Raw genomic sequence first — 40,374 nt, 5'->3', positions numbered from 1 at the left:
GTGGCTGAAGAGGCGCCCCTGCTAAGGGTGTAGGTCGGGAAACCGGCGCGAGGGTTCAAATCCCTCCTTCTCCGTTTTTTTATTGGTCCGTTGGTCAAGTGGTTAAGACACCGCCCTTTCACGGCGGTAACACGGGTTCGAATCCCGTACGGATCATTTTTTACTTTTGGAGGATTACCCAAGTCCGGCTGAAGGGAACGGTCTTGAAAACCGTCAGGCGGGTAAAACCGTGCAAGGGTTCGAATCCCTTATCCTCCTTAACTGTCTCTTTTGTTGCGAGCAAAAGAATCACAGTCCTTTAATTACTGAAAAGTAATTACTTATCGCGGGATGGAGCAGTCTGGTAGCTCGTCGGGCTCATAACCCGAAGGTCGTAGGTTCAAATCCTGCTCCCGCAATCGCTTTGTTTAACGGCAAAGCAGCAATACAAAGCTTCTGGTTTGGTAGTTCAGTTGGTTAGAATGCCTGCCTGTCACGCAGGAGGTCGCGGGTTCGAGTCCCGTCCAGACCGTTGTTTTTGGCTCGGTAGCTCAGTTGGTAGAGCAATGGATTGAAGCTCCATGTGTCGGCAGTTCGATTCTGTCCCGCGCCATAGGAATGCGGGTGTAGTTTAGTGGTAAAACTACAGCCTTCCAAGCTGTTGTCGCGAGTTCGATTCTCGTCACCCGCTTTGCATTTTTTATTTAGGGCCTATAGCTCAGCTGGTTAGAGCGCACGCCTGATAAGCGTGAGGTCGATGGTTCGAGTCCATTTAGGCCCATTACATTTTCAAACTGGTCCGTTGGTCAAGCGGTTAAGACACCGCCCTTTCACGGCGGTAACACGGGTTCGAATCCCGTACGGATCATGCAAACACTCTTGAGAGTGTTTTTTTATTACCCAAAAATGATCTTTTTTATCATTTTTCAACTACGAAGGGTCAAAATTTGTTATAATCAGTCCGTTGCAAGTTCCCGAAAGGATTCGCAGCTGCGAAGATGCCTTGTAACCGAAACATATATTAGGGGGAATACAAAAATGACAGAGAAACACTTATTTACATCAGAGTCCGTTTCAGAAGGACACCCAGACAAAGTAGCCGACCAAATCAGTGATGCCATCTTAGATGCGTTGCTTGCCGAAGATCCAATGGCACGGGTCGCTTGCGAAACGTCAGTTACCACCGGATTGGTTTTAGTCTTTGGAGAAATTTCTACTTCTGCTTATGTAGATATTCAAAAAGTCGTCCGAGAAACCATAAAAGAAATCGGCTATACACGAGCAAAATTCGGCTTTGACGGCGATACGGTTGCTGTTTTGGTAGCGATCGATGAGCAATCACCAGATATCGCTCAAGGCGTTGACGATGCTTTAGAAAGTCGTGGAGAAACGGATAAAGAAGATATCGGTGCCGGTGACCAAGGCTTGATGTTTGGTTTTGCCGTTGATGAAACACCTGAATTGATGCCTTTACCAATCGCATTGAGTCATCGGTTAGTCCGTCGATTAGCAGAGTTGCGTAAAAACAATGAACTAAGCTACTTGCGTCCAGATGCAAAATCGCAAGTAACTGTTGAGTATGATGATAACGATCAACCACAAAGAGTGGACACCGTCGTTATTAGTACCCAGCATGATGATGCGGCTGATAATGAAACGATCCACCGTGATGTCATTGAAAAAGTGATCAAAGAAGTGATTCCTGCCGATCTTTTAGACGAGCAGACAAAATATTATATTAATCCTACTGGTCGTTTTGTGATCGGCGGTCCTCAAGGGGATGCCGGTTTGACAGGCAGAAAAATCATCGTTGATACTTATGGCGGCTATGCTCGTCATGGTGGCGGTGCGTTTTCTGGAAAAGACGCAACCAAAGTTGACCGTTCAGCCAGCTATGCGGCTCGCTACATTGCCAAAAACATCGTAGCAGCAAAGCTAGCCAAAAAAGTGGAAGTCCAATTAGCCTATGCGATCGGTGTGGCACAGCCCGTTTCGATCAGCATCAACACTTTTGGTACCGGAACCGTCAGCAACGAGCGCTTGATCCAAGCGGTACGAGAAAACTTTGATTTGCGACCAGCAGGAATTATTGAAATGTTAGATTTGCGCCGTCCGATTTATCGTCAGACTGCCGCTTACGGACATTTCGGTCGTACAGATATCGATTTGCCATGGGAACGCACCGACAAGGTGGCGGCACTTTTGGCAAGTGTGAAGGATTAAAAGAGGCGACCTCTATTGATGACTATCAATAGGGGTTCTTTTTTTTGGAGTAAAAGGAGGAGTTACATGCGAACCAATGTAAAATTAGTCACTATTGCGGTCTTTGTCGCAACGTTTATGACCGCGATCGAAGGAACGATCATTACGACAGCGATGCCTACCATCGTTAGTTCATTGAAAGGGATCGAGATCATGAACTGGGTCTTCTCGATCTATCTTTTGACCAGTGCGATGTTGACCCCGATCTACGGCAAGTTTGCCGATAACATCGGCCGCAAACCAGTCTTTCTATTTGGTACGCTGCTGTTTATTATCGGGTCGGCGTTTTGTGGGATGGCCAACACAATGTTGACGTTGATCATTGCCAGAGCGTTGCAAGGATTAGGCGCAGGGGCCATGATGCCCGTTGCCCTAACGATCATTGCGGACCTGTATCCTGTTGAAAAGCGGGCGAAAGTCTTAGGGCTCAATAGTACTGCTTGGGGGATCGCCAGTGTCGTTGGTCCCTTAGCCGGTGGATTGATCGTAGATACGATCGGGTGGCATTGGATCTTCTTTATCAACGTGCCCATCGGATTAGGGTTGATCGCCTTAATTTGGTTTTATTTTCATGAAGAAAAAAAGGCCTTTGCTGCAGTCAACATTGATTATGCAGGCAGTCTCTTGTTGATGTTGACGTTAGTAGGGCTCCTGCTAGGCTTCCAATTGCTAGGAGATTATGGTGTAAGTCTGCCTGTTATCGGTCTGTTCGTTTTTTCTGTCCTCACGTTTATCGGCTTCATTCGTGTGGAGAAAAAAGCAGCAGATCCGATTATTGATCTGAAGCTGTTCCACTCAAAACTATTTGTGGTGGTAAACATCGTAGCAGCTTTGGCTAGCGGCTTCCTGATGGGGATCGATGTTTATATCCCAATGTGGATGCAAGGGGTCTTAGGCATGAGTGCGGGGATTGGCGGGCTTGTGTTGGCACCGTTGTCGATTTTATGGATGATTGGTTCCTTCTTAGCCAGCCGTTGGTTGACACAACACAGTGTCAGTTGGGTCTTGACGGTTAGCTTAGTGATCACGGCTACCGGTGCCTTGTGGTTGTTTTTGACACCGGCACAGACATCATTCTGGTTGTTCTTGGTGATTTCTTCTATTACGGGCGTCGGATTAGGGGCAACGATGGTGGTTTGTACCGTTACTGCCCAAACCAGCGTTGCACCCACCCAAGTCGGCGTGGCGACTTCTTTCAATACGCTGCTGCGAACGATTGGGCAAACCATTATGGTGGCGGTCTTCGGTATCGTTTTAAACACCAGCAATAGCGTGGGCTTGGCACAGGCGCAAGTCACTGACAGCAGTGTCATGAATCAGCTGGTTGATCCAGCCGCCGCGCGTCAGCTGCCAACAGCCTTATTAGGGCAATTACGGGAGATTCTTTATAGCGGTCTACACTGGGTTTTTGGGATCGGTGTTTTACTCATTGTGCTAGCGATTGGTTTGACCCGCACGATTTCGCGAGAATCTGGTACAATATAAAAAAAGGATCGCAGGTGATTGTATGGCTTTTTTACAAGCAAATATCTATTCAAATGTTCTTGAAATGGAGGTAATGATCAATGTGATCTTGCCTCAAAGTACCAAGAAAAAAATCGGCACGCAAAGCCAATCAACGGGCACAGATCTCCCGGTGCTTTATTTATTGCATGGGATGAACGGAAATCATAGTGTCTGGCAGCGACGGACGTCGATCGAGCGATATGCCGCAGAGTATCAACTAGCGGTCATCATGCCGTCTACTGATCTGGGCTGGTATACCGATACGACCTACGAAATGAAGTATTGGACGTTTATCGCCGAAGAATTACCACAAATTTGTCATGAACTGTTTCCTCAACTGACGCAAAAACGAGAAAAAACTTTTGCAGCAGGTCTCTCGATGGGGGGCTATGGGGCAGTAAAACTTGGGCTGCGCAAGCCTGACCAGTTTGCGGCGGTAGCGTCTTTGTCTGGCGCATTAGCGCTGGCTGAAAGCATGGATTCCTTGCTGCAGCTGCGAAGCCAAGCTTATTGGGAAGGAATCTTTGGCCCTTTAGAGCAATTCAAAGGGTCAGAAAATGATTTGATCCATCTGATTGAGACCATCGATCCAAGCACCGCGCCGCGCTTTTTTATTAGCTGCGGAACCGAGGATCAGCTGTATCCGGCAAGTGAATATGCGGTGGATAAGCTGCAAAAACGCAAACTAGCCGTAACGTTTGAATCGGGAACTGGGGATCATGATTGGAATTTTTGGGATCAATGGATCCAACGAGTCCTGCAATGGCTTTTTAGTGAATAAAAAAACCATCAGTCGATCGACACCTTAACGTGCCGAGGACTGATGGTTTTTTCGTTCGATACAAAATAAGATCGGCGGCTGGTTGCGCTGATTGATAAATTGATAGGAAAGGACATTATATTCCTCTTGCGGCAGCTGCTGACAAAAGGAGTGGACTTCTTTCAGCTCTGCTTCGCCGCCAGCGTGTCCATAATAGCAGACGAGGATGATTCTACCTTTCGGGACTAAACGTGTCAGTAAAGCTTCTAAAGCCGTTTTCGTTGTATCAGGCAGCGTGATGATCGCTTTGTCCCCTTTAGGCAAGTAGCCTAAATTGAAAATGGCGGCGTGAACCGGACCACTCACAACATCTGCCAACGTCTCATGGCCTTGATGGATCAGCTGAACTTGCGGCAACAGCTCTTTTTCAGTCAAACGTTTTTTGGTGGCTTGGAGGGCTTGTTCTTGAATATCAAAAGCAAACACCTGACCAGTCGGCCCAACTAAGGAAGCCAGTAATTCCGTGTCAAAGCCGTTGCCCATCGTGGCATCAACAGCGGTATGTCCCGGTTGCACAACTTCTTTTAAAAGGGTGTGGCTATAGCGCATGGCGGTCGGAAGCATTGACAAGCTCCTTTCGCACGTTGAATTTCCCTTGATAGGAGTTGCGGCGTAGCATTTCTTGATCGATCTCATTCAAGACTTCCCATTTTTTCAAACTCCACATTGGACCTACCAGAGAATCCCATGGTGCATCGCCTGTCAAGCGATGAATGATGATCTCTGGGGGGATCATTTCTAACTGATCGCAGATCAATGACACATAGGTATCGCGCCGCATCAATTGCAAACGTCCCTCATGATAATCCCGCAGCATCCGAGTATTGCGCATCAAATGCAGCAGGTGCAGTTTGATGCCTTGGATATCAGAATCTTGAATGGTGCGGCGGACGTTTTCTTGCATCATCTCGATCGTCTCGCCTGGCAGGCCATTGATCAAATGGGTACAGACACGAATATTGTGTTTGCGCAGGCTGGCGACGCCGTCTAAGTAGGTTTGATAATCATGGGCGCGGTTGATGGCATTGCTCGTGGTTTCAAAAGTCGTTTGCAGTCCTAATTCGACCCATAAATAAAAGCGTTGATTGAGCTCTGCCAGATAGTCAACGACATCTGCTGGTAAGCAGTCTGGTCGGGTCCCAATGGAGATGCCGACAACACCAGGTAGTGTCAGTACTTGCTCGAAGCGCTCGCGGATCACTGCCACCGGTGCGTGGGTGTTCGTAAAGTTTTGAAAATAGACAATGTATTTGTCCACTTGTGGCCACTTTTTGTGCATCATGGCGATCTCTTTTTCAAACTGCTCTGGCAGTGGGGCTTCAGGAGCTACGATCATATCGCCAGAACCGGACACACTGCAAAATGTACAGCCGCCTTTGGCAACGGTGCCGTCACGATTGGGGCAGTCGAAGCCCGCATCGATGGGAACTTTAAAGATTTTTTCGCCAAATTCTTGCCGCAAAGCAAAGTTCCATGAATGGTATCGTTTGTTTTTATCTTCTGCATAAGGAAATGGATTCATTTTTTTACCTTCTTTTATAATTGTTTACGCGTGAAGCGCCAGACAAAGCGTTTTTGCAAGTAGTACGGATAGGTCAACAGCAGCCAAGACAGGCCAACACAAAAACCGCCTAACACATCACTGGGGAAATGCACACCAACATAAATACGGCTGATGCCGATGCAGCCAATCAAAAGGCCCAGCAAAAGGCGGATGCCCCATTGCCAAAAAGGCTGCTTGAAGAAAACTGGGACCAAGAAGAGCAAGGTTCCATAAAAAATCATACTGCCCGTCGAGTGTCCACTGGGGAAACTGAAACTTGATTCCGTGACTAAGTGTTCAAGAGTTGGGCGCTCCCGTAAAAAGACCAGTTTGATCAATGGATTAAAGAGCCCAGCAATCCCGATGGTGCCGATACTGAGCCATAGTGCTTCTGCATAATATTTATTGATCACTAAAACGGCTAAAACAGCAAGAAAGAGCAAGATGATCGTGGTAGGATTCGCAAATTTTGTGACCCATAGAAAAAACGGTGTCCAAAATGGATAGCCGGTGCGGATGATGCGAGTCAAGGTTTCGTCAAAGGAGACCAACCAAGTAGGATAAAATTTCACGAGATAGCCGAGAAAAACGAACAGCAGTAAAAAGCAGCTGCCGGCAAATTGAAAATAAAGTTTTTTATGCATGGAAAAGCCTCGTTTCTAGAGAATTTCTGTCCCTTCAAGCAAAGAGACATCTAGAAGGTATTATAGCATTTATCGCAAGACGGAAAAAGCAGGGAACCATTCAGGGAGCATCCCACTGCCAAGGAATATTTTTCGTTGGGTTAAATACAAACTCTTCATTTCAATAAATGTTCGTTTGATTACAAAGAGTTTACAGTTTCTGAAATCGGCTCAAATACCTTTTATAAATTCTTAAGAAATTGTATACTAAACCTACGTTCACTATAAGGAAAAAACGGAGGAATAACGGACATGAACACGAGTCAATCAAGAAAAGTACATCGTCAAGCAGACCAATCGGGCGATAAGTATCGAGTGATCAAAAAAAGTGCAGTTGTTTTAGGAACGACACTGACTGCTTGCTCTGTTGTAGCTCCATTGGTGTCATCGGTTCAAGCAGAAGCCGTAGAGACCTCGATCGCCCAAGTTTCTACTAGCAATTTTGCCGCGCCGAATACTTCCGCATTTATTGCCGAAATCGCTACTTACGCTCAGCCCGTGGCACAAGCCAACGATTTATATGCTTCTGTGATGATCGCACAAGCCATTTTAGAAAGTGGTTGGGGCCGAAGCAGTTTATCAAAAGCACCGAATTATAATCTATTCGGGATCAAAGGCAGCTACAACGGTCAAACCGTTTATATGAGTACTTTGGAGTACTTAAACAATCAATGGTTGACTATGAATGAACCCTTTAAGCGCTACCCATCATACACGCAATCATTCGAAGATAACGCACGTACTTTACGCTCAACCTCTTTACAAAGCGGCGTTTCATATTATTCTGGCGCTTGGAAAAGCAATACGACTTCATATCTTGATGCAACCGCATGGCTAGCAGGCCGCTATGCGACTGCACCCAATTATGCTTCTTCCCTGAATGCAGTGATCCAACAATTTGGTTTGACACAATACGACACACCTGCTTCTGGCAATGCCGGTGGTGGTGCCACAGCTAGCGCATCAACCAATACTACGACTACAACGGCGGCTGTCAGCACGAGCGGCAGTCAAACGTATACAGTCGCTTCGGGCGACTCTGTATGGTCGATCGCTAACAAACATGGCATCTCCATGGACCAGTTGCGCAGCTTGAACAACATCAAAAATGATTTTGTTTATCCAGGGCAAACGTTGAAAGTCAACGGCAGCACCCAAAGCACTTCGGCAACTTCTACGGTATCGATCGTCAATCGTAATACTTCAGCAACTACATCAGGCAATACCTATACCGTAGTTTCTGGTGATTCAGTCTGGTCGATCGCCAATAAACATGGGATCTCAATGGATCAATTCCGCAGTTTGAACAATATCAAAAATGACTTTGTCTACCCAGGACAAAAAGTTGTCGTCAGCGGTGGTTCGTCTACGAATACCAGCAGTACCACGACCGTCAGCACTGCATCAACTGCTAGCCAAAGCAGCGGCGGTACCTATACAGTGGCAGCGGGTGATTCAGTCTGGTCGATCGCCAACAAACATGGGATCTCCATGGATCAATTTCGCAGTTTGAACAATATCAAAAATGATTTTGTCTACCCAGGACAAAAAGTTGTCGTCAGTGGTAGTTCCGCAACGAGTACAAGTACAACAACGAGCACGACCGTCAGCAGCCAAACCAGCAGCAGTGCTGCAGGCAACACCTATACGGTGGCAGCGGGTGATTCAGTCTGGTCAGTTGCCAATAAACACGGGATTTCGATGGACCAATTCCGCAACTGGAACAACATCAAAAATGATTTTATCTATCCAGGACAAAAGGTGGTCGTCAAGCAAGGCGGCACAACAGCTACTACCAGCACTTCAGCGACAAATGGTACTTACAAGGTCGCATCGGGTGATTCCGTTTGGGGGATCGCAGATAAGTTTGGCATCACGACGGATCAATTTATTCAATGGAACAATATTCAAAATAACTTTATTTACCCAGGACAAACAGTTAGGGTAAAATAGATTGCTATTCCTAATGATTTTTGTTAGGATAAGTGCAAAGAAACTTTCACGTTTGAGAAGGAATAGTAGAAGTACGGTGGGACTTTTAGAGAGTGCATGGTTGGTGGAAATGCACAGCACACCTTTCGAACTCGTCTTCGAGTGATATCTGACTGAACCTGATTTGGCTAGGCAGATACGGCGATGGCCGTTAAAACATCGAGGTCTGCTTTTTTGAGGAGCAGATAAACTTAGGTGGTACCACGTTGATAACGTCCTATAAAAATCATAGCGATTTTTATAGGACTTTTTTTAAGTTTTGCTGGTTGATTTGACGAGCAAAGCACCAATTTTTAGGAGGAGTCCATCGTGAATTACAATCACAAAGAAATCGAAAAAAAATGGCAAAAATATTGGGCAAAGAAAAATGAGTTCAACACCCATGATGAGCCGGACAAACCAAAATTTTATGCGCTAGATATGTTCCCATATCCATCCGGACAAGGATTACATGTCGGACATCCAGAAGGCTATACGGCTACGGATATCTTGAGCCGCTTCAAACGCAGCCAAGGGTACAATGTACTGCACCCAATGGGCTGGGATGCCTTTGGTCTGCCTGCCGAACAATATGCACTAGATACAGGAAATGATCCAGCGGAATTTACGAAGAAAAATATTGAGACCTTCCGCCGTCAAATCAATGCGCTAGGGTTCAGCTATGACTGGAATCGTGAAATCAATACGACAGATCCTGAATATTACAAGTGGACCCAATGGATCTTTACCAAGCTTTATGAAAAAGGGTTAGCTTATGAAGCCGAAGTTCCGGTAAATTGGGTACCAGAGCTTGGAACTGTGATCGCCAATGAAGAAGTCATTGACGGCAAGAGCGAACGGGGCGGCTATGATGTGATCCGCAAACCGATGCGCCAATGGATGCTAAAAATCACGGCATATGCTGATCGTTTGTTGGACGATTTAGAAGAAGTTGATTGGCCAGAAAGCATCAAAGAAATGCAACGCAATTGGATCGGACGTTCTGTCGGAGCCAACGTAACGTTTAAAGTGGCAGGGATGGAAAAAGACTTTACCGTCTTTACGACTCGCCCAGATACCTTGTTTGGTGCGACCTACGCTGTATTGGCACCAGAACATGAGCTAGTGGCTCAAATCACTACCCCAGAACAAAAAGCAGCCATTGATGCCTATGTAGAAGAAGCATCGAAAAAATCTGATTTGAACCGAACAGATTTGGCCAAAGAAAAAACCGGTGTCTTCACTGGTGCCTATGCCATCAATCCCGTGAATGGCAAAGAGATCCCGATTTGGATCGCCGATTACGTTTTGGCTTCTTATGGAACAGGTGCGATCATGGCGGTTCCTGCCCATGACGAACGTGACCACGAATTTGCCAAAACATTTGGCTTAGAGATCATTCCTGTATTGGCAGGGGGCAACGTGGAAGAATCTGCCTATACCGAAGATGGACTGCATATCAATTCAGACTTTTTGGATGGGCTAGACAAAGAGACAGCCATCGAAAAAATGGTTGCATGGTTGGAAGAAAATCACGTTGGGAAAAAAGAAGTCAGCTATCGTCTTCGCGATTGGTTGTTCTCTCGTCAACGGTATTGGGGGGAACCAATCCCAATCATCCATTGGGAAGATGGGACGACCACAGCGCTTTCTGAAGATCAGCTGCCGTTGCGTTTGCCAAAAACCGACAATATCAAACCAAGCGGTACCGGTGAATCACCATTAGCCAATGTCACGGATTGGGTCAATGTCACCGATCCAGAAACTGGGAAAAAAGGACGTCGCGAAACCAATACGATGCCGCAGTGGGCTGGAAGCTCATGGTACTTCTTGCGCTTTATTGATCCTCATAATAAGTCTGTTTTGGCAGACTATGATAAATTGAAGCGCTGGATGCCAGTCGATATTTATATCGGTGGCGCGGAGCACGCTGTCTTGCACTTGCTCTATGCTCGCTTCTGGCATAAATTCTTGTATGATATCGGTGTTGTGCCAACGAAAGAACCATTTGAAAAATTGTTTAACCAAGGGATGATCCTTGGGGAAAACAATGAAAAAATGTCGAAATCCCGCGGCAATGTCGTTAATCCTGATGATGTCGTCAACCAGTACGGTGCGGATACTTTGCGTCTATATGAAATGTTCATGGGCCCACTGGATGCATCGATTGCCTGGAATGAGAATGGCCTCGAAGGCAGTCGCAAATTCTTGGATCGTGTGTGGCGCTTGATCGTCGATGAAAATGGCAAAATGCGCGACCGCATCACGACATTCAACGATGGCAAATTGTCGAAAGTTTACCATCAAACAGTTAAGAAAGTGACGGAAGATTATGAGCAGCTGCATTTCAATACGGCGATTTCCCAATTGATGGTCTTCGTCAATGAAGCCTATAAAGCCGATGCCTTGCCTTACGAATATGTCGAAGGATTTTTGCAGCTATTGGCTCCGATCGCACCGCATATCGGGGAAGAGCTCTGGTCGATCCTCGGAAATGACAATGGGATCTCTTATGTGCCATGGCCAACCTATGACGAAAGTGCCCTAGTGGAAGATGAGATCGAAGTCGTCTTTCAAGTCAACGGCAAAGTTCGTGCCAAAGCAATGGTTCCAGCAGACGCGGAAAAAGCAGTGCTTGAACAATTGGCCCAAGAAAACGAACTTGTCCAAGAACAGCTCCAAGGAAAAACGATCCGCAAAGTGATCGTCGTACCCAATAAATTGGTCAATATCGTTGCAAACTAAACGCTAAAAAAGTAGCTGCCTAACAGGTCAATGGTCTGTTAGGCAGCTTTTTGGTAGCGACAAAGAAAAAAAGTGTTACTGAGTGGTTCTCAGCAACACTTTTTTGTTATTTTTTGCGAATGATACCATAGAACAAAGTGGCTGTTGCGACCAATGGAATCAAGATCACTAGTAGAAAGCCGTTTGGATACGTAGCGCGAGTGAAAATTTCTGATGAAGCATCACTTCCGCCAAATAGATGATTGGAAATCATGAACTGAGCCATCATAGCAACGATTGCGACAAAACCAATTGCAGCACCAGTACCGACGAATAATTTTTTCTTTGCGTTGTTCATTACATTTGCCCCTTTTATAGTCTCTATGTACCATTATACAAAATTTGGATACGTGTTCAATCTGATTTTGTCAAATAATTGATTCGTAATACACTTGAAATATTTCTGACATATTTAAGCGCTAAAAAAGCCAAATTTCCGCTTGTTAGCGATCATATTATTCGCTGATCCTCACAGACTCTCGTATAATAAAGAAAGAGAAAAGAAAGAGGGGACGTACATGGAGTATCAATCATTTGAAGGCCAAACGGCTTTTTTTGAAGATTATGCACGGATTGCCAAACCTGGCTATGAAGAAGAGGCAGTCACTGCCGATGTCTTGGAACAGTTGAATCAACAATTAACAGAAGAAGAGCTGTTTTACCGTTTAGCAGCCGAAGATGCCAAAGAAGGGCAAGTCTTTTTGTTTCCTTTCAGCAAGCGAATGTTTACCGAAGACCTTGACGCTGCCATTTCAACAGAATTCCGTTATGATGGCGCACCCTATGTCTATGAGACTTACGAAGACGAACAACCTTAATCACGCAGGAAAAAAGCTTTCAGATGATTTAATGGATCATCTGAAAGCTTTTTTTGTTGAGAAAACTTGTTGCTATTGGTGCTTGGCTTGCTGCTGCGCTAAGGTCAAGTCACCGATGTAAGGGACTTTTTTTCCAGCGACTTTCAAGTATTGTTCGGCGCCTTTGCCCGCAATAATCACGATATCACGACCGTCTGCTTCAGCGATCGCCAATTTGACGGCTTGAGCCCGATCCATCTCATGAATGATGGCAACTTCAGGATTGGTGATAGCATCTGCAATTTCTTTTGCGATCGCAGCTGCTTCTTCAAAATCAGGATCATCGCTGGTCAGGTAGACTTTGTCCGCATATTCTCCTAGCGCTCGTCCCATATCTGCTCGGCGAGATTGGGCTTTTCCGCCAGCACTGCCAGTGACAAAAAGCAGGCGACCATCTGGGCGTAATTGACGGGCAAGTTCACTTAATGATTGGAAGCTCAGGTAATTGTGGGCATAGTCAACGATCATGACGGCGCCATTTTCTTTTTCTAAAACGATCATTCGTCCAGGGATGATCACTGTCGGCAGGACTTTCTGAGCGTCCTCACGAGAGGCACCCGCTAAGCAGGCAGCCAAAATCGCCGCTGCGGCATTCTCATGGTTGAAAGAACCTAAGATCCCCAGTTGATATTCACCAGAGACTTGCAAGACATCAGAAGCAGCTGTCAGGGCAAAACTCTTTAGGTCCATTCCTTCTTGGACGACATAATCGGCGTCTGAACGTCCGTAGGTGATATAAGGAACTTGATGGACTTCACAAGTTTCTCGCAGCAAGTGGTAGTGATCGCTTTGACGATTTAAAATCATTTGTTTGCTGTTGCGGATCAGTTCCCGTTTGCAGTAAAGGTAATCATCATAAGTCGGGTGTTCCACCGGTCCAATGTGATCAGGCGAAATATTCAAGAACGCGCCAATATCAAAGGTAATACCGGCGACCCGTTTGGTTTTATACGCTTGAGAAGAAACTTCCATTACAAGATGGGTCATGCCGTTTGCAACAGCCTCAGCCATCATTTTATAAAGATCCAGTGTTTCGGGAGTCGTCAACACTGCTTCATTAAAGGTTTTTCCATCGACTGAGTTTTCCTCCGATGAAAAGAATGCTACTTTTTGACCCGTCGATTCTGCTAAAATCGCCCGAGCAAAATAGGCGCAGCTGGTTTTGCCTTTTGTGCCAGTGATGCCGATGGTCACTAGCTGTTCTTGCGGGTTACCATAAAACGCTTGAGCGATCACTGCCATCGTTTCTCGAATGTCCGTAACAATGATCCCGTAGGTTGCGAAGTTGTCATAAGGTGTTTCTGAAATGTAGCACTGAATGCCTTGATCAATGGCGGCGGCCAGGTAGCTTTCTTTAAAAGAAGCCCCTTTACAGAAAAAAAGCGTTGCCGCATTGGCCGTTCGCGAGTCGTAACTTAAGGAGGTAAAGGCAATATCAGTCATTTCTTGCGGCACGGTATAAACCCAATCAGTGGGGGTGATGATTTCTTTTAATAGGTTTTCCTGCAATAAGAGTTTGCGGATCTGTGGCACGGTAATGAGTTCCTTTTGCATCGTTGTTCTCCTTCATTCCTCTAAAGATTTCTCTTATTATAGCATAACTCCTAAAAACCGCCGTTTAGGAGGGAAAAGTTTTCTTTTTTTTCTTCTTATTTTGAAGAAACTTTAAGATGTTGCAAAAATAGATTGCGACCAACTCTTTTTCGAATTAAAATGGAAGGGATATGTTTGTAGAAAGTTGGAGATAATGGCGATGGATAATCACATGCGTTCAGTGTCAAAAGAATTAACTACACAAGAAAAAATGGCTCAAGGATCTGCTTGGATGACAATGGGCAATATCGGTTCACGTTTGCTTGGCGCCATTTACATTTTACCTTGGTATTATTGGATGGGGGCAAATGCCGATAAAGCAAATGCGTTATTTGGGATGGGCTATAATGTTTACGCCTTATTTTTAATGATCTCAACTGCTGGGATCCCATCGGCAATTGCCAAGCAGATTTCTTTTTATAATTCTCGCCAAGAATACCGCACTAGCCAGAAGCTCTTTTTAAGGGCCTTCCAATTGATGGCAGGCTTTGGCGTGGTGACCGCCGGAATCATGTATTTGGCAGCCCCATGGTTGGCAACGGCTTCAGGAGGTGGGGAAGAATTGATTCCTGCAATGCGCTCATTGAGCATTGCACTATTGGTCTTTCCTTGTATGAGTGTTATGCGAGGATACTTCCAAGGAAACCAAGACATGAAACCTTTTGCGATCTCGCAAGTTGTCGAACAAATCGCCCGCGTCTGCTATATGCTTTTGGCGACCTTCATCATTATGCGGGTTATCGAAGGCGAATACACGGCGGCTGTGACGCAATCGACCTTTGCCGCCTTTATCGGTGTCTTAGCCAGTATTTTGGTTTTAGGCTATTACTTCCAAAAGCAACGGGTGCGGATGGACGTCTTAGTCGATATGAGCAAAGAAGAAACCGTGTTGCAAACCAAAGAATTGGTTTTAGCGACCATCAAAGAAGCGATCCCTTTTATTATCGTTGGTTCTGGGATCACGATTTTAAAATTGGTGGATCAATACACCTTTGTGCGGATCATGAGTAGTTTTACTGAATTTTCAAATGATCAGCTCTTAGAATTAATGGCGATCTTCGGTAGCAACCCTGATAAGTTGACGATGGTGGTTATCGGATTAGCTACTTCCATGGCTTCAACAGGCTTGCCTTTGATCAGTGAAGCAGTCGCCAAAAAAGACAAAAAGAACTTAGCTAAATTGATCAGCAACAACTTACAATTGTATTCCTTTGTAATGTTCCCAGCGACCTTTGGGATGATCGTGCTGTCTTATCCCTTATACACCTTGTTTTATCGTCCAGATGCGTTAGGAGCGAGCGTTTTAGTCGCTGCCTGTCTGTCTGGTCTGGTCTTGGGCTTGTTTATGCTTAGTTCTAGTATGCTGCAAGGAATGTACCACAACAAAGAAGCCGTTGTTTTCTTCTTTGTAGGGTTGCTGGTGAAGTTGATCCTGCAGTATCCAGCGATTCGGTTGTTCCAAGTTTATGGCCCATTAGTTTCCACGACGATTGCTTTAGGGATCGTCTGCTGGCTGAACATTCGCAAGATGATTCGCAAAGGCCATTTCAATGTAAACTTAACGTTGCGACGGACGTTATTGATTGGCGCGATGACGATCATTATGGTGATCGCAGCGTTGATCGCCCGCCAACTCTTTGGTCTCATCTTTAGCTCTGAAAGAAAAGTCCAAGCCTTTATCTTGAGCTTGCTAGTAGCAGGAGTCGGTGGCAGTGTGTACATCTACATTGCGCTGAAATTGCGTTTAGCTGAAAAACTACTCGGCTCATCAATGGTTCGTTTACGCCAGAAATTACACATCAAATAAAACTAGAAGCAGCCGCTGAGCCTCCTTTGTGAGACCTTGGCGGCTGTTTTATATGAAAGGAAGAAACCGATGCGTTTAGACAAGTTTTTAGCGGATATGGGTTATGGCTCCCGCAAAGAAGTGAAACAGTTGATCAAAAAAGGTCTCGTGACCGTCAATGGACAAGTCATCAAGAGTGACAAAGCGCAAGTACTAGAAACACAAGATACCGTTTGTTTTGAGGGGGAACCCATCGTCTATCAAAGCCAGTTTTATTATTTGCTGAATAAACCCGCTGGAGTGATTTCGGCAACCGTCGATTCCTATGAAGAGACGGTCTTAGATTTGTTTTCTGAAGAAGCGTTTCGCGAAGATTTGTTTCCAGTAGGACGGTTGGATAAAGACACCGAAGGCTTTTTGCTGATTACGAACGATGGCGGATTGGCGCATCAATTATTGTCGCCTAAGAAGCATGTGGAAAAAGAATATTATGCCCAAGTCGAGGGAATCATGACAGCGGAGGATCAAAAAACCTTTGCCAAAGGCATCAAATTAGACGGCGAGTGGACCTTGCCGGCTGAACTGCAGATCCTCAACGTCGATGAAGACGAAACGCGCAGCGAAATCAAACTGATCCTCCATGAAGGCAAGTTTCATCAAGTCAAACGGATGGTCCATGCAGTAGGAAAAGAAGTCGTTTATTTGAAACGGATTCGCATGGGAGGCCTGTCCCTGCCAGATGATTTGGCATTAGGCGAGTATCGGGAATTGACTCCTGAGGAATTGGCGAAGCTGCAAGAGCGAGGATAAGACGATCGGCGAGCTAAAGAAATTCTTATGAAAGTTGTTATTCGGCTGCAATATTTGTAAAAAAAGCCCGTTTTATAGGTGATTTACATGAAAGTTTGCAACAATAGACTTTAAACTGTTGGAAAAACCCTCTTTTTTTTCATGAATAAGCATGTTAAAGTAGCCAAGCTACTAAAAAAAGAAGGAGTTACCTCATTGAAGAAAAAGATTTTTTTATTGCTCGCCCTTACGTTGCCGCTTTTCCAGCCAGCTATCAGTTATGCTGCTGAAACCAAGAGCAGCGAGGAACTGACGGTTTTGACCACAGAACTAGCCTCTTATGAAGACGAAGTCACCACCAGCCAACAGAAAGTCACAGCGTTGGAAAGTCAATTAGCGGATTATCAGGAAGAATTAAGCCAATTGGCAGAAGAAAGCAAGGAAGTTCAAACGCAGATCACTGCACTGAATGATCAAAAAGCCCAGCACCAAGGAAGCCAAGCGCAAAGCAGTCTGGTAGTCGATGGACCGCAAGCCACGATCCAGCAACTACGCAAGTTTAGTGAACAACAAGCGGCTTTACGGGAAGTGAACCAACAATTGGCGGAAAAAGAAGCCGAACAACAACGAATCACTTCGTACCAAACCTTGACGCAAGCCCAATTAGTACATAGCGAAGAACAATTAGCAACAGCCAAAAAAGAATTGCAGTCCCAACAAGAGCAGCTGCAGCAGACGCAAGCCCAAGTGCAAGACCTACAAGAAAAAGTGGAGCAAGAAGCAAAAGCAGCTGAAGAAGCGAAACAAAAAGCCAAAGAAGCAGCGGAGAAAGCGGCAGCCAGTGAATTTTCACTGCCAATCACTGGCTCCGTGTCGATCTCCAGCGGTTTTGGTACTCGAGCAGACCCGACTGGTTTTTCAGGGACGCAGCATGACGGGATCGACTTCACAGGTCAAGCGGGGGAGAAGATCGTCGCCGCTCGTGATGGACAGGTAGAAGATGCTGGCTATGGCCCAAGCACTGGAAATTACGTGATTTTGGCTCACGATAATGGCTTTTACTCGTATTATTTTCATTTAACAGCTGTCAGTGTCTCAAAGGGGGCGACCGTTGCAGTCGGCGACCAAGTCGGTACGATGGGGACGACTGGAAATTCGACAGGCGTCCATCTGCACTTTGGACTGAGTAAGACGATGTGGTCAGATTTCGTTGATCCAGCAGCTTACTTACCGCTATAAACCAAAATACCAAGTAGAAGCATGGAGAAAATCATCTGAAACCAAAAAGCATGACTGACAAGAGGGATTCCTCAAGTCGTCATGCTTTTTGGTTGCTTACCACAAGCCCGGTTGAGCGATGATCACTAACTGTTCTTTGGTAAAAGGATGCTCTAGATGCAATTCGTAGCCATGCAGCAGCAAACGTGGCGCTGATTTGTTTTGGTAAAGCGGGTCGCCAACGACTGGATGACCGATGCTGGCAAGGTGGACGCGAATTTGGTGGGTCCTACCAGTTTCTAACACACAATACACATTGGTTGTCTTTTGTTGGGCGTGGGCGATGGTTACATGGGTGACGGCTGACTGACCGTTGCGGGAGTCAATGATCCGCTTGCGACGATCGTGACGGTCACGACCGATTTTTTTGGCGATCGTTTGATCTTGCGTAAGTTTCCCCAAAACAGTGGCTTGATAGCGACGGAAAATCTGTTTGTTTTCCAGCATTCGGCCCAAGATCGGCAACACCAAAGGATTTTTTGCAAATAAAACCACACCGCTGGTTTCTTTGTCTAGACGATGGACCACATAAGGCTGCTGCTGTTTCGGCGCAAGGTAAGCAGCTGCATCATTCAACAGAGTATCGGCTTCTAATGGCTGATTGGGGTGCGTCTTGACCCCGGCAGGCTTGTTCAGCACCAATAAGTGTTCATCTTCAAAAAGTACGTCGACTTTGTCCGCTTGGCCTAACTGGATCGGCTGGTAGCTGTAATCACTGTCTTCAATGATCAAAGTGATTTGATCGCCGCCACGAACTTCTTGATGAAACATCGCGGGCTGCTGATTGACGGCCACATTTTTCCGTGTGCGCAGAAAATGGCGCACTTTTCGTGGAACGAGCCACTCCTGTTCCAACAAATCGCGAAGCGGCATGGGCGGGTGATTTTCGGGTAAAGTCATGGTGTATTCCATAATAACGTCCTTTCTTTGCTATTCGCTACCGACTATTATAGCATCTTTAAGCTTTTCTTATAAAAAAAACAATAAAAAACAGAGTATTCAATGCTAGAATAATAAAGCATTCTTTTCGAATGAAATTACGTCTAGAGCCGTATAACAAAGAAAGTCATTTATGCTACACTTAACCAAAGGAGCGTGAAGTAATGGATTGGAAACACATCCTTCACAAAATAAAGACCGGTTGGCTGACCTTTTGGCGCTGGTTAAAACCGTATTTGCAGCAATTTCATCAATGGCGCAAGCGGGTTTGGAAAAAATACCACGTAAATAAAATTTTTATTTTACTTAGTTTAGTTGCTATCTTAATCATGAGCGGGTATTTATTTTATATCGCCAAAAATACGAAAGTCAGTGAATTAGAGTCAGGTCTGAAAGAATCGACGGTGATTTTTGATGCCAATGGTGATGAAGCAGGGCAGTTGTACTCGCAAAAAGGCACGTACGTTTCTCTTGATGCCATCTCCAGTGATGTGGTTAACGCTTTGATCTCAACTGAAGACCGCAACTTCTATAATCACCACGGGTTTGATATCAAAGGGATCGCTCGGGCAGCCCTACGTCTGCTGGTCAACCGCAGTGCCGAAGGCGGTGGGGGAAGTACCATCACCCAGCAGCTTGCTAAAAATGCCTATCTGTCCTTGGATCAAACCTTTAGTCGAAAAGCCAAGGAGCTTTTCTTAGCGATCGAGATCGAGAAGAAATATTCTAAAGATGAGATTTTAGAAATGTATTTGAACAGTTCCTATTTCGGCAACGGGGTTTGGGGCATTCAAGATGCCTCGCTAAAATATTTCGGTGTCAATGCTTCTGAACTAAGCGTGGGAGAAGCTGCGACGTTGGTGGGGATGCTCAAAGGTCCTTCGATCTATAACCCGATCGACAATCTGGAAAACGCCACGAACCGTCGCGACACCGTCTTGAGTTTGATGGTGGATAACGGCAAGTTGGACCAGTCCGTTGCTGACCAAGAATCACAAGTTGCCTTAGCCAATTTACTTTATGATGGATTTGGCAATTCAGAATCTGGCTATAAGTATCCTTATTATTTCGATGCGGTCATCGACGAAGCCGAATCCTATGGGTTGGACGCCGATGATGTCATGAATCGCGGCTACAAGATCTATACAGCCCTGGATCAAAACTACCAAGCACAAATGGAAGCTGCCTATAAAAACGATGCCTTGTTCCCTGAAAATGCCGCTGATGGCACGATGGTGCAATCTGGCTCTGTCGCACTTGATCCGAATACCGGTGGGGTGCAAGCGGTGGTGGGTCGTCGTGGTGAGCACGTCTTTAGAGGATTTAATTTTGCCACGCAAATGAAACGTTCACCAGGTTCCACGATCAAACCGATCAGCGTCTTCGCCCCTGCCCTAGAAGCTGGGTTTGAACCGGACAGTGTCTTGAAAGACGAGCCCCTTGATTTTTATGATGCTCAAAACTTTGACGGGACCTATGCTGGCGAAGCAGTCATGTACCAAGCCCTCGCCCAAAGTTTGAATCTGCCAGCAGTTTGGCTGCTGCATGAGATCGGCTTAGATCGCGGGTATAGCAAAGCACAAGAATTCGGTCTTTCCTTGACCGAAGCCGACAAATATTATGGCTTAGCATTAGGTGGTTTGGAAAAAGGGGAATCTCCAATGACGATGGCAGCAGCGTATGGCGTTTTCGCTAATGGCGGGTATTACTACAAACCGCATTTGATCACCAAAATAGTTGATTCAACTGGTGCCGTGATCGTTGACAATACGTCTGTGCAAGGCAAACGCGTGGTTTCTAAAGAGACCGCTGATAAAATGACGAGCATGATGCTAGGAACCTTCTCTAACGGGACGGGGGTTAGTGCTAGTCCGTACGGCTTTACGATCGCCGGTAAGACGGGTACGACAGAGACCAACTTTGATGCTTCTAAGGTCAATGACCAATGGATCGTCGGCTATACTCCTGATATGGTTCTGTCAACCTGGCTAGGATTTGAACATGTGAGTGAAGATCATTACTTAACGGGAACTAGCGGACAAGTTGTTGGGAAAATATTTAAAGCAGAGGCCGAAAGCTTACTGCCTTATAGTCAAGGCACCCAATTCCAAGTTGCAGACGCTTATTGGACAGGCGGAAAATTAATGGCAGCCGATGAGGTACCAGATCCTGATAGCAGTACGTCACAAAATAGCAATGATTGGCAACAAACCATCGATGACTTTGCCGAAAGCGCCAAAGAAGGTATGAAGGAATTCGGCAGCAAGATCAAAGAAGGAACGAAAGAATTGTTTGGCGGCTTGTGGAATTCCATTAGTGGAAATTAAAGGAATTAGGCAACTGCTAGTCTAGAACCTGAGAAGAATGGTATACTAGAAAAAAAGAGGAGGCGTCAAAATGGCAAATATTTATGATACAGCAAACCAATTAGAACGTGAATTACGGGAGTCAGAACAATTTCAAGATCTGAAAGGTTCTTTCGACCGTTTGAAAGCAAATGAAGAAGCGTACGCGTTATTCAAAGAGTTTCAAGAGTTGCAACAAAGCCTGCAACAAAAAATGATGGCTGGCGAAGAAATGACGGAAGAAGAAGCGCAAAAAGCCCAAGAATTATCGCAAAAAATTCAACAAGACGGCATCGTTTCTGACTTGATGCAAAAAGAGCAAGCCTTCAGTTTAGTGGCCAATGACTTGAACCGCATCATCATGGGTCCTGTAAGAGATCTATACGAAGCGTAATCGCCAACAAACAAAGACCAAAGAAGCAAGTGAAACTTCAGAGAAATCGGCTGCAACTGCAAGAGTCGTTTCCAAAGAAGTTTCAAAAGCGCTTCTTTGGTTTTTTTTATGAAAAAGGCGAACAAATTTTCGTATTTTGCTGACGAAATGACTGATAAATGTTATGATAGAAGCATTAAGGAGGGAGAAAGAAATGCGATTTTTACATAGTGCAGACCTGCATATCGACCGGTCATTTGAAGGGGTCCATCTGTTATCTGAAAAAGTGAAGACCCAACTCCCTGCTATCAATCAAAAAATCATCCGTAATTTGGTGGATGTTGCTTTAGAAAAAGCGGTCGATTTTGTTTTGCTGGCTGGGGATACATTCCATCAAGCACGGCCGAGTCTAAAAGTGCAGCATGACTTTTTTGCCCAACTGCAACGACTGGGAGAAGCAGAGATCCCAGTCTATATGATTTTCGGCAACCATGATTATTATGATCCGCAACGGTATTGGTTTGCTTTTCCAGAAAACGTCATTCTCTTTTCATCGGAAGAAGTTCAAACGGTACAAGGAACAACGAAAAACGGTGAAACCTATGCAATCAGTGGATTTAGCTACCAACATCCTTGGATCGCTGAAAATAAAGTAACAGAATTTCCCGCAAGAGCAGCGGTGGATTACCATATTGGGCTTTACCACGGGGATCAAGCCGGTGAACGGTATGCCCCCTTTTCAATCAGTGAAATGAAGCAAAAAGGCTATGATTATTGGGGCTTGGGGCACATCCATGTACCTAAGACGCTCTCAGAGCAACCACCGATCCTCTATCCCGGTACGCCTCAAGGAAAGACCAAGAAAGAGCAGGCGACTGGGGTGATTTTGGCAGAATTATCGCCACAAGGACCAACAATCGAGCGCTTGGAGATCGCGGAAATCGCTTGGCAAAAGCAAGTGGTCTCCTTAGCGGATGTGACCGCCTCGAATGCCGTATTGCCAGCGATCATCGAGCGCTTAAAAAGTCCTCGTTCGCGCTTGCTGCATCTGGTGTTGACCGATGTGCAGCAGCTGCCGCCAGATTGGTTTCCAGCTGCGGAAAAAAATGAATGGCTGACCTACCTCAATGAACGGTTGGCACAAACAGAGCCGCTGCAAGTAATCTATGCCCTTGAAGTCGAGCAAGCCAATGAAGACAAGATCGCATTGGCGGTACCACAAGACTATATGCTGCAGTTTTTAGCGATGTATGAGTCACCAGAGATCTTTGCGGACCGACTGTCCGATCTATTGCAGCATCCGCTGATCCAGCGGGGGATCACCCATGAATCATTTCAAGAAGAAGTCTTGCAGCAAGCCAAGCAATTGTTGAAAGACGACTTTCAATGGGAGGAGCAGTCATGAGAATTTTAAAAGCAGAGATTACCGGTTTTGGGAAATACCATGAACAAAGCTTTGCCTTTCATCCGCAAAATCAGCTGCTCTTTGGGCACAACGAGATCGGAAAATCGACGTTGTATCAATTTATTGCCGCCATCTTATTTGGCTTTCCGAAAAAGACAGCCAAGAAAAAAGACTATACCCCCAAAAACGGTGCAGCTTACGGTGGCAAGTTATGGTTGGCTCTGGAACCCTTCGGCGAAGTGATCGTGGAACGCTATCGGCATGTAGACCGCGGTCGTGCCAAAGTCCATGTCGCTGGTCAGACGGTCGATGAGCAATGGCTGGCACAACACCTGCAGCCCCTCAATCGAGCATTGTTCTTCGATGTCTTTACCTTTCAGCAAGAGCAATTGACCCAGATCGATAAGCTAGAAGAAAATGAGCTGCACCAAGCGTTGATTTCTCTGGGAATCAGCGGCAGTCAAAAAATGCTGCAGCAAGTGGCACAATATGAAACCATCAATCAGCAGCAATACAAGCCACGGGGGCAAAAGCTGCCTTTGAATCAGGCGTTAAAACAATTAGAAAAACTGCAAAAAACGATTGCGGAAAAAGAAAGCGAAGAAAGCCGCATCCAACAGCAGTATCAGCAGATCGCCCAGTTGCAAGAACAGATCCAAGACTTGCGACACCAGTTTCAAGCATTGAATGAAGCCTATCAGGAAAATCAGCAGCAGCTGAGTCATTGGGGGCTTTATGAAGAGTGGCAGCAAATGGCACCAGCAGATACGTTAGCCGATCCTCAGCAAGTCCAAGCCATCAAACAGTTTTATCAGCAGTATCAGCAGCTGACGGAAGAAATTCGCAAAAAAGAAGCTGAATTAGATCAGTTGGAGCAAGGAAAAGAATCAGATAAGTATTTCTTTTACCTTGATCACGAGCACCAAATCAATCACTTGCTGCAGCAGCAAGTGACGATGGCGCGTTTGGCAGATCGTGAAGCAGCGGCCAATCATCAAGAAGCCGTCGCCATCACGGAGCTGAATCGCTTGGTCGAAAAGCGCCAATGGAGCAGAGAATCGCCGCCGCTAGTAACGGCTTCGATCCATGAACAAACCACACGTTTACTACAAGAACGTGTGCAGTTAGAAGAGCTCGAAAAGCGCATGATGCGTTTAGAAGAAAAAGCGCAGCCTTTGCAAGCCACCGCAGCTCGCTTAGAACAGCAGCATCCTCAATTGATTGGCCGCAAGCCGGTTTCTCGCCCGCTATGGCCGCTAGGGATCGTCGGTGGGCTGCTAGTAGTGATCGGTATCTTTTTGCCGAGTCCGTGGCGCTGGCTTGCTCTAGGTGTAGGGATCGCAGCGATCATTGGCAGTGTTTTGCCGTTGATGAAAGCAGCGCCAAACAAACAGCAAGGCATCAAACAGGAATGGCAGACGGTTCTCATGCAGCTGGATCTGCTGGGAGAAGAGTTGGCGCAGCTGGGAAATGAACAGCAGCAAAAGCAGCAGCAGATCGATCGTGCCCACCAAGCCCTGACACCCTTTTTTGGTAATTTGCCGGTGGAAAGCTGGCAGTCGTATTTATTAGCCTATGATGAAGATGTTGCTAGCTATCAAGCCTACTCACAGCAGCGCAAACAAGCCTATCAAGAACGGCAAGCCGTCGCAGAAGAACTGGCACCCTTTGACGAGCAGTTCCGACCTTATGCTGAGTGGCTGCCGTTGCAAAACAAAACCTTGTTAGAAAAAGCAGCGATCTTGCAGAGGTTTAATGAAGAGATGCAAACAATCAAGCTTTCACGACTGCAACAACCTAGCACGCTGCTGGCCCAACAGTTGACCCGCACCCGCAATGAACGCGACCAGCTGCTTTCCCAGGCCAGTGATCTCTTGCAGCAACAAGGCTTAGATCACCCTGCAGAAATCAGCCTCTGGTTGAAGCAATGGGAAGCGGCGCAACGCACGCAGCAGCGAGCAGAAGAATTGGCGGTGATGTTAACACCGATTTATCCTAAACCAGTGACGCAAGCAGAATTGCTGCAGCAAAAAGACCAGATCAAGCAGCAGCAAACACAGCTTCAGGCACAAATACAGCAGTTGACGGAGCAAAAACAGCGTTTGGAATTAGAAGCAGCAGCTAGTCAAAAAAATGGCACCTTGAATCAGCTTTATCAAGAAGAAAGTGAGCTAAAGGCGGTCATTGAAGAACTTGCTGTGGCATGGGGGAGTCGTCAGTTGGCGGCTTCGATTTTAACGGATGTCACGACCGAGTTGTCAGAACAGCAATTGCCGCAGCTATTGTCGGCTGCTTCAACCTATTTTGAACAGCTATCAAACGGACGTTATCAAAAGATTCTTTTGGAAAATGGCTTGTTGGTAGCGGCAAATGCCAGCGAGACGTTTTCGATCATCGACCTGTCCACAGGCACGAAGGATCAGTTAATCATGGCGTTACGCTTCGGTTATCTAGCACTGCAAAAAAATCACCCATTGTGTCCAATCATTATTGATGATGGTTGGCTGCATTATGATAGTGTTCGTAAGGAACGGTTTGCCGCACTGTTAAAAGAGTTTGGGCAAAGTTATCAAGTAATTTGTTTGTCTTCTGACCAAGAAATGGTAAGCTATTATCAGAAGTACCAGCAGCCTATCCAGGATCTGAGTAAAGGAAGTGAAAGATTTGGCTGATCGGCCAAATAAGCCCATGAAAAAAATTCGTGAATTAACTGTTGATGAAACGTTTCAACTTTTCTTGCTGATCAAGAATGCCGATGTGCGGATCGCGAAAAACGGCAAAAAATTTATTGCCTTCACCTTTCAAGATACATCCGGCACGATCGACGGAAAGTTCTGGGATGCATCAGATGAAGAAATCGCCCGTTTTGAACCCGGGAAAGTAGTACTGCTAGATGGAAAACGGGAGGTCTACCAAGGCAATCCGCAAGTCAAAATCATGCATTTGCGTTTAGCGAAACCGGAAGAGCCCCATGAACCAAGCCAATACATGGAAAAAGCACCCTTGCGAAAAGAAGAGATGGAAGAAGAAATCAGTCAAACCTTGTTTGAGATCACGAATCCTCACTGGAATCGAATCGTCCGTTTCTTACTGAACAAGTATAAAAAGGAATTCTTTGACTTTCCAGCTGCGAAGCGCAATCACCATGCCTTCGCCAGTGGATTGGCGTATCATACGACCACTATGCTGCGGTTAGGAAAAGCAATCGTCAAAGAGTACCCTGAATTGAATGCTTCACTACTGTATGCGGGTATCATTTTGCATGATTTAGGAAAAGTGATCGAGTTGACAGGTCCGATGACGACAGAGTATACCTTGGCGGGGAATCTAGTAGGGCATTTGGTCTTAGTGGATGAAGAAATCACGCAAGCCTGTATGGCTTTGAAATTTGATGACAAAGAAGAAGATATCGTTGTTTTGCGGCATATGGTTTTAGCCCACCATGGCTTATTAGAATATGGGTCACCTGTTCGCCCCCGCATAATGGAAGCGGAGATCCTCCATCAAATCGATAATTTGGATGCTTCCATGCAAATGATGCTGACGTCGATTCGTTTAACGGAACCTGGTCAATACACAGACCGAATTTTTGGCATGGACAATCGGAGTTTTTATGTACCGAAAGAAGTGTAGCGGTGACCTTGTAGCACGATCAACCAAAGTGAATGACGGAAAGAACAAAAAACCACGCTAGGCTTGCTTAGCGTGGTTTTTCAGATGTTGGAAAAAGTAGCTGAATCGGCAATATTAACCTAATTAGCATAAAAAAAGAAGCGCCGTTACGACGGCACTTCTTTTTTCGTTTATTCAGCAGAAGAATCTGTAGCACTTTCACTCGTTGCAGTAGAATCATCGGTTGCATCAGTAGCAGAAGAATCTGCCGCTGAGCTGTCCGTTGCATCGGTAGCAGAAGAGTCAGCAGTTGAATCTTCTGTTTCAGCCGCTGTGATGTAATCAGAAAGCAAGTCTGCTAAGTCAGAGTCTTTCATTTTCACATTAGCTGCTTGCAATTCTTGACCGATCGTTGCTGCCATAAAGGTTGAATCATTCAACAAAGTGTTTTGAGCAATTTCAGTCAATTCATCTTTGTATTTATCCATATCATTGCCTTTGTCTTGGTTTTTCACCATTTTCACGATATAGTATTCCGTCGTGTAAGTTGACGTGTTGGTTGCAGAGATCACTTCAGAGATTTCACCATCTTTTAAATCAAAAGCGGCTGTTTTTACTTCACTTGGTACAGCTGATGAAGTAGAATCGAATTTGATCGTTCCGCCATCTTCTTTTGTTGCCGCATCCGTTGATTTTTCTTTAGCGATTTCGCCAAAGTCTGCATCATCTTTTTTCGCTTCTTCTAAGACGTCTTTGGCATCATCTTCACTTGCTACTTTGATGATTTGTGCTTCTACTTCAGGGTGGAAAGAATCCCAAGCAGTTTTCATGTCTTCATCAGTGATATCCATGTTGGCTTTTAAGCCTTCACGTAACGCAAGTTGTTGTTTCAAGTCTGCACGGTAAGATTTCACCGTATAACCAGAGGCAGTCAATGTTGATTCAAAGGAATCACTGCCGCCGTATTGCTCAGCCACGTTGTTGAATTGTTCGTCGATCATTTCTTCCGTTACGTCATCGCCGTATTTTTCATTAAAGACTTTCAAGACGATCATTTCACGCAACGCTTGTTGATTTTCTGTACTTGTTTTTGCTTTGTCATAAAAATCTTGAACAGTGATTTTACCGCCCTTCATTGTTGCGATTTCCTCACTTGAGTTACCACAAGCCGCTAATGCAAAAAGACTCATTGCACTGACTGCTACTAAAATTAATTTTTTCTTCATTCGTTTAAGCACTCCTAATTCTAAAAAGTTTCATAATAATCACTGCACCTACTATACCACTTCTAGAAATGGTTGGAAAGAAAACAGCGGATGTTTCAAACAAAATTCATAAAAACTACAAATTTTCGATTTGTTTGTCGTCCTCTGCGCTTTGGGCTTGAATCGTCGTGATGTGCTGATTCAATTGTTCCATTTGGGTTTTTATCCGAGCAAGGCGCGGTTGTGCTTGGAATTTGAAGGCTTCCAAATCTTTCGTGAAAGATTCGGTCACAACTGGGATCGTTTCGTCGATCGTTTTGCGGGTTACCATCACAGCATCTTTGAGCTGTTTGACACTGTCATTGAATTCTAAGGTCGCTTCTGTCGTGTCATCTAAATAGCGAATCAATTCTTCACGGGTTTCATTGCCGCTTTTTGGTGCAAAAAGCAAACCGCCTAAGCCGCCGGCGATGGAACCGAACAAAAGTCCTTTAAGAAAATTACCGATCATTTAGTTCACCTGCTTTCCAATTTTTTCGGCGATTGCCGCCAGCTCTTCCCCCGTGTAATTCTCTGCATGATTGCCAAAATGGATCTTGAAATCATCGTCTTTGCTGTAGCGAGGAATCAAATGGACATGGGAATGGAAGACGGATTGGTACGCCAATTCTTTATTGTTGTTGATGATATTTAAGCCTTCGATCTCAGGGAATGCTTTTTCGATCGCCCGAGCAATCTTAGGGATACGGGCAAAAACCGCTGCTGCCAACGTTTCATCGTACTCGAAAATATCCGTCACATGCGTTTTGGGAATGACCAATGTATGACCAGGGGTGACTTGGGAAATATCTAAAAAGGCATAGACTTGCTCATCCTCGTAGACTTTGTAGCTAGGAATCTCACGATTATTGATTTTACAAAAAATACAATTTTCCATTGTAAAAAACCTCCTTGATCTATTACCTCTACTTTACCATATTTTGCTTTTTTTCGTCTGGTTTCCTCTTTGAAAAAGTCGGAACAAGGCAACTGTTCCTTCAACAAAGGCGCTTTTTTAAAGAAATGCGAGAAGCAAGCGAGAAACGCTTGCATTTAGATTCCAACAACCCTAGACTTAATATCAGAAATCATTTGGAAAGAAGGAACCTATGAAACCGATCATTAAAGAAACCTTACAGAAAAAAACAACGACTTCAGCGAAGCTTCGCTACTTAGCCTATGCCTATAAAGAGTGGTTGATCGCGATCACGCTGTTTGTGGTGTTTGCTGGTTCAATCACTTATTCTCTGACACGTCCGCAAGAAGAAGTAGTCAATGCCGCCATTGTCACTGAAACAGCAATGGACCCTGCGGTGCAAAGTGAATTGGAAGCAGCCGTTGAAGCATGGGCAATAGACCAAGGGTATCAAAAAGAAGAGCTGAGGATCAGCCTGGTTTCTTATGCCGAACCAGCCGCTGTCCAAGCCTTTACCACCCGTCTTGCCGCTGGTGCGATCCAAATGGTCGTTTTTCCAGCCAGCGAAGCACAAACGTGGCAAGAGCGCTTTGGCAGCCAAGAACTAGCGCAAGAAATCATTACAGTGGGAGAAAATGAATTTATCCTGCAAGTCACGAATAAAGAAAAATAAACAACTGTTTTGCCAGCTGACTGAATTGAACAAAAAGAGCCTACGTTGACAAAGAGCCATAATCAGGCGAATCGGAGGGAAAAAATGACTTTACAAGTAGCAAACGTGACAGGCGGCTATAATCAGCTGCCAGTCTTAAAAAATATTGATTTTACGATCGGCGATGGGGAGCTCGTTGGCTTGATCGGCTTGAACGGGGCAGGGAAGAGTACGACGATCAAAGAAATCATCGGTTTACTGCAACCTCACAGCGGCACCATCACGATTGACGGCTTGACCCTTAAAGAAAACCCAGAGCAATACCGCAAACAAATCGGGTATATCCCCGAAACCCCTTCTTTATATGAAGAATTGACCTTAAGAGAGCACATTGAAGTGACGGCGATGGCCTACGATCTTCCACAAGAAGAAGCCATGAAGCGAGCAGAACGCCTGCTAAAAACCTTTCGCTTAGAAAACAAACTCGATTGGTTCCCGGCAAACTTTTCAAAAGGGATGAAACAAAAAGTCATGGTACTGTGTGCCTTTTTGATTGAGCCGAGTGTCTACATCATTGATGAACCCTTTCTAGGATTAGATCCTTTAGCGATCAATGCGTTATTGGAACTGATGAATGAGATGAAACAAACCGGGGCATCTATTTTGATGTCCACCCACATTTTAGCAACCGCAGAGAAGTATTGTGACAAATTCATCCTCTTGCATAACGGTGAGATCCGCGCACAAGGGACATTGGCGGAACTAAGAAGCCAATTTCAAGCACCAGAAGCCTCCCTTGATGATCTGTACCTCGCACTGACAAAGGAGAGTCAAGCATGAAGCAGTTTTTCTCGCAACGCTTACAGCGGCATCAAAAACAGATGACACGCTATTTGCGCTATGTCTTCAATGATCATTTTGCTTTGATCAGCACCTTCTTAGTCGGAGGTCTGGGGCTCTATTATTCTGAATTGCTAAAAACATTGCCGCGGCCGTTTCCATTAGGCGGCATCATCGTGGTCGCTGTTTGGCTCTTTGTTTTACCGCTGGGACGCTTAGCGACACTGACGAAACCGGCAGATTTGATTTTTCTGTTAGCCAAAGAAGGACAAATGACAAGTTATCTCAGCCAAGCGTTACGTTATTCCCTCTGGCTGCCCTTTGGGGTTTTATTTTTAGCCGTAGGGGCAACGATGCCTTTGGTCGTGGTCACAGCAAACAGCACCTTTGCCTCATTCCCATACTTTTTAGGGATGATGTGGCTCTTAAAACTGGGGGATCTTTCACTACAACGGATTCGTTTGTATCAAGAAACTCAGCAGCAAGTCAAACAGCAGCGAGGCATCTGGTTCGCAAGTACGTTTGCTGCCACACTTGCCAGTATTTATGTAGCACCTTGGCTAGGATTGGGGATCAGCATCCTCCAAGCAATCTGGTTCCTCTTTGGACTGAAAGCCAATAGCCAGCTTTTGGATTGGGACTATATGATCCAAGCCGAACAGTCGCGCTTAATGCGTATCTATCGTTTTATCAACTTATTTACAGATGTTCCCCAAATCACGACGGAAGCCAAACGGCGCAAATACCTCGACTGGCTGCTGGCAAAGATCAAACCAGTGCACAGCAATACGTACCTCTATCTTTACTTGCGCCGAGTGATCCGTGGGGGGCAATATGGCGGGCTTTATGTCCGTTTGACTTTGATTGGTGGGTTCGTCTTATTCTTTGTCGATGAGCTTTGGATCAGTCTGCTGATCGGCTGCTTGTTTCTTTATCTGATCGGTTTCCAACTGATTCCTTTGATCAATGAGTTTCAATACATGGTTTTGACACATCTGTATCCCGTGCCAGAAAAACAAAAAGCCGCAGCGATCAAAAAAATTCTTGGGGCACTCTTACTGGTGACCGCAGTTCTTTTCGGTGTGATCTGTTGCTTGCGCTTGCCTTTTATTTGGCAAGGCGGTATCGCGTTTCTTGGCTTCTTAGGGTTTGCGGGTCTTTTTTTAGGCATCTACTTGCCAGGGCGATTAAAGAAAATGCACGCCTGATCCACAAGTGGCCTCTCTTACAAAAAGCGAACGCATATGCGCTTGACGGCGACCCATTAGGAAGCTAGAATAAGAGGTACTGCGAAATAAGGAGAGAAGCTAGGATGGATATTCGCTTGGATCAAGATTGGCGTATGCGGCCAATCAAAGGCGACACCGGGAAAGCCTATATCGGGCTCAAGGACAACGACAAAGTCTTTATCAAACGAAATACGACCCCGATGCTTGCGGCACTCTCTAAAGAGGGCATTGCACCCAAACTCGTCTGGACGAAACGGACGGGAAATGGGGATACGCTCTCCGCACAAGAATGGCTGGATGGACGGGTCTTAGATCCCGATGAAATCGGCCAAAGAAATGATGTCATTGATGTGTTGTATCACTTGCATCATTCAAAAACGTTGGCACAGATGCTAAGCAAAATCGGCGGACAAGTCAGATCGCCTGAACAGATGCTGATGGATTATCAGGATCAGCTGCCTTCTGCGGTCGCCCAAAACCGTTTTATTCATTTGGTCACCGAGTATTTAAAAACCAATATTCCAGCTTTTGACGAGCAGAAAGCCGCGGTCGTCCATGGCGATGTCAATTATCGAAATTGGCTAGTTTGTCAAAACTATTTGTATTTAGTCGATTGGGATTCCGTGATGTTTGCAGATCCGGCAATCGATATCGGCACTATTTTAGGTCACTATGTGCCATTATCTGGCTGGTCTCATTGGCTCGTGCGCTATGGTATCCACAGCAGCAGCGAAGTGATCGAAAAGATTTATTGGTACGCATTGTTGAGTATGCTGCAAGAGGTCAAAAAATATTATCTGCGAGGCGATTACAAAGCCATGAATGCAGAGATTTTACAATTAAAACGAATTTATAGCGAATGAAGAGAAGATGGAGCGAGGCAATTTGGTTCCATCTTGTTTTTTCGGAAAGGAAGAAACATGAGAGTAAGAAAACGTGCAGGTGCAAAAGAGCTGATTGACGCTCATCCAGAATACGTCGTGGCAGAGCCTACTGAATGGAAAGGGCGTTGGCATGAACGCTTTGGCAATGATCACCCGCTGCATATCGAAATTGGAATGGGAAAAGGCCAATTTATTACGGAAATGGCGAAAGCTCATCCCGAGATCAATTATATTGGTGTGGAAATGCAGATTAGTGTCGTTTCGATCGCATTAGATAAAATGATCGAGCAGGAGATCCCGAACTTGCAACTGCTGCATGTCGATGGTTCCGCATTGACCAACTATTTTGCAGACAATGAAGTAGACCAGATCTATTTGAATTTTTCTGATCCATGGCCTAAGAAGAAGCATGAGAAGCGCCGTTTGACTTCCAAAGCCTTTTTAGCAGTCGACGAGCAGATTTTACGTCCCAACGGCGAGATCCATTTCAAAACGGATAACCAAGGATTGTTTGAGTATTCCTTAGCGAGCTTTTCTCAATACGGCATGATTATCAAACAAGTTTGGTTGGACTTGCATAACAGTTCCTTTGAGAACAATATCATGACGGAATATGAAGAAAAATTCTCAAGCCGCGGGCAGCGGATCTATCGGGTGGAAGCCCAATTTGTGGCAAAAGAACCACAGAAATAAACGAATGATGAAAGATGAAGCAAATTTGCTTCATCTTTTTTTTCTATTCTCAAAGCGTTTGCGTATTTCTTTTTAGGAGGGATAAGTCGTGGATATTCGAGCATTCTCAGACGAGTTGATTCTTTATGGAAGACAAGAACGCATGCAGGATCTGTCCATTTTGCCTAGCGGTACACAGATGGAGGTGATTTTCAGTAAAAGCTATCTCAGAAAGACCTATCAAGTACTGACCAACGAAGAAGCTCAGCAGCTGATCACCCGCTTCAAATTTTTAGGAGGAATGGAGGTGGGAGAACGGCGCAAAGCTCAGTTAGGCGCAGTCAGCTATCTGTTAGGCGATCAGCTACAGCGGTTGCGCGTCTCAACGGTGGGTGATTATCAAGGGCGTGAAAGTCTCGTGATGCGGTTTCTTTATCCTTTGAACAAGGAGCATCTGCGCTATTTTTTTGCAGAAGACGTCCAGCAGATCCAACAGACAACCAAACAAAGAGGCCTATATTTATTTTCTGGTCCCACTGGCTCAGGAAAATCGACCCTCATGTATCAATTAGCACGGGCAACCAAGGGACAAGTCATTACCATCGAAGATCCTGTGGAGATTGAAGAGCCGCATTTTTTGCAGCTGCAGACCAATTTGAAAATCGGACAAGACTATGATGAATTGATTCGCTTGTCTTTACGGCATCGTCCGGACCTGCTTTTGATTGGCGAGATCCGTAACAAAGAGACGGCGCAAGCCGCTGTACGAGCCGCTCTGACAGGTCATCGAGTATTTGCCACGATCCATGCACGAGGCGTAGCAGAAACCAAGACACGGCTGCTGGAATTGCTAGGGGCAGACGATCTTCTGGCGCACGCGTTGCAAGGGATCGTTTATCAGCGATTGTTGCCGAATGAAGTCAACGAACCCCATGGATTGCTGGCGTATCACTTTTATGAGGGGCAAGTGGAAAAACAGTGGCAGCACGTATTAAAACGAGTGAAAGAAAGTGGGTGGATCACCGATGAAGTTTATGAAAAAGAAGCCCCAGCTACCACGCCGTGCAACTGAAGCCCTCTTGGTCACCTTCACGGTGTTATTGGAGAGTGGCTTTTCCCTACAAGAAAGCCTCCAAGTGTTGCTGCGCAGTCGCCAGTTTTCTGAACCTGTGATCGAACAGCTGATTGCCCATCTTGCCCAAGGGCAAAGCTTGGCAGCAGCAGTAGCGCCGTTGTCTTTATCGGCTACCGAAAAAAATCAGCTTTATTTAGCAGAAAGTCATGGGAATCTCACGACGACCTTGCGGCGGATGGTCGACTACCACAAATTGGTCAACAAGCAAAAACAGCTGCTGTACAAAGTAGCGGCCTATCCGCTTTTGCTACTGGTCTTTTTAGTGGCGGCTCTCTTTGGCATGCATCGCTTTTTAATGCCTCAATTGTTAGCCTCTGGCATGATCGACGAAGGTCATTGGGGCATTCGCGCCATCACTTGGGCACCAGCAGTACTTATCCTCTTCTTGTTGGTAAGTGTGCTGCTTTTTGTGATCAGCCGCTGGGTATTTGCCCGCCGCACTGCCTTGCAAAAAGCTGTATTCTTCAGCCACCTGCCATTGTTCGGAGCATTGTACACGAGTTATCACACGAGTTTTTTCGCATTGGAATGGGGCAAGTTGTTTCAGCAAGGGTTAGATATCCAACAGATCATTGAGTGTATGGAGCACACCAATAAAGCTACCTTGATCCAAGAATTAGCGCGAGAGTTGCGAGTGACCTTGACACTTGGCGGAGAACTCCCAGAAAAACTTCGTCATTTCTCGTTTCTCACACCAGAATTTTCTTTGATCGTCTTTCAAGGAGAAGTACGGGGAAAGTTAGGAGAAGAGCTTTTTTTATACAGTCAATTATTGATGGATCGCTTGTTTCAACGAATCGAAAAAGCTATTCACTGGGTTCAGCCTCTGATTTTTTTGTTGGTTGCTTTAATGATCGTTGGGATCTATGCCGCTATGTTTTTACCAATCTATGGAAATATCCAAGGAGTGATCGAATGATAGAAAAGAAAGTCGCATCTTCTCGCAAGCAGGGGATTTGGCGTGTCAAAAAAGGCTTTACATTGGTTGAAATGTTGGTTGTTTTATTAGTGATCAGTATTTTGGTTTTGTTGTTTGTCCCAAATCTTGCCAAGCAAAGAGGAATCATTGATGAGAAAGGAAATGCGGCCATCGTGAAAGTGGTGGAAACCCAGATCGAACTCTTTCGTCTGAATGAAAATCGGGAGCCCTCGAGAGAAGAATTGATCGCTGAAGGGTATGTATCTGAGGAGCAATATGCGATTTATGAGCAAGGGGACTAAGGGCTGTCGACGTTGCTCTTTTGCTGGTTTTACTTTAATAGAAAGCCTTTTGGTCCTCATGGTCAGTAGTATGTTTCTCTTTTTTCCCGTCGTGGCCATCGAGTACTATCAACGATCTGCTGAAGTCTTAGGCTTTTGTGCACGCTTAGAAAAAGGCCTCTATACCATACAGCAATCGGCCATCATCGATAACACACAAACCCGAGCCGTTTATCAAGCAGCGCCAACGCCAACTGTTTCATTTTATGGCGCTGCAACTGAGCCGGTCACCAAGATCGAAGTCCCTCCTCAACTAGCGATGCAGGCGTTTCCCGATATTCTTTTTAGTAGTCAGTCCGGCAACAATAGCAGTCTGCGAAGGATCGTTTTCTATTGGCAGGAGAAAAAGCAAACCATCAGCTATAAGTTTTTATTTGGGAGCGGACGCTATGAAAAAATCGTTGAATAGCGGGTTCATCTTAGCAGAAAGCCTGATTGGCTTTGGGGTGTTGGCAACCTGTGTGTTATTGTTTTTAGCGATGCAGACCGCTTCACTGACGCAAAGTGCGGCATTGCAGGAAAAAGCCCAAATGCTGCGGGTGCTGTATGAAGAAGTCCAGAACCACTCCTTTGATGCGTCAACCATTACCTACACGACGCAGCGTCAGACGGTCTATCAAGTTCGCTTTTGGCAAGCAGCGCAGCATCAACAGGCACTCATCCAAAGTGGCGAACAGCTCTGGGAGATTGTGTATGAAGAGTAAAGGCTTTACTTTGTTGGAGTGTCTGTTGTCTTTATGGGTATTGGCGATCTGCTTATTGATGATCAGCGGGATCGTCAAGCACCTCGCGCCGGTCAATCAGCAGATCATGGCTCGCAAAGATCAAGAATGGCATGTTTTTTTGTTTCAGTTGGAACGGGAATTAAGTACCTGTGTCTATCTATCAGTCAGCGAGAACACGCTATATTTGCGAAGCAGTCAAAACAATTCGGTAACGATCGATCGCATCAACCGCGTGTTGCGGAAACGGGACAACAATGGCTATCAACCGTTGTTGACAGAAGTGGCAGATGTGTCTTTTGAGAAAATTGGCGCAGCGATCCGCTTTACCGTTTCCTTTGAGAATGGAGACCAGAAAATTGGACAATGGAAAATACACTCACAAGAGGCGGCATAAAGGCGGTATTTTACTCACAGCATTGTTGTTTGTGCAGCTGTTGAGCTTGATGTTATTGCTGGTGTTAGAAAACAGCCGCACAACAGCCCTTTTTTATACAAAAACCATTGAAACCTATGAAGCCCGTATTATGAGTGAACTTTTCCATGCGGAATTCTTGCAAAACGAGTTGGAAGATCGAGGGACACGGTTTTATAATGTAGGAAAGTTGACTTATGAACGGCAAGGACAGAGCTTACAGATCGAATGCTATGTCAAAAGTCGGCGATTTACTTTTACCTTTTTGTTGCCTGAAGAGCAGCCTGAAATAGACACAGATGACCAAGAAGAATAGTACAGGAAAAGGATGGTTGTTTCGACCATCCTTTTTCATACAGAAATAGAAAAAGAATGTTTACAGCTTCACAAATTATTCTAAACGAAAGCGATTGATTATTTTGGATGAATCGGCTAAAATTAAACAGGTATATATGTTGTTATAGTTTTGAAAAGAGGTGCAAGATGTCCGCAGAAAAAATGGAAACGTCTTTTCATTTGACCGTTGAAGCGATCCAACTGCTTCAAAACGCATTGGAAACGTCTTTTTTTGATGCTTACGTAGAGACGATCGAAAATTTTGTTGATCAATACCAAGTTCGCGTGATCGATGGGGTACCAGATGAAGCAACTGCTGCTCGTTTAGAAACCATCTATCAAGAAATTCGAGCAATGGAACTATCGGCAGAAGAAAAACGCAAGCTTGCGCAGTTGGTTTTGTTGAAAGGCAGCCAAACGGAGCGCCTACAGGCCAATCACCAACTGACACCAGATAGTCTTGGGTTTTTATTCGTCTATTTGATCGAGCAGTTGAGTAGTGCCGACCAACCAGTGAAACTTCTTGATTTATCGGTAGGCATGGGGAATCTCTTATTGACAGTCTTGCTGAATCTGCAATTAGCGAAGCGTCCAGTAGAAGGAACCGGTGTGGATATTGACGAAACCTTGTTGGCGATCGCAGCTGCGACTGGCGAATGGACCAAAGCGCCCTTGCATTTGTTCCATCAAGATGGCTTGCAAGAGCTTTTGATCGAACCGATGGATCTGGCGATCAGCGATCTACCGGTGGGCTATTACCCACAAGATGACAAAGCCCGCAGCTTCATTACGGCGGCTCCAGAAGGGCACAGTTACGCCCATCATTTGTTGATGGAACAAGCGATGAACTATGTCAAAGCTGGCGGTTACGGTTTGTTCTTAGTACCAAGCAACTTCTTGGAAACGGAACAGAGTGAATTTTTGAAAAAATGGCTGAAAGAAAAGGTTTATTTGCAAGGAATGATTCAGCTTCCTGAAGAACTCTTTAAAAATGAACATTCACGTAAAAGTATTTTGCTTTTACAAAACCATGGAGGGACAAGCAAACAAGCAGACGAAGTCTTGCTGGTCAAGCTAGCCTCACTGAAAGAACCAAAGAACATCACAAAACTTTTTGAACAATTTGCGGCTTGGAAAGCAGCAAATCTGTAATATAATTCGGATAAGGAGATCATCATGTCAAAAACAATCGCAATCAATGCTGGAAGTTCAAGTTTAAAATGGCAATTATATCAAATGCCAGAGGAAACAGTTGTCGCTAAAGGAATCGTTGAACGAATCGGTTTGAAAGATTCTATCTTTACCATCAAATATGGGGAAGATCAAAAATTCGAACAAATCATCGACATCAACGATCACGAAGTAGCTGTAAAAATGTTATTGGATCAACTGATTGAATTAAACATTTTAGGTGCCTATGATGAAATCACTGGCGTCGGTCACCGCGTCGTTCACGGCGGAGAAGATTTCCCTGATTCAGTTGTGATCACAGACGAAGTGATGGAACGCATCCAAGCATTGGCTGAATTTGCGCCATTACACAACCCAGCAAACTTGATGGGGATCACTGCTTTCAAAAAAATCTTGCCAGAAATCATCAGTGTCGCTGTTTTTGATACTTCTTTCCATGCAACGATGCCAAAACACAATTACCTATACAGCTTGCCATTAGAGTACTATAACGAATTTAAAGTACGTAAATACGGCTTCCACGGTACAAGCCACCGTTATGTTTCTGAGCGTGCAGCAGAAATGTTAGGCAAACCAATCGAAGAATTAAAAATCATCACTTGCCATCTAGGGAACGGTGCGTCGATCACTGCGGTTGACGGCGGAAAATCAGTAGATACATCAATGGGCTTCACGCCATTAGCTGGTGTAACGATGGGCACACGTTCAGGTGACATCGATCCTGCTGTTTTGCCTTACTTAATGGAAAAATTAGATTTGAATATCGATGAAATGGTGGATGTTTTAAACAAAAAATCTGGTTTATTAGGCTTAACTGGTATTTCCAGCGACATGCGCGATCTAGAAGCAAACTACGACAAAGAAGAAGTCAAAGTTGCTTATGACGTCTTTACTGACCGCATCCGTAAATACATTGGTGGCTATGTAACGACCATGAACGGTGTTGATGCGATCGTCTTTACTGCCGGTATCGGTGAAAATGATGCCCACGTCCGCAGCGAAGTTATCAAAGGCATGACTTGGTTTGGTTGCGAATTAGATGCCGATCAAAATGCAAAACGCGGCGAAGAATTAGTGATCTCAACTGAAGAGTCAAAAGTCAAAGTACTTTTGATCCCAACAGATGAAGAATTAATGATCGCTCGCGATGTGGAACGTTTACGCGGCTAAGCGAAAACCTTCCTTAGAATAGAAGCTGAAACACATGCAAGAGAAATGCTTGCATGTGTTTTTTTGTAGGAAAGTCCGCAAAATGGGGCTAGAGAGAAAAATTGGTGAAGACCATTTTCTAATTTTTTAAACAGATAATTTAATAATTATACATATGAAAATTGGCTCATACTGCACCTAGGTGGAGGGCTTCTCATTTTGCTTTCATTTGAATTTAAATTTCCCTCCTTTTTTACAAGGTGTTCTCAGGGAAATACCCTTGTAAAAGTTGCCAAATGGGAATAAACTGGCATTTGTGAATTTTCAGAAAAATTCCGCTATTTTATTTTCATTAATTTTTATAAGGGGCCATTACATATGGAAAAAGAAAAAACATTCTTAGGTCAGCCGCGAGGGCTGTCAACTTTATTCTTCACGGAAATGTGGGAACGATTCAGTTATTATGGTATGCGGGCGATTTTGGTGTACTTCATGTACGATGCAGTTGCCAACGGCGGCTTAGGGTTGCCAAAAGGAACGGCTGTGGCGATCATGTCGATTTACGGTTCCTTAGTGTATATGTCAAGTATTGTTGGCGGCTGGATCTCGGACCGTCTTTTAGGATCAAATAAATCCGTCTTTTATGGTGGAATCTTGATCATGTTAGGACACATCGTCTTGGCAACACCTTTAGGGATTCCAGCGTTGTTTGTGTCCATGATGCTGATCGTCATCGGAACCGGACTATTGAAATCCAACGTGTCGGGTATGGTGGGGCATTTGTACAGCAAAGACGATATCCGTCGGGATGCTGGTTTCTCAATTTTCTACATGGGGATCAATATCGGTGGCTTGTTAGCACCGATCATCGTCGGGATCTTAGGACAAGAGGTCAACTACCACTTAGGCTTTTCGATTGCTGCTATCGGGATGTTTATCGGTTTGGTGCAGTATTATGTGCAAGGAAAAACCACGTTGAAAAGTGTAGCGATCGCGCCAACGAATCCCTTATCGGCAGCCGAAAAGAAAACCTTCTTCCGAGCAGTCGTTCTGGTTCTTCTCGCATTGGCAGTGTTGTTTGGCGCAGCTGCTGCAACGGGCCATCTGACGGTTGATTTCTTCATCAACTTCATCAGTGTTCTAGGTATTTTCTTGCCGATCTACTACTTTACCAAAATGCTGCGTTCGAAAGATGTCACACCAG

General features: G+C 45.1%; 38 protein-coding genes, 9 tRNA genes, 1 riboswitch and 1 other annotated feature (2 of these 49 cut by a window edge). Of the genes, 38 read left to right on the top strand and 9 right to left on the bottom strand.

The genetic code is table 11. From position 1 onward, the window contains the following. The 12 genes from IGK63_RS14510 to IGK63_RS14455 form a co-directional block, all read left to right on the top strand. Window positions 1-74 (top strand) — tRNA-Ser (locus IGK63_RS14510); it begins 14 nt to the left of the window's first position. A gap of 10 nt (window positions 75-84) precedes the next feature. Beyond that, window positions 85-156, top strand: a tRNA-Glu gene (locus IGK63_RS14505). Window positions 157-168: 12 nt separating this feature from the next. Next, window positions 169-258: transfer RNA gene (locus IGK63_RS14500), tRNA-Ser, on the top strand. Between the two features lie 66 nt (window positions 259-324). Continuing rightward, window positions 325-398, top strand: a tRNA-Met gene (locus IGK63_RS14495). A gap of 39 nt (window positions 399-437) precedes the next feature. Beyond that, a tRNA-Asp gene (locus tag IGK63_RS14490) sits at window positions 438-511 on the top strand. A gap of 8 nt (window positions 512-519) precedes the next feature. Further along, window positions 520-592: transfer RNA gene (locus tag IGK63_RS14485), tRNA-Phe, on the top strand. A 7-nt stretch (window positions 593-599) separates the two neighbouring features. Beyond that, window positions 600-670 (top strand) — tRNA-Gly (locus IGK63_RS14480). A 16-nt stretch (window positions 671-686) separates the two neighbouring features. Continuing rightward, window positions 687-760 (top strand) — tRNA-Ile (locus tag IGK63_RS14475). A gap of 15 nt (window positions 761-775) precedes the next feature. Continuing rightward, window positions 776-847: transfer RNA gene (locus IGK63_RS14470), tRNA-Glu, on the top strand. Window positions 848-938: 91 nt separating this feature from the next. Continuing rightward, window positions 939-1,020: riboswitch (SMK box riboswitch) on the top strand. Then, on the top strand, window positions 1,018-2,202 hold the full coding sequence (metK, locus tag IGK63_RS14465) for a methionine adenosyltransferase (RefSeq protein WP_005233362.1): 1,185 nt from the start codon (window positions 1,018-1,020) through the stop codon (window positions 2,200-2,202). (Overlaps the previous riboswitch by 3 nt.) Before the next feature lie 66 nt (window positions 2,203-2,268). Next, complete coding sequence (locus IGK63_RS14460) at window positions 2,269-3,726, top strand: MDR family MFS transporter (protein WP_005233363.1); 1,458 nt, start codon at window positions 2,269-2,271, stop codon at window positions 3,724-3,726. Between the two features lie 22 nt (window positions 3,727-3,748). Continuing rightward, window positions 3,749-4,528 (top strand): alpha/beta hydrolase, encoded by a 780-nt coding sequence (locus IGK63_RS14455; protein WP_016613002.1) that lies wholly within the window; start codon window positions 3,749-3,751, stop codon window positions 4,526-4,528. A 24-nt stretch (window positions 4,529-4,552) separates the two neighbouring features. Here IGK63_RS14455 and IGK63_RS14450 read toward each other — a convergent pair whose 3' ends face one another. From IGK63_RS14450 to IGK63_RS14440, 3 genes are read right to left on the bottom strand one after another with little or no spacing between them, the layout of a single operon-like run. Then, window positions 4,553-5,131 carry a tRNA (mnm(5)s(2)U34)-methyltransferase gene (locus tag IGK63_RS14450; RefSeq protein WP_005233365.1) on the bottom strand — a complete coding sequence of 193 codons (579 nt, stop codon included), beginning with the start codon at window positions 5,129-5,131 and terminating at the stop codon, window positions 4,553-4,555. Beyond that, window positions 5,106-6,089, bottom strand: coding sequence for a TIGR01212 family radical SAM protein (locus IGK63_RS14445; RefSeq protein WP_016613000.1), 984 nt, complete (start codon window positions 6,087-6,089; stop codon window positions 5,106-5,108). Before IGK63_RS14445 ends, IGK63_RS14450 begins: the two co-directional genes overlap by 26 nt. 14 nt (window positions 6,090-6,103) lie before the next feature. After that, window positions 6,104-6,754: a phosphatase PAP2 family protein gene (locus IGK63_RS14440; RefSeq protein ID WP_016612999.1), complete on the bottom strand. Its 651-nt coding sequence runs from the start codon at window positions 6,752-6,754 to the stop codon at window positions 6,104-6,106. Between the two features lie 291 nt (window positions 6,755-7,045). On the opposite strand from IGK63_RS14440, the gene IGK63_RS14435 reads away from it, so the two are divergent. Then, entirely contained in the window at window positions 7,046-8,746 is a 1,701-nt protein-coding gene (locus IGK63_RS14435) for a muramidase family protein (protein ID WP_005233372.1), read from the top strand. Window positions 8,747-8,788: 42 nt separating this feature from the next. Continuing rightward, window positions 8,789-9,008, top strand: a binding site (T-box leader). An 86-nt stretch (window positions 9,009-9,094) separates the two neighbouring features. Then, complete coding sequence (gene leuS / locus IGK63_RS14430) at window positions 9,095-11,509, top strand: leucine--tRNA ligase (RefSeq protein ID WP_086332729.1); 2,415 nt, start codon at window positions 9,095-9,097, stop codon at window positions 11,507-11,509. Between the two features lie 106 nt (window positions 11,510-11,615). On the opposite strand, the gene IGK63_RS14425 is transcribed toward leuS, so the two are convergent. Continuing rightward, complete coding sequence (locus tag IGK63_RS14425; protein WP_016612997.1) at window positions 11,616-11,846, bottom strand: hypothetical protein; 231 nt, start codon at window positions 11,844-11,846, stop codon at window positions 11,616-11,618. Window positions 11,847-12,066: 220 nt separating this feature from the next. Between IGK63_RS14425 and IGK63_RS14420 the strand changes: the two genes are divergently transcribed. Further along, a complete protein-coding gene (locus IGK63_RS14420; RefSeq protein WP_008382014.1) occupies window positions 12,067-12,366 on the top strand; it encodes a DUF5960 family protein in 300 nt (99 codons plus the stop codon). Between the two features lie 72 nt (window positions 12,367-12,438). Here IGK63_RS14420 and murE read toward each other — a convergent pair whose 3' ends face one another. Next, window positions 12,439-13,959: a UDP-N-acetylmuramyl-tripeptide synthetase gene (gene murE / locus IGK63_RS14415; RefSeq protein ID WP_086332728.1), complete on the bottom strand. Its 1,521-nt coding sequence runs from the start codon at window positions 13,957-13,959 to the stop codon at window positions 12,439-12,441. A 199-nt stretch (window positions 13,960-14,158) separates the two neighbouring features. Here murE and IGK63_RS14410 point away from each other — a divergent pair, with 199 nt between their 5' ends. From IGK63_RS14410 to IGK63_RS14400, 3 genes are all read left to right on the top strand, one after another. Then, window positions 14,159-15,805 carry a putative polysaccharide biosynthesis protein gene (locus tag IGK63_RS14410; protein ID WP_008382016.1) on the top strand — a complete coding sequence of 549 codons (1,647 nt, stop codon included), beginning with the start codon at window positions 14,159-14,161 and terminating at the stop codon, window positions 15,803-15,805. A 69-nt stretch (window positions 15,806-15,874) separates the two neighbouring features. Next, a complete protein-coding gene (locus IGK63_RS14405; protein ID WP_008382017.1) occupies window positions 15,875-16,594 on the top strand; it encodes a pseudouridine synthase in 720 nt (239 codons plus the stop codon). A gap of 141 nt (window positions 16,595-16,735) precedes the next feature. Next, window positions 16,736-17,812, top strand: a complete 1,077-nt coding sequence (locus IGK63_RS14400; RefSeq protein WP_086332727.1) for a peptidoglycan DD-metalloendopeptidase family protein — start codon at window positions 16,736-16,738, stop codon at window positions 17,810-17,812. A gap of 96 nt (window positions 17,813-17,908) precedes the next feature. Here IGK63_RS14400 and IGK63_RS14395 read toward each other — a convergent pair whose 3' ends face one another. Next, window positions 17,909-18,763, bottom strand: coding sequence for an RluA family pseudouridine synthase (locus IGK63_RS14395; protein ID WP_016612991.1), 855 nt, complete (start codon window positions 18,761-18,763; stop codon window positions 17,909-17,911). A 191-nt stretch (window positions 18,764-18,954) separates the two neighbouring features. Between IGK63_RS14395 and IGK63_RS14390 the strand changes: the two genes are divergently transcribed. From IGK63_RS14390 to IGK63_RS14370, 5 genes are all read left to right on the top strand, one after another. Next, a complete protein-coding gene (locus tag IGK63_RS14390) occupies window positions 18,955-21,117 on the top strand; it encodes a PBP1A family penicillin-binding protein (protein ID WP_016612990.1) in 2,163 nt (720 codons plus the stop codon). A gap of 70 nt (window positions 21,118-21,187) precedes the next feature. Next, entirely contained in the window at window positions 21,188-21,529 is a 342-nt protein-coding gene (locus IGK63_RS14385) for a YlbF family regulator (protein ID WP_005227708.1), read from the top strand. Between the two features lie 193 nt (window positions 21,530-21,722). Next, a complete protein-coding gene (locus tag IGK63_RS14380; RefSeq protein ID WP_223347129.1) occupies window positions 21,723-22,913 on the top strand; it encodes a metallophosphoesterase family protein in 1,191 nt (396 codons plus the stop codon). Next, on the top strand, window positions 22,910-25,585 hold the full coding sequence (locus IGK63_RS14375; protein ID WP_176257010.1) for an AAA family ATPase: 2,676 nt from the start codon (window positions 22,910-22,912) through the stop codon (window positions 25,583-25,585). Before IGK63_RS14380 ends, IGK63_RS14375 begins: the two co-directional genes overlap by 4 nt. A gap of 16 nt (window positions 25,586-25,601) precedes the next feature. Further along, window positions 25,602-26,546 (top strand): 3'-5' exoribonuclease YhaM family protein, encoded by a 945-nt coding sequence (locus IGK63_RS14370; RefSeq protein ID WP_034872173.1) that lies wholly within the window; start codon window positions 25,602-25,604, stop codon window positions 26,544-26,546. Window positions 26,547-26,716: 170 nt separating this feature from the next. Here IGK63_RS14370 and IGK63_RS14365 read toward each other — a convergent pair whose 3' ends face one another. The 3 genes from IGK63_RS14365 to IGK63_RS14355 form a co-directional block, all read right to left on the bottom strand. After that, entirely contained in the window at window positions 26,717-27,751 is a 1,035-nt protein-coding gene (locus tag IGK63_RS14365) for a peptidylprolyl isomerase (RefSeq protein WP_016612987.1), read from the bottom strand. Between the two features lie 115 nt (window positions 27,752-27,866). Beyond that, window positions 27,867-28,241 carry a YtxH domain-containing protein gene (locus IGK63_RS14360; protein WP_005227717.1) on the bottom strand — a complete coding sequence of 125 codons (375 nt, stop codon included), beginning with the start codon at window positions 28,239-28,241 and terminating at the stop codon, window positions 27,867-27,869. Continuing rightward, on the bottom strand, window positions 28,242-28,667 hold the full coding sequence (locus IGK63_RS14355; RefSeq protein WP_005233401.1) for an HIT family protein: 426 nt from the start codon (window positions 28,665-28,667) through the stop codon (window positions 28,242-28,244). It lies immediately after the preceding gene. Between the two features lie 211 nt (window positions 28,668-28,878). Here IGK63_RS14355 and IGK63_RS14350 point away from each other — a divergent pair, with 211 nt between their 5' ends. From IGK63_RS14350 to IGK63_RS14280, 15 genes are all read left to right on the top strand, one after another. Continuing rightward, window positions 28,879-29,358, top strand: coding sequence for a hypothetical protein (locus IGK63_RS14350; protein ID WP_005233404.1), 480 nt, complete (start codon window positions 28,879-28,881; stop codon window positions 29,356-29,358). Window positions 29,359-29,442: 84 nt separating this feature from the next. Beyond that, complete coding sequence (locus IGK63_RS14345) at window positions 29,443-30,177, top strand: ABC transporter ATP-binding protein (protein ID WP_005233406.1); 735 nt, start codon at window positions 29,443-29,445, stop codon at window positions 30,175-30,177. After that, the gene (locus IGK63_RS14340; protein WP_016612985.1) at window positions 30,174-31,385 is read left to right on the top strand and encodes an ABC transporter permease; all 1,212 of its coding nucleotides are present in this window, start codon (window positions 30,174-30,176) and stop codon (window positions 31,383-31,385) included. The genes IGK63_RS14345 and IGK63_RS14340 overlap by 4 nt, the downstream gene beginning before the upstream one ends. Before the next feature lie 104 nt (window positions 31,386-31,489). After that, a complete protein-coding gene (locus tag IGK63_RS14335; RefSeq protein ID WP_005233409.1) occupies window positions 31,490-32,269 on the top strand; it encodes a phosphotransferase family protein in 780 nt (259 codons plus the stop codon). A 57-nt stretch (window positions 32,270-32,326) separates the two neighbouring features. Beyond that, window positions 32,327-32,983 carry a tRNA (guanosine(46)-N7)-methyltransferase TrmB gene (gene trmB / locus IGK63_RS14330; RefSeq protein ID WP_005233410.1) on the top strand — a complete coding sequence of 219 codons (657 nt, stop codon included), beginning with the start codon at window positions 32,327-32,329 and terminating at the stop codon, window positions 32,981-32,983. A gap of 88 nt (window positions 32,984-33,071) precedes the next feature. Further along, window positions 33,072-34,034, top strand: coding sequence for a competence type IV pilus ATPase ComGA (gene comGA / locus IGK63_RS14325; RefSeq protein ID WP_016612984.1), 963 nt, complete (start codon window positions 33,072-33,074; stop codon window positions 34,032-34,034). Next, window positions 33,988-35,016 carry a competence type IV pilus assembly protein ComGB gene (comGB, locus tag IGK63_RS14320; RefSeq protein ID WP_016612983.1) on the top strand — a complete coding sequence of 343 codons (1,029 nt, stop codon included), beginning with the start codon at window positions 33,988-33,990 and terminating at the stop codon, window positions 35,014-35,016. Before comGA ends, comGB begins: the two co-directional genes overlap by 47 nt. After that, complete coding sequence (gene comGC, locus IGK63_RS14315; protein ID WP_005233413.1) at window positions 35,013-35,318, top strand: competence type IV pilus major pilin ComGC; 306 nt, start codon at window positions 35,013-35,015, stop codon at window positions 35,316-35,318. Before comGB ends, comGC begins: the two co-directional genes overlap by 4 nt. Next, complete coding sequence (gene comGD / locus IGK63_RS14310) at window positions 35,302-35,766, top strand: competence type IV pilus minor pilin ComGD (protein ID WP_005233414.1); 465 nt, start codon at window positions 35,302-35,304, stop codon at window positions 35,764-35,766. The genes comGC and comGD overlap by 17 nt, the downstream gene beginning before the upstream one ends. Next, entirely contained in the window at window positions 35,747-36,061 is a 315-nt protein-coding gene (locus IGK63_RS14305; RefSeq protein ID WP_016612982.1) for a hypothetical protein, read from the top strand. Before comGD ends, IGK63_RS14305 begins: the two co-directional genes overlap by 20 nt. Continuing rightward, window positions 36,051-36,476 (top strand): competence type IV pilus minor pilin ComGF, encoded by a 426-nt coding sequence (gene comGF / locus IGK63_RS14300; protein WP_005233416.1) that lies wholly within the window; start codon window positions 36,051-36,053, stop codon window positions 36,474-36,476. The genes IGK63_RS14305 and comGF overlap by 11 nt, the downstream gene beginning before the upstream one ends. Further along, a complete protein-coding gene (gene comGG, locus IGK63_RS14295) occupies window positions 36,439-36,810 on the top strand; it encodes a competence type IV pilus minor pilin ComGG (RefSeq protein ID WP_008382038.1) in 372 nt (123 codons plus the stop codon). The genes comGF and comGG overlap by 38 nt, the downstream gene beginning before the upstream one ends. Before the next feature lie 167 nt (window positions 36,811-36,977). Next, complete coding sequence (locus tag IGK63_RS14290; RefSeq protein WP_008382040.1) at window positions 36,978-37,982, top strand: class I SAM-dependent methyltransferase; 1,005 nt, start codon at window positions 36,978-36,980, stop codon at window positions 37,980-37,982. 24 nt (window positions 37,983-38,006) lie between these two features. After that, the gene (locus tag IGK63_RS14285; RefSeq protein ID WP_005233419.1) at window positions 38,007-39,191 is read left to right on the top strand and encodes an acetate/propionate family kinase; all 1,185 of its coding nucleotides are present in this window, start codon (window positions 38,007-38,009) and stop codon (window positions 39,189-39,191) included. Between the two features lie 357 nt (window positions 39,192-39,548). Next, window positions 39,549-40,374 carry the 5' portion of a peptide MFS transporter gene (locus IGK63_RS14280; protein WP_005227746.1) on the top strand. 635 nt of this gene lie beyond the right edge of the window, so only the first 826 of its 1,461 coding nucleotides appear in the window; its start codon is at window positions 39,549-39,551; the stop codon falls past the right edge of the window.

Source organism: Enterococcus sp. AZ040, assembly GCF_050499185.1.
Classification (GTDB): domain Bacteria; phylum Bacillota; class Bacilli; order Lactobacillales; family Enterococcaceae; genus Enterococcus_D; species Enterococcus_D entomosocium.
The sequence above is the reverse complement of the archived record's forward strand: the minus strand, read 5'-3'. Positions and strand labels throughout refer to the sequence as shown.

Bases quoted from the DNA above. Each gene is read 5' to 3' on its own strand.
- IGK63_RS14435 (WP_005233372.1), top strand. From the start codon at position 7,046: ATGAACACGAGTCAATCAAGAAAAGTACATCGTCAAGCAGACCAATCG.
- IGK63_RS14345 (WP_005233406.1), top strand. From the start codon at position 29,443: ATGACTTTACAAGTAGCAAACGTGACAGGCGGCTATAATCAGCTGCCA.
- IGK63_RS14380 (WP_223347129.1), top strand. From the start codon at position 21,723: ATGCGATTTTTACATAGTGCAGACCTGCATATCGACCGGTCATTTGAA.
- IGK63_RS14385 (WP_005227708.1), top strand. From the start codon at position 21,188: ATGGCAAATATTTATGATACAGCAAACCAATTAGAACGTGAATTACGG.
- IGK63_RS14440 (WP_016612999.1), bottom strand. From the start codon at position 6,754: ATGCATAAAAAACTTTATTTTCAATTTGCCGGCAGCTGCTTTTTACTG.
- comGB (WP_016612983.1), top strand. From the start codon at position 33,988: ATGAAGTTTATGAAAAAGAAGCCCCAGCTACCACGCCGTGCAACTGAA.
- IGK63_RS14450 (WP_005233365.1), bottom strand. From the start codon at position 5,131: ATGCTTCCGACCGCCATGCGCTATAGCCACACCCTTTTAAAAGAAGTT.
- IGK63_RS14455 (WP_016613002.1), top strand. From the start codon at position 3,749: ATGGCTTTTTTACAAGCAAATATCTATTCAAATGTTCTTGAAATGGAG.
- IGK63_RS14370 (WP_034872173.1), top strand. From the start codon at position 25,602: ATGAAAAAAATTCGTGAATTAACTGTTGATGAAACGTTTCAACTTTTC.
- IGK63_RS14410 (WP_008382016.1), top strand. From the start codon at position 14,159: ATGGATAATCACATGCGTTCAGTGTCAAAAGAATTAACTACACAAGAA.
- metK (WP_005233362.1), top strand. From the start codon at position 1,018: ATGACAGAGAAACACTTATTTACATCAGAGTCCGTTTCAGAAGGACAC.
- IGK63_RS14340 (WP_016612985.1), top strand. From the start codon at position 30,174: ATGAAGCAGTTTTTCTCGCAACGCTTACAGCGGCATCAAAAACAGATG.
- IGK63_RS14285 (WP_005233419.1), top strand. From the start codon at position 38,007: ATGTCAAAAACAATCGCAATCAATGCTGGAAGTTCAAGTTTAAAATGG.
- trmB (WP_005233410.1), top strand. From the start codon at position 32,327: ATGAGAGTAAGAAAACGTGCAGGTGCAAAAGAGCTGATTGACGCTCAT.
- comGF (WP_005233416.1), top strand. From the start codon at position 36,051: ATGAAGAGTAAAGGCTTTACTTTGTTGGAGTGTCTGTTGTCTTTATGG.
- IGK63_RS14365 (WP_016612987.1), bottom strand. From the start codon at position 27,751: ATGAAGAAAAAATTAATTTTAGTAGCAGTCAGTGCAATGAGTCTTTTT.
- IGK63_RS14400 (WP_086332727.1), top strand. From the start codon at position 16,736: ATGAATAAGCATGTTAAAGTAGCCAAGCTACTAAAAAAAGAAGGAGTT.
- IGK63_RS14355 (WP_005233401.1), bottom strand. From the start codon at position 28,667: ATGGAAAATTGTATTTTTTGTAAAATCAATAATCGTGAGATTCCTAGC.
- IGK63_RS14425 (WP_016612997.1), bottom strand. From the start codon at position 11,846: ATGAACAACGCAAAGAAAAAATTATTCGTCGGTACTGGTGCTGCAATT.
- IGK63_RS14405 (WP_008382017.1), top strand. From the start codon at position 15,875: ATGCGTTTAGACAAGTTTTTAGCGGATATGGGTTATGGCTCCCGCAAA.
- IGK63_RS14420 (WP_008382014.1), top strand. From the start codon at position 12,067: ATGGAGTATCAATCATTTGAAGGCCAAACGGCTTTTTTTGAAGATTAT.
- comGC (WP_005233413.1), top strand. From the start codon at position 35,013: ATGATAGAAAAGAAAGTCGCATCTTCTCGCAAGCAGGGGATTTGGCGT.
- IGK63_RS14350 (WP_005233404.1), top strand. From the start codon at position 28,879: ATGAAACCGATCATTAAAGAAACCTTACAGAAAAAAACAACGACTTCA.
- IGK63_RS14305 (WP_016612982.1), top strand. From the start codon at position 35,747: ATGAAAAAATCGTTGAATAGCGGGTTCATCTTAGCAGAAAGCCTGATT.
- comGD (WP_005233414.1), top strand. From the start codon at position 35,302: ATGAGCAAGGGGACTAAGGGCTGTCGACGTTGCTCTTTTGCTGGTTTT.
- IGK63_RS14395 (WP_016612991.1), bottom strand. From the start codon at position 18,763: ATGGAATACACCATGACTTTACCCGAAAATCACCCGCCCATGCCGCTT.
- IGK63_RS14375 (WP_176257010.1), top strand. From the start codon at position 22,910: ATGAGAATTTTAAAAGCAGAGATTACCGGTTTTGGGAAATACCATGAA.
- IGK63_RS14335 (WP_005233409.1), top strand. From the start codon at position 31,490: ATGGATATTCGCTTGGATCAAGATTGGCGTATGCGGCCAATCAAAGGC.
- IGK63_RS14460 (WP_005233363.1), top strand. From the start codon at position 2,269: ATGCGAACCAATGTAAAATTAGTCACTATTGCGGTCTTTGTCGCAACG.
- IGK63_RS14360 (WP_005227717.1), bottom strand. From the start codon at position 28,241: ATGATCGGTAATTTTCTTAAAGGACTTTTGTTCGGTTCCATCGCCGGC.
- IGK63_RS14445 (WP_016613000.1), bottom strand. From the start codon at position 6,089: ATGAATCCATTTCCTTATGCAGAAGATAAAAACAAACGATACCATTCA.
- IGK63_RS14390 (WP_016612990.1), top strand. From the start codon at position 18,955: ATGGATTGGAAACACATCCTTCACAAAATAAAGACCGGTTGGCTGACC.
- IGK63_RS14290 (WP_008382040.1), top strand. From the start codon at position 36,978: ATGTCCGCAGAAAAAATGGAAACGTCTTTTCATTTGACCGTTGAAGCG.
- murE (WP_086332728.1), bottom strand. From the start codon at position 13,959: ATGCAAAAGGAACTCATTACCGTGCCACAGATCCGCAAACTCTTATTG.